Source organism: Pseudomonas parafulva NBRC 16636 = DSM 17004 (assembly GCF_000730645.1).
Classification (GTDB): Bacteria; Pseudomonadota; Gammaproteobacteria; order Pseudomonadales; family Pseudomonadaceae; genus Aquipseudomonas; species Aquipseudomonas parafulva.
In genome coordinates, this window is the sequence record NZ_BBIU01000037.1 from 1 (window position 1) to 57,671 (window position 57,671).

50 protein-coding genes, 1 tRNA gene and 1 pseudogene (1 of these 52 running past the window's edge) are annotated in these 57,671 nt (G+C 61.6%); 19 read left to right on the plus strand and 33 right to left on the minus strand.

What is annotated here, in order from left to right:
* A pseudogene (locus PPA02S_RS19525) lies at positions 1-180 on the plus strand (cation transporter); the annotation flags it as partial.
* Positions 181-188: 8 nt separating this feature from the next.
* Here PPA02S_RS19525 and PPA02S_RS19530 read toward each other — a convergent pair.
* The 4 genes from PPA02S_RS19530 to pobA all read right to left on the minus strand — a co-directional run bounded on the left by PPA02S_RS19530 (position 189) and on the right by pobA (position 4,672).
* Positions 189-974, minus strand: coding sequence for an EAL domain-containing protein (locus tag PPA02S_RS19530; protein WP_028634630.1), 786 nt, complete (start codon positions 972-974; stop codon positions 189-191).
* 181 nt (positions 975-1,155) lie between these two features.
* Complete coding sequence (locus tag PPA02S_RS19535; protein ID WP_028634629.1) at positions 1,156-1,929, minus strand: coniferyl-alcohol dehydrogenase; 774 nt, start codon at positions 1,927-1,929, stop codon at positions 1,156-1,158.
* Between the two features lie 18 nt (positions 1,930-1,947).
* Positions 1,948-3,423 (minus strand): aldehyde dehydrogenase family protein, encoded by a 1,476-nt coding sequence (locus PPA02S_RS19540; RefSeq protein WP_028634628.1) that lies wholly within the window; start codon positions 3,421-3,423, stop codon positions 1,948-1,950.
* 64 nt (positions 3,424-3,487) lie between these two features.
* A complete protein-coding gene (pobA, locus tag PPA02S_RS19545) occupies positions 3,488-4,672 on the minus strand; it encodes a 4-hydroxybenzoate 3-monooxygenase (RefSeq protein WP_028634627.1) in 1,185 nt (394 codons plus the stop codon).
* Between the two features lie 133 nt (positions 4,673-4,805).
* On the opposite strand from pobA, the gene PPA02S_RS19550 reads away from it, so the two are divergent.
* Positions 4,806-5,675 carry a helix-turn-helix domain-containing protein gene (locus PPA02S_RS19550; RefSeq protein WP_033728130.1) on the plus strand — a complete coding sequence of 290 codons (870 nt, stop codon included), beginning with the start codon at positions 4,806-4,808 and terminating at the stop codon, positions 5,673-5,675.
* On the opposite strand, the gene PPA02S_RS19555 is transcribed toward PPA02S_RS19550, so the two are convergent.
* The 3 genes from PPA02S_RS19555 to mdlC all read right to left on the minus strand — a co-directional run bounded on the left by PPA02S_RS19555 (position 5,672) and on the right by mdlC (position 9,654).
* Complete coding sequence (locus PPA02S_RS19555) at positions 5,672-6,580, minus strand: ketopantoate reductase family protein (RefSeq protein WP_028634625.1); 909 nt, start codon at positions 6,578-6,580, stop codon at positions 5,672-5,674. The two genes, PPA02S_RS19550 and PPA02S_RS19555, sit on opposite strands and share 4 nt — an antisense overlap.
* A gap of 87 nt (positions 6,581-6,667) precedes the next feature.
* Positions 6,668-8,002: an MFS transporter gene (locus tag PPA02S_RS19560; RefSeq protein WP_028634624.1), complete on the minus strand. Its 1,335-nt coding sequence runs from the start codon at positions 8,000-8,002 to the stop codon at positions 6,668-6,670.
* A 62-nt stretch (positions 8,003-8,064) separates the two neighbouring features.
* Positions 8,065-9,654, minus strand: coding sequence for a benzoylformate decarboxylase (gene mdlC, locus PPA02S_RS19565; RefSeq protein ID WP_028634623.1), 1,590 nt, complete (start codon positions 9,652-9,654; stop codon positions 8,065-8,067).
* 165 nt (positions 9,655-9,819) lie between these two features.
* Here mdlC and PPA02S_RS19570 point away from each other — a divergent pair, with 165 nt between their 5' ends.
* From PPA02S_RS19570 to PPA02S_RS19580, 3 genes are all read left to right on the plus strand, one after another.
* Entirely contained in the window at positions 9,820-10,764 is a 945-nt protein-coding gene (locus PPA02S_RS19570) for a LysR family transcriptional regulator (RefSeq protein WP_042141847.1), read from the plus strand.
* 184 nt (positions 10,765-10,948) lie between these two features.
* Entirely contained in the window at positions 10,949-11,644 is a 696-nt protein-coding gene (locus PPA02S_RS19575; RefSeq protein WP_028634622.1) for a 3-oxoacid CoA-transferase subunit A, read from the plus strand.
* 8 nt (positions 11,645-11,652) lie between these two features.
* Positions 11,653-12,294, plus strand: a complete 642-nt coding sequence (locus tag PPA02S_RS19580) for a 3-oxoacid CoA-transferase subunit B (protein WP_028634621.1) — start codon at positions 11,653-11,655, stop codon at positions 12,292-12,294.
* Positions 12,295-12,430: 136 nt separating this feature from the next.
* Here PPA02S_RS19580 and PPA02S_RS22860 read toward each other — a convergent pair whose 3' ends face one another.
* From PPA02S_RS22860 to PPA02S_RS19600, 5 genes are read right to left on the minus strand one after another with little or no spacing between them, the layout of a single operon-like run.
* Positions 12,431-12,577 (minus strand): DUF2474 domain-containing protein, encoded by a 147-nt coding sequence (locus PPA02S_RS22860; RefSeq protein ID WP_080667881.1) that lies wholly within the window; start codon positions 12,575-12,577, stop codon positions 12,431-12,433.
* A complete protein-coding gene (cydB, locus tag PPA02S_RS19585) occupies positions 12,577-13,584 on the minus strand; it encodes a cytochrome d ubiquinol oxidase subunit II (RefSeq protein ID WP_028634620.1) in 1,008 nt (335 codons plus the stop codon). The genes PPA02S_RS22860 and cydB overlap by 1 nt, the downstream gene beginning before the upstream one ends.
* An 18-nt stretch (positions 13,585-13,602) precedes the next feature.
* Positions 13,603-15,021 carry a cytochrome ubiquinol oxidase subunit I gene (locus tag PPA02S_RS19590; protein WP_028634619.1) on the minus strand — a complete coding sequence of 473 codons (1,419 nt, stop codon included), beginning with the start codon at positions 15,019-15,021 and terminating at the stop codon, positions 13,603-13,605.
* 3 nt (positions 15,022-15,024) lie between these two features.
* Positions 15,025-15,501, minus strand: coding sequence for a DUF934 domain-containing protein (locus PPA02S_RS19595; RefSeq protein WP_028634618.1), 477 nt, complete (start codon positions 15,499-15,501; stop codon positions 15,025-15,027).
* The gene (locus PPA02S_RS19600; RefSeq protein ID WP_028634617.1) at positions 15,491-17,503 is read right to left on the minus strand and encodes a DUF2849 domain-containing protein; all 2,013 of its coding nucleotides are present in this window, start codon (positions 17,501-17,503) and stop codon (positions 15,491-15,493) included. The genes PPA02S_RS19595 and PPA02S_RS19600 overlap by 11 nt, the downstream gene beginning before the upstream one ends.
* A 165-nt stretch (positions 17,504-17,668) precedes the next feature.
* On the opposite strand from PPA02S_RS19600, the gene PPA02S_RS19605 reads away from it, so the two are divergent.
* Positions 17,669-19,075: an aminotransferase-like domain-containing protein gene (locus PPA02S_RS19605; RefSeq protein ID WP_042141848.1), complete on the plus strand. Its 1,407-nt coding sequence runs from the start codon at positions 17,669-17,671 to the stop codon at positions 19,073-19,075.
* Positions 19,076-19,319: 244 nt separating this feature from the next.
* On the opposite strand, the gene PPA02S_RS19610 is transcribed toward PPA02S_RS19605, so the two are convergent.
* Complete coding sequence (locus PPA02S_RS19610; RefSeq protein WP_245614749.1) at positions 19,320-20,021, minus strand: TetR family transcriptional regulator; 702 nt, start codon at positions 20,019-20,021, stop codon at positions 19,320-19,322.
* Positions 20,022-20,232: 211 nt separating this feature from the next.
* Between PPA02S_RS19610 and PPA02S_RS19615 the strand changes: the two genes are divergently transcribed.
* The 9 genes from PPA02S_RS19615 to PPA02S_RS19655 all read left to right on the plus strand — a co-directional run bounded on the left by PPA02S_RS19615 (position 20,233) and on the right by PPA02S_RS19655 (position 37,649).
* Complete coding sequence (locus PPA02S_RS19615) at positions 20,233-27,399, plus strand: non-ribosomal peptide synthetase (protein WP_033728127.1); 7,167 nt, start codon at positions 20,233-20,235, stop codon at positions 27,397-27,399.
* Positions 27,396-28,571 (plus strand): FAD-dependent monooxygenase, encoded by a 1,176-nt coding sequence (locus tag PPA02S_RS19620; RefSeq protein ID WP_028634615.1) that lies wholly within the window; start codon positions 27,396-27,398, stop codon positions 28,569-28,571. Before PPA02S_RS19615 ends, PPA02S_RS19620 begins: the two co-directional genes overlap by 4 nt.
* A 28-nt stretch (positions 28,572-28,599) precedes the next feature.
* The gene (locus PPA02S_RS19625; RefSeq protein ID WP_028634614.1) at positions 28,600-29,481 is read left to right on the plus strand and encodes an SDR family oxidoreductase; all 882 of its coding nucleotides are present in this window, start codon (positions 28,600-28,602) and stop codon (positions 29,479-29,481) included.
* On the plus strand, positions 29,478-31,172 hold the full coding sequence (locus PPA02S_RS19630) for an aldehyde dehydrogenase family protein (protein WP_028634613.1): 1,695 nt from the start codon (positions 29,478-29,480) through the stop codon (positions 31,170-31,172). The genes PPA02S_RS19625 and PPA02S_RS19630 overlap by 4 nt, the downstream gene beginning before the upstream one ends.
* A 29-nt stretch (positions 31,173-31,201) precedes the next feature.
* Entirely contained in the window at positions 31,202-31,924 is a 723-nt protein-coding gene (locus PPA02S_RS19635) for a 4'-phosphopantetheinyl transferase family protein (RefSeq protein WP_169338821.1), read from the plus strand.
* 166 nt (positions 31,925-32,090) lie between these two features.
* Positions 32,091-33,311 (plus strand): MFS transporter, encoded by a 1,221-nt coding sequence (locus PPA02S_RS19640; RefSeq protein WP_028634612.1) that lies wholly within the window; start codon positions 32,091-32,093, stop codon positions 33,309-33,311.
* 195 nt (positions 33,312-33,506) lie between these two features.
* A complete protein-coding gene (locus tag PPA02S_RS19645; protein WP_033728143.1) occupies positions 33,507-35,861 on the plus strand; it encodes a membrane-bound PQQ-dependent dehydrogenase, glucose/quinate/shikimate family in 2,355 nt (784 codons plus the stop codon).
* A 69-nt stretch (positions 35,862-35,930) separates the two neighbouring features.
* Complete coding sequence (locus tag PPA02S_RS19650; RefSeq protein ID WP_028634610.1) at positions 35,931-36,941, plus strand: alpha/beta fold hydrolase; 1,011 nt, start codon at positions 35,931-35,933, stop codon at positions 36,939-36,941.
* 114 nt (positions 36,942-37,055) lie between these two features.
* Positions 37,056-37,649 carry a TetR/AcrR family transcriptional regulator gene (locus tag PPA02S_RS19655; RefSeq protein WP_028634609.1) on the plus strand — a complete coding sequence of 198 codons (594 nt, stop codon included), beginning with the start codon at positions 37,056-37,058 and terminating at the stop codon, positions 37,647-37,649.
* A 230-nt stretch (positions 37,650-37,879) separates the two neighbouring features.
* On the opposite strand, the gene PPA02S_RS19660 is transcribed toward PPA02S_RS19655, so the two are convergent.
* The 18 genes from PPA02S_RS19660 to PPA02S_RS19745 all read right to left on the minus strand — a co-directional run bounded on the left by PPA02S_RS19660 (position 37,880) and on the right by PPA02S_RS19745 (position 51,470).
* Positions 37,880-37,955, minus strand: a tRNA-Lys gene (locus PPA02S_RS19660).
* A 60-nt stretch (positions 37,956-38,015) separates the two neighbouring features.
* Entirely contained in the window at positions 38,016-38,690 is a 675-nt protein-coding gene (queC, locus tag PPA02S_RS19665) for a 7-cyano-7-deazaguanine synthase QueC (protein WP_028634608.1), read from the minus strand.
* A gap of 17 nt (positions 38,691-38,707) precedes the next feature.
* Positions 38,708-39,355 (minus strand): 7-carboxy-7-deazaguanine synthase QueE, encoded by a 648-nt coding sequence (gene queE / locus PPA02S_RS19670; RefSeq protein WP_028634607.1) that lies wholly within the window; start codon positions 39,353-39,355, stop codon positions 38,708-38,710.
* Between the two features lie 174 nt (positions 39,356-39,529).
* Positions 39,530-40,336: a tol-pal system protein YbgF gene (gene ybgF, locus PPA02S_RS19675; RefSeq protein ID WP_028634606.1), complete on the minus strand. Its 807-nt coding sequence runs from the start codon at positions 40,334-40,336 to the stop codon at positions 39,530-39,532.
* Between the two features lie 6 nt (positions 40,337-40,342).
* Positions 40,343-40,846, minus strand: coding sequence for a peptidoglycan-associated lipoprotein Pal (pal, locus tag PPA02S_RS19680; RefSeq protein WP_023536326.1), 504 nt, complete (start codon positions 40,844-40,846; stop codon positions 40,343-40,345).
* A gap of 54 nt (positions 40,847-40,900) precedes the next feature.
* Entirely contained in the window at positions 40,901-42,172 is a 1,272-nt protein-coding gene (tolB, locus tag PPA02S_RS19685; RefSeq protein ID WP_033728126.1) for a Tol-Pal system beta propeller repeat protein TolB, read from the minus strand.
* A 26-nt stretch (positions 42,173-42,198) separates the two neighbouring features.
* A complete protein-coding gene (tolA, locus tag PPA02S_RS19690) occupies positions 42,199-43,299 on the minus strand; it encodes a cell envelope integrity protein TolA (protein ID WP_033728125.1) in 1,101 nt (366 codons plus the stop codon).
* Positions 43,299-43,751, minus strand: a complete 453-nt coding sequence (gene tolR / locus PPA02S_RS19695; protein WP_003254760.1) for a protein TolR — start codon at positions 43,749-43,751, stop codon at positions 43,299-43,301. Before tolR ends, tolA begins: the two co-directional genes overlap by 1 nt.
* 14 nt (positions 43,752-43,765) lie before the next feature.
* Complete coding sequence (gene tolQ / locus PPA02S_RS19700; protein ID WP_023536305.1) at positions 43,766-44,461, minus strand: protein TolQ; 696 nt, start codon at positions 44,459-44,461, stop codon at positions 43,766-43,768.
* A gap of 2 nt (positions 44,462-44,463) precedes the next feature.
* Complete coding sequence (ybgC, locus tag PPA02S_RS19705) at positions 44,464-44,916, minus strand: tol-pal system-associated acyl-CoA thioesterase (RefSeq protein WP_028634603.1); 453 nt, start codon at positions 44,914-44,916, stop codon at positions 44,464-44,466.
* Positions 44,917-45,041: 125 nt separating this feature from the next.
* Entirely contained in the window at positions 45,042-46,088 is a 1,047-nt protein-coding gene (gene ruvB / locus PPA02S_RS19710) for a Holliday junction branch migration DNA helicase RuvB (protein WP_028634602.1), read from the minus strand.
* Positions 46,085-46,702, minus strand: coding sequence for a Holliday junction branch migration protein RuvA (ruvA, locus tag PPA02S_RS19715; protein ID WP_028634601.1), 618 nt, complete (start codon positions 46,700-46,702; stop codon positions 46,085-46,087). Before ruvA ends, ruvB begins: the two co-directional genes overlap by 4 nt.
* Positions 46,703-46,811: 109 nt before the next feature.
* On the minus strand, positions 46,812-47,336 hold the full coding sequence (gene ruvC, locus PPA02S_RS19720; RefSeq protein ID WP_028634600.1) for a crossover junction endodeoxyribonuclease RuvC: 525 nt from the start codon (positions 47,334-47,336) through the stop codon (positions 46,812-46,814).
* 153 nt (positions 47,337-47,489) lie between these two features.
* The gene (locus PPA02S_RS19725; protein ID WP_028634599.1) at positions 47,490-48,236 is read right to left on the minus strand and encodes a YebC/PmpR family DNA-binding transcriptional regulator; all 747 of its coding nucleotides are present in this window, start codon (positions 48,234-48,236) and stop codon (positions 47,490-47,492) included.
* Between the two features lie 108 nt (positions 48,237-48,344).
* Positions 48,345-50,120 carry an aspartate--tRNA ligase gene (gene aspS, locus PPA02S_RS19730; protein ID WP_028634598.1) on the minus strand — a complete coding sequence of 592 codons (1,776 nt, stop codon included), beginning with the start codon at positions 50,118-50,120 and terminating at the stop codon, positions 48,345-48,347.
* Positions 50,121-50,213: 93 nt separating this feature from the next.
* The gene (locus tag PPA02S_RS19735; RefSeq protein WP_003254776.1) at positions 50,214-50,435 is read right to left on the minus strand and encodes an FmdB family zinc ribbon protein; all 222 of its coding nucleotides are present in this window, start codon (positions 50,433-50,435) and stop codon (positions 50,214-50,216) included.
* 92 nt (positions 50,436-50,527) lie between these two features.
* On the minus strand, positions 50,528-50,857 hold the full coding sequence (locus PPA02S_RS19740) for a ribbon-helix-helix domain-containing protein (RefSeq protein ID WP_028634597.1): 330 nt from the start codon (positions 50,855-50,857) through the stop codon (positions 50,528-50,530).
* A gap of 139 nt (positions 50,858-50,996) precedes the next feature.
* Complete coding sequence (locus PPA02S_RS19745) at positions 50,997-51,470, minus strand: Dps family protein (protein WP_028634596.1); 474 nt, start codon at positions 51,468-51,470, stop codon at positions 50,997-50,999.
* 277 nt (positions 51,471-51,747) lie between these two features.
* Between PPA02S_RS19745 and PPA02S_RS23465 the strand changes: the two genes are divergently transcribed.
* Complete coding sequence (locus tag PPA02S_RS23465; protein ID WP_028634595.1) at positions 51,748-52,341, plus strand: cold-shock protein; 594 nt, start codon at positions 51,748-51,750, stop codon at positions 52,339-52,341.
* A 52-nt stretch (positions 52,342-52,393) separates the two neighbouring features.
* Here PPA02S_RS23465 and PPA02S_RS19755 read toward each other — a convergent pair whose 3' ends face one another.
* Together PPA02S_RS19755 and PPA02S_RS19760 are read right to left on the minus strand one after the other, a co-directional pair.
* Positions 52,394-52,600 carry a SlyX family protein gene (locus PPA02S_RS19755; RefSeq protein ID WP_028634594.1) on the minus strand — a complete coding sequence of 69 codons (207 nt, stop codon included), beginning with the start codon at positions 52,598-52,600 and terminating at the stop codon, positions 52,394-52,396.
* Positions 52,590-53,021 (minus strand): HIT domain-containing protein, encoded by a 432-nt coding sequence (locus tag PPA02S_RS19760; RefSeq protein WP_028634593.1) that lies wholly within the window; start codon positions 53,019-53,021, stop codon positions 52,590-52,592. The genes PPA02S_RS19755 and PPA02S_RS19760 overlap by 11 nt, the downstream gene beginning before the upstream one ends.
* A 595-nt stretch (positions 53,022-53,616) precedes the next feature.
* Between PPA02S_RS19760 and PPA02S_RS19765 the strand changes: the two genes are divergently transcribed.
* The 3 genes from PPA02S_RS19765 to PPA02S_RS19775 form a co-directional block, all read left to right on the plus strand.
* Positions 53,617-54,888, plus strand: coding sequence for an OprD family porin (locus PPA02S_RS19765; protein WP_028634592.1), 1,272 nt, complete (start codon positions 53,617-53,619; stop codon positions 54,886-54,888).
* 153 nt (positions 54,889-55,041) lie between these two features.
* Positions 55,042-56,757 carry a proline--tRNA ligase gene (locus tag PPA02S_RS19770; RefSeq protein WP_028634591.1) on the plus strand — a complete coding sequence of 572 codons (1,716 nt, stop codon included), beginning with the start codon at positions 55,042-55,044 and terminating at the stop codon, positions 56,755-56,757.
* 20 nt (positions 56,758-56,777) lie between these two features.
* Positions 56,778-57,671, plus strand: the 5' portion of a protein-coding gene (locus tag PPA02S_RS19775; RefSeq protein ID WP_028634590.1) for a hypothetical protein. 60 nt of this gene lie beyond the right edge of the window; only the first 894 of its 954 coding nucleotides appear in the window; the start codon lies at positions 56,778-56,780; its stop codon lies beyond the right edge, outside the window.

A 57,671-nucleotide genomic window follows, 5' to 3' on the forward strand; every position in this document is an offset into this window, starting at 1 on the left:
GCCAAGGTGGGCCGCTCGCGGGAAATCGAGCTGTACTTCATCGTGCCCGCTGGCATGGCGGCGAAAACCATCGAGGAATGGGACGCCTGGCGCAACGAAGTGGGCGAGGCGCTCGGCGGTGAAGGCCCGAACCGCTGGCTGACGGTGGTGTTTACCGGCGACCCGGAGTGGGCTGAGTAAGCCGTTAGTCAGCCGCGCAGGCGTTCGATCAGCGGCAGGCTGTTGATGGCAGGCCGGGCAAAGTAGTAACCCTGCATAAGCTCAATCCCCAATGCCGCCAGTGCATCACATTCAGCTTCAGTCTCCACGCCCTCCGCCACCAGGAGGATACCCAGCCGCTGAGCGACCAACACGATCCCCGCAACGATGGCTTGGCGAACAGGGTCGCGGCACAGGTTGCGGGTGAGGGCCATGTCCAGTTTCAACAGGTCGGGCTGGAACTCTGCCAGCAGGTTCAGCCCCGAGTAGCCAGAGCCAAAATCGTCGATGGCGGTGGTGAAGCCTTGCCGGCCGTATTCGCGAAAAATCGACTTCAGATGCTCGGGATCTTCCACCCGCTCACCCTCGGTCACCTCGAAGATCAGCCGGTCGGCCGGGAAGTCGAACTGCCGTGAGGCCTCCAGCGTTGCCCTGATACAGGTACTGGGGCGGTAAACCGCATTGGGCAAAAAGTTGATGCTGAGCTTGCACGCCTCCACACGGTTGAGCCCCAGCTCGGCGGCCTTCTCGATGGCTTTGACACGGCAGGCCTGGTCGAAACGGTAGAGGTTGTCAGGTGTGACCTTGGCCAGGATTTCTGCCGCGCCCTCCCCTGCCAACCCCCTTACCAGTGCCTCGTAGGCGTAAGGCTTGCCAGTGGGCTGGTGGACGATGGGCTGGAACGCCATGGTGATGCCAAAACCCAGGTCGGCCAGTTCTCGGCATTGTTTGCAACCGATCGCTTCGAAGGGCTGGGGGAATATGAGCGCGGGCATGTGGCCTCCTACAGCGTCTTGAGCGGTACGTGTGCAGATATGAGTCTGGTATGCGTTTGGACCGCGGCAATTGCCAGACGTGCAGGGGTGGGGGCAGAAAGTAGCAAATTGCCATATCTGGAAGTTGACAGTGGGCTGCATAGCAGCCCCTGTCAAGTTGGAGAGACGCCGATCACTGAACTCAGAGGCCGTTGCTGCTGGCCAGAATATGCGAATGCATCCCCCCGTCTACCGCCACATTGGTGCCGCGCATCCAGCGCGAACCGTCGCTTAGCAGAAAGGCCACCACCGGGGCAATGTCGCTGGCACGGCCAGGCCGGTCCATGGTTTTCATGTCTTCTTCGGCGCGGGCGCCCAGGGTTTCGATGAAGTCCTTGAGAATCGGCGTGTCCACCGGGCCAGGGCTTACCGCATTCATGCGAATACCCCGTTCGCGCCAGGTCCAGCGGTGCTGCAGGGTCCAGGCGATCAGTGCCTCCTTGGAGAAGAAGTAGCTACGCGCCCCCACGATCTCATGGCGGGTGCAGAAGGCCGCGGTACCGGAAAAGCTCAGGTGTTCGCTGTCGTGGATGGCCGTGACCGACTGTGGCCAGCCAACACCGGCCAGCGATGCCAGGTTGACGATGGCGGCATTGTCGGCCAGTTGCGGTACCAGGCCGAGGGTCAGGTACTTCAGGCCCACCAGGTTGACCTTGAGCACCAACTCGGCATTGAGCGTGGGTGGCAACCCCGCGATGTTGGCCAGGCCATCGATGCCGTCCGGCAGTTGGCCGAGCAGGCTGTCGATGGAGGCCTGTGACGACAGGTCGGCCTGGATGAACTGGTCGACCTCGACCTTGGGTCGGTTGATGTCCACGCCAATGACGTAGGCGCCCTGGGCGCGTGCCAGTTGCGCAGTTTGTTCGCCGATGCCGGAGGCGACACCGGTAATGACCAGCTTTTTACCGTTGAGCATGAGCATTCTCCGTCAGCATCAGAAGGGGTAGCGGCGCGGGCTGCCTTGCACGCTGACCCAGTGATCGGTGGTGAATTCCTCGATGGCCCAGTCGCCGTTGAAGCGCCCGAGGCCTGAGTTTTTTTCACCGCCGAACGGCGCATGAGCCTCGTCATTGACCGGGATGTCGTTGACGTGGGTCATGCCTGCCTTGACCTGGCGGGCGAAACGCACGGCACGCTCAAGGTTACCGCTGAACACAGCACTGGACAGGCCGAACTCGCTGTCGTTGGCCAACGCCAGGGCGTGAGCTTCGTCACGTGCACGCTGAATGCCCACCAGCGGGCCAAAGATCTCTTCGCGGGCGATTTCCATGTCCTTGGTAACGTCGGCAAATACGTGGGGCGGCAGTAACTGGCCCTGTACGTCGCCTTCCACCACCACGCGGGCACCCTCCTCCTTGGCACGCGCCACCTTCTCCAGCAGGCCTTGCAACTGCTTGGCATTGATGATGGGCCCGACCACCGTATCGGCGTCATGCGGGTTGCCCACTTTCAGCGCCTTGACGCGCTCGGCATAACGCTCGACGAAGGCATCGTGCAGGGCGTCTTCGACGATGATGCGGTTGATCGCCATGCAAATCTGCCCCTGGTGCAGAAACTTGCCCATCACTGCCGCATTCACCGCCTGCTCCAGGTCGGCATCGGCCAGCACCACGAACGGGCTGTTGCCACCCAGCTCAAGGGCCACGTGCTTGAGGTGCTGGCCACCGGAGGCCAGGCGGCCGATGTTCAGGCCCACCGGGGTGGAGCCCGTGAACGAGATGAACTTGGGCACCTCATGTTCGACGAAGGCGTTACCGATCTTGGACCCGGCCCCTACCACCACACTGAGCAGCCCGGCGGGCAGGCCGGCAGCCTCGTAGAGGCTGGCCAGCAGCAACCCACCGGTCACCGGCGTATCGCTGGCCGGCTTGATCACCACTGCGTTGCCCAGCGCCAGGGCGGGTGCCACGGAGCGTTGCGACAGGTGCAGCGGGAAGTTCCATGGGCTGATCACGCCTACCACGCCCAGCGCCTCGCGGTACACGCGGTTTTCCTTGCCCGGCACGTTGGACGGCAGCAGGCGGCCGTGCACGCGCGCCGGGAACGACGCCGACTCCAGGGTGATACCGCGGGCTGCGCCCCACTCGATCTGCGCCTTGATGCGGGTACTGCCAGACTCGCGGATGATCCAGTCGATGATCGCTTCGCGGTGCTCATCGAACAGTTGCACCGCTCGGTGCATCACGGCAGCACGTTCGGCCGGGCCGGTGGCGGCCCATTTCACCTGCGCTTCAGCGGCCTTGCGGTAGGCCTCGTCAAGATCATCGCGGTCCGCCTGGACGATCTGTGCCAGTTGGCTGCCATCGAACGGGTTGGTCACGTGCAGCACACTGCCATCGCGGCCGTCGCGCCATTGGCCGGCAATGAACTGCTGGGAGAAGACAGGGAATTGCGTGGCAAGGTGAGTCATGAGTTACCTCTTATAAGAATTGCGCTCATCGTCTGATAAGTCGTCGATCGCACCGCCAGGGGTGTCACTCCACCGGCTCGTAAGGCAAGCCAACGTAGTTCTCGGCGATGGACTTGCGCCCAGCCTCAGAGCCTACGTAGTAGTCCAGTTCAGTTTGCTGCATGCGCTGGCTGAAGGCGTCGGTGCCGGGGAACTGGTGCAGCATCGAGGTCATCCACCAGGAGAAACGCTCAGCCTTCCAGACCCGGCGCAGGCAGATCTGCGAGTAGCGTTCAAGCAGGTCCTGGCGCCCTTCGCGGTAGTACTTGAGCAAGATGTGGTACAGCGTGCTGACGTCGCTGGCAGCCAGGTTCAGCCCTTTGGCACCGGTGGGCGGCACGATGTGCGCGGCGTCGCCCACCAGGAAGAGGTGCCCGTACTGCATGGGTTCGACCACGAAGCTGCGCAGCGGCGCGATGCTCTTTTCGATGGACGGGCCCGTGATCAGCTTGTCGGCGACCGGCTTGGGCAAGCGGCTTTTCAGCTCGTCCCAGAAGCGCTGGTCGGACCAGTCCTCGACTTTTTCTTCGCTGGCGACCTGCACGTAGTAGCGGGTGCGGGTTGGCGAACGCATGCTGCACAAGGCAAAGCCGCGCTCGTGGCTGGCGTAGATCAGTTCGTCATTCACCGGAGGCGTATCGGCCAGTACGCCCAGCCAGCCGAACGGGTACACCCGCTCAAACTCCTTGAGCACACCGTCAGGGATCGATTTGCGCGAAACGCCGTGGTAACCGTCACAGCCAGCGATCAGGTCACACTCGATGCGGACCGGCTGGCCATCCTGAACAAAGGTGACGTAGGGTTTCTGACCTTTGAGTTCGTGCAACTGCACGTCGGCCGCATCGTAGTAGGTGGGAGCACCGCTGGCACTGCGCGCTTCCATCAGGTCGCGGGTGACCTCGGTCTGGCCGTAGATCATGACGGTCTTGCCGCCCGTCAGTTCGCGCAGGTTGATGTGTTCGACGCGGTTGTCGAACGCCAGTTCGAAGCCGTCGTGCACCAGCCCTTCGCGGTCCATGCGTTCGCCGACACCGGCTTCACGCAGCAGGTCGACCATACCCTGCTCCAGCACGCCGGCACGGATGCGGCCAAGCACGTAGTCGGGGCTTTGGCGCTCGATGATGATGTTGTCGATACCCGCCTTGTGCAGCAGCTGGCCCAGCAGCAGCCCGGACGGACCGGCACCAATAATGGCAATTTGAGTCTTCATTGTTTTTATCCTCATGAGCCGACAGGCTCTGGGTTACGATTTGTCGTTCTGTATTTTTCGCAGATAAAGCTCCCAGAAGAAGGCAATTTCTGCTTTATTTGTTGGACTTTTCGAGGATTACCGAGGATTGCGTATGTTGGCTGCCAAGGGTGTTCCAGTCTTCAAGCTGTATGGCGAGACGTCCTGGCCAACCCCGGACCTGATCCACTGCGAGTCCATCCCCGAGCGCAGCCGCCTGCACGACTGGGAAATCAAGACCCACCGCCATGGCGACCTTGCCCAGTTGCTGTATGTACAGGCCGGGCAGGCACACGTGCTGGTCGAAGGCGTTGAGCAGCAGATCAGCGGCGGCGCCTTGCAGGTGGTACCGGTGATGAGCATTCATGGTTTTCGCTTTTCCGAAGATATACAGGGCTATGTGATCAGCCTGGCCAAACCGGTGCTGGAGCGCTTCACGCCGTTGCTCGAAGGCAAACCCATGGCCCAGGCCGAGTGCTACTGGGCAGGTGACGACCGCCGCTACCTCGATGACCTGTTTGGCCAACTGACCGAGGAATACCTCCAGCAGCGCCCGGAGCGCGACCTGATGCTGCAGTCCGTGATCTGCGCGCTGCTGGTGTGGCTGTCGCGCCGCTCACGCGAACGCGTGCAGCACATCGCCAAACCCAGGGAGCGCGGCCAGCAGCACCTGGACCACCTGACGCAGTTGATCGAGCGGCACTTTCGCGAGCACCAGCAGATCGAGCACTACGCCCGGCAGATCGGCGTCAGCGTCGCTCACCTCAACGCCCTGTGCCGGCAACTGACCGGGCAATCGGCGTTACAGCAGGTGAACCAGCGGGTGGTACTGGAGGCCAAGCGCAACCTGGTGTACACCTCCATGACCATCGGCCAGGTCGCCGACAGCCTGGGCTTTGCCGAGCAGGCGTACTTCTCGCGCTTCTTCAAGCGGGCCACCGGGCTGACGCCCAAGGCGTTCCGCCTGCAACGGCGCGAGGCCTAGCCTTCGCTGGCTTTGACCAGGTTGTACAGCGCCTGCAGTACCGGCGTGGCTACGCTCACCCGCTTGCCGTGAGCTACCACGGCGCCATTGATGAAATCGATCTCGGTTTTGCGCCCGGCTTCCAGGTCTTGCAGCATCGACGGCTTGTGCTGTTGGTGATTGCGCACCGCGTAGTCCACCGACGCGCGCACCCTCTGGCCATCGACAGCGATACCGGCAGCCTTGGCGACCGCCACCGTTTCATCAAGGATATCGCCAAGCACCTGTCGGCCCTGATCGGTGCTGCCCACCGCGCCGACAGTCTGGCGAGTGACGGCGCACACCGAGTTGAGCGCCGCGTTGAACGCCACCTTTTCCCATATGGCCACCTGCACTTGCGGGTCGGCTTCACAGGGCAACCCGGCCTGGCTGAACACGGCCGCCACCTCATGCACGCGCTGCGCGTCCTTGCCACTGCCAGCCCAGAGGTTGATGTGCCCTTCCCCATGACTGTGCACCACACCTGGCGCCACCAGGTCTGCCGGCAAATTGGTCATGCCCACGATCACGCGTTCGGCAGGTACCACGCCGGCAATGATCTCGGCATTGCCTAGCCCGTTCTGCACCGACAAGGCCCAGGTGTCGGGGCATACCAGGTGGCGCACCGAGTCGATGGCTGCGGCGGTGTGAAAGCCTTTGGTGAAGATCACCAGCAAGTCGAAGTGCCCTGACAATTGCGCAGCGCGGCTGATCGGGATGTGCACGGTGGTTTGCACATCCGGCGTTTCCAGCCGCAACCCCTGGCGGGTAATGACCTCGATGGCGTGGTCGGAGGCTTCGACGAGTGACACAGCCTGCCCTGCCAACGCCAGGCGCGCACCGAATAACCCGCCCATTGCCCCTGCACCCACAATCGCAATTTTCATCGCTGCTCCTTCGGATAGATGAATCGACACAGGAAAAAACCCAAGGGGAACTCACGTTGTTGAAACGGCACAATCTACCGGGTCAGGTCAGGAACGCGCCTGCAGCGCCCGGCCCGGTGCAGCCGGCACGGCAGCGCGGCGCTTGCGAATCATCGCAACGGCGAAGATCGCCACCGCACCAGGCACGGCGCACAGGATGAAATTGAGCTGCAATGGCAGGTTCATGCTCATCATCACCCCGCCCAGGGTCGGCCCGGCAACGCCGCCGAAGCGGCCGATTGCCGAGCACCAGCTGACCCCGGTGGCGCGAATCTCGCTGGGATACTGCTGGGCGGCGAAGGCGTGCATGACCGCCAGGGTGCCGATGGTGGTAGCGCCGGCAATCAGCAACATGATGTTCAGCAGCACCGGGCCGGGCTTGACCCCCAGGCTGCACAGCGACACCACGGCAAGCAGGAAGAACAGCATCAATGTTGGCTTGCAGCCCCAGCGGTCGGCCAACCAGCCACCGCCCAGCGCACCGATGGTGGCGCCGATGTTGAGGGTGACCAGGAACATCAGGCTCGAGCCCAGCTCGAAGCCACCGGCGACCATGATTTTCGGCAGCCAGGTGTTGAGGCCGTAAACCATCAGCATGCACATGCCAAAGCCCAGCCACAGGAACACGGTGCCAACACCCCGGCCTTCGGCGAACAAGCGCGAGAGCGGCGCGGCAGACGATGTTCTGACCGGCGCTTCGAAACTGACCTGGCTGCTGTTCACCTGTGGGTGAATGCGGGTGAGCAAACGGCTTGCGCCAGCCAGGTCCTTCTCCAGCAGGTAGTGCAGCGACTCGGGCAATTGCCGCGCCAGCCAAGGCAGGCACAGCAGTGGCAGCCCACCGATGATGAAGGTTGCTTCCCAGCCGTAGCGCGGGATGATCAGCATGGCCACCAGCGCAGAGATCATCGCGCCGATCGAGTAGAAGCTGAGCATGATGGTGGTGAGCGAACTGCGCCGGGCGGTGGGCGCCAGGTCGTTCATCAGGGCAACGATGTTGGGAATCGCGCCGCCCAGGCCTACGCCGGTGACGAAGCGGGCCAGGGCAAAACTCGGCGCGTCCCAGGTGAACGCCGTCATCAGCGCGCACAGGCTGGCAAGGCCCATGGAGCAGATGATCACCTTGCGCCGGCCAAGCCGGTCCGCCAGCGGGCCGACCACCACAGCACCGAACATCATGCCGAACAGCGCCGCGCTGCCCATCCAGCCGGCGATGACGGGCCTTAGCGCCCACGCCTCCATCAGCCGTGGTACCACCGAGCCGTAGATGACCAGGTCGTAGCCGTCGAACAGCATGATGAAAGAGCACCAGAACAGCAGTGTGTAATGAAGTTTGCCGAGGGGCGCGGCCCCTGCGACGTCCAGCGCACGTTTTTGGGTCATGGCGATGTCTTCTTGTTGTTATGTAAGTGGGTGCGGGGAGCTTCGATGGCCCCCGCTGCCGATCAATGAGGTTCGATGGTGACAGTCGGTACCTCGATGACGGTCGGTTCGTTGGCATCCAGCGCTGCGCGCAAAGCGGCTTCGAAACTGGCGCGGGTGTCGGTGTGCACCGCCTTCACGCCATAGCCCTTGGCGATGGCGCAGAAATCCAGGCCAGGCACGTCCAGGCCAGGCGCGTCTTCGGCCTTGAGCACCCCGGCGAACCAGCGCAAGGCACCGTAGGTGCCGTTCTTGAGGATGATGAACACCACCGGCACGCGGTACTGGGCAGCGGTCCACAGGGCAGTGATGCCGTAGTTGGCAGAGCCATCACCGATCAGTGCGACTACCCGGCGCTGCGGTTGCGCCAACTGCACGCCCACCGCCGCAGGCAGGCCAAAGCCCAGGCCGCCGGCGGCAGGGAAGTAATAACTGCCTGGGTGCCGCAGGTTCATGCGCTGCCAGAAGGCGCTGGTGGTCGAGGTGGATTCCTTGACGTAGATGGCGTCGTGCGGGGCTACGGCATCCAGCACATCGAAGAGGGTTTCCGGACGCAGGTGGCGAGGCTCGTCAGCCACCGGGGGCGGCACGGGCAGTGCCTCAGGGTAGCTGCGCGACTGCTGCGCCACGCCGCCCGCCAGCGCCTGCAGGGTGACGGCAATGTCACCAATCAATGCATCACCCATCGGCGCACGGGCGGCTTCCTGCGGGTCGGAAGTGATGTGCAGCAGCCGAGCACCGGCAGGCAGATAGTCACCCGGGGCAAATTGGTGATAGCGGAACACCGGGGCGCCAACCACCACGATCAGGTCGTGGCCGTCGAGGGTCTTGCTGATGCCGGCGATGGCCGCCGGCAGCACGCCCCGAAAACTGGGGTGGCGGGTGGGGAACGGGCAGCGCGAGGCCGACGGCGCTATCCACACCGGCAGGTGCAGCTTGTCGGCCAGGGCAACTGCCGCCGCGTTGCTCTGCGTGGCGTCGACCTCCGGCCCCAGCACCAGCACCGGGTTACGGGCCTGGTTCAGCTGCCCGATCAACGCTTGCAACTGCGCAGCATCGGGCGTGCCGGCAACCTGCACCTGGCGCTCGAACAGGTGCTCCACACCCGGTGCGCAAGGTGCATCCCAATCGTCGTACGGGATGGACAGGTACACCGGCGCTTTCGGCGTGGTGTTGGCGTAGTGGATGGCCTGGCTTAGCGCGCGGGGTACGTCCTGGGCGTTGGCGGGCTCGTAGCTCCACTTGACCAGCGGCTTGGGCAATTGCACCGCATCGACGTTGGCCAGCATGGCTTCCACCCCGATCATCGGCCGCACTTGCTGGCCAGCGGTGATCACCAGCGGGCTGTGCGAATACCAGGAGTTGGTCAGCGCGCCCATGCCATTGCCGGTACCCGCGGCAGCATGCAGGTTGACGAAGGCCGGCTTGCCGCTGGCCAGTGCATAGCCGTCGGCCATGCCCACCACCGCGCCTTCGTGCAGGCCCAGCACATACTGGAAGTCCTCGGGGAACGACTTGAGGAATGGCAGTTCGTTCGAGCCTGGGTTGCCGAAGAGGGTAGTCATGCCATGGCGCCGAAGCAGCGTGTAGGCGGCGGAGTGAATGGTTTGCATGAGGCTAGGGTCCGCGTATGTCTTGAAGCTTCCACTCTATGAACGGCATATAGATCGATCAAATAAATGTTTTAGTGATGCTGTATAAATACTGCCTATGTTAGTGAGTGTGCCAGCTACGCGCTCGCCCCCTCATCCGCCACCCGTGCACGGACAACCACGACCATGGCCAGCTTCGACCTCAACCTCATCACCACTTTCATCACCCTGTACGAAACCCGCAGCGTAACCACCACGGCGCAGCGGCTGTTCGTTACCCAGCCGTCGGTGAGCTACGCCTTGGCCAAGCTCAGGGAGCAGTTCGATGACGCTTTGTTCGTGCGCAACCGTCAGGGCATGCAACCCACCCGGCTGGCCACCCAGCTCTACGGCAGCTTCAAGGAAGCTTCCCGGGCAATCGACTCGGCGGTGGGCGAGGCACGCAAGTTCGACCCCAGCCACTCACAGCGACAATTCCGCCTGGCCCTATCGGACCTAGGCGAGATGGCACTGTTACCTCGGCTGATGGATTGCCTTGGCCGAGCAGCGCCGAACATCGAGCTGGAAGTCGTGCCCCTGGAAATTGACAAGGTTGGCACCTGGCTCAACGACGGTCATATCGATGCCGCTATCTGCAGCCAGAAGCTCAGTGACAACGGCGTGGTTTCCCGCGTGCTGATGAAGGAGCGCTATGTCTGCCTGCTCGACGCCGCTCACCCCCGCATCGGGGATGCCATCAACATGCAACAGTTCCTCGCCGAACCCCACGTGCTGGTTACCCGCACCTCTGGCCATGGTATGGCCGAAGATGCACTGAAACGGCTGGGCGTGGAGCGCCGGATAAAACTGCGGCTGCCCCATTTTTCAGTGCTTCCTCGGTTGATTCCCGGCAGCGACCTGCTGGGCATTCTGCCCAGCCAGATTGCCGAAAGCTTCTGCGAAATGCCGTTACCCAGAAAGCTCAAGACCCTCGAACTGCCATTCGACGTACCGAGTTTCGAAGTGTCCTTGCACTGGCACTCGCGTAGCGCCCAATCCACAGCCCTGACCTGGTTCCTGCGGCAGTTACAAACCAGCCTTGGCAGCCTGGATGCCCAGAAACTCACCGAGGCCAGTGGCACGGGTACATGACCGCCAAGCTACAGTGGGCTGTTGAACAACGGTTCGTTAATCGCCCACAAGTAGCCCACGCCTCTCGGCGGCGTTTCCGGGTTAAGTCAAACTGTCCGGAAATTGCAATCCGTTTCAGGCGCTATTCGGATTATTACCATCCCTCGTGCCGAAACTTTCATCTGAACTCACGGGGAGTCCCGCTTTGATCGACAAAACGCATTCGTCCATCGCCAGCGCCTTGGCAGGCATCACCGACGGATCAACCCTCCTGATCGGTGGTTTCGGCAACGCAGGTATGCCCTCTGCCCTCATCGACGGGCTGATCGCCCTGCGCCCTCGTGAGCTGACCATCATCAGCAACAACGCGGGTAACGGTGACACCGGCCTGGCCGCCTTGCTCAAGGCCGGCTGCGTGCGCAAGATCATCTGCTCGTTCCCGCGCCAGTCAGATTCCTACGTGTTCGACGCCCTGTACCGCGCCGGCGAAATCGAACTGGAAGTGGTGCCCCAAGGTAACCTGGCTGAACGCATTCGCGCCGCGGGGTCAGGCATTGGTGCCTTCTTTTCACCGACGGGCTACGGCACCCTGCTTGCCGAGGGCAAGGAAACCCGTGAAATCGATGGCCGCCAGTATGTTCTGGAGATGCCGCTGCATGCTGACTTCGCCTTGATCAAGGCGCACAGAGGGGACCGCTGGGGCAACCTGACCTACCGCAAGGCCGCTCGCAACTTCGGACCCATCATGGCCATGGCCGCCAAGACCGCGATCGTTCAGGTTGACCAGATCGTCGAGCTGGGCGAGCTGGACCCGGAACATATCATCACCCCGGGTATTTTCGTCCAGCGCGTGGTTGCCGTCCCTGACGCCACCACCGCTCCAATCGCTCACGCATCCTGAGGCCTGCCATGACCATCAACAAAAAGCTCTCCCGTGCCGAAATGGCCCAACGCGTGGCCGCGGATATCCAGGAAGGCGCCTATGTGAACCTGGGCATCGGCGCGCCCACCCTCGTAGCAAACTACCTCGGCGACAAAGAAGTGTTTCTGCACAGCGAAAATGGCCTGCTGGGGATGGGACCAAGCCCGGCACCTGGCGAGGAAGATGACGACCTGATAAACGCCGGCAAACAGCACGTGACGCTGCTTACCGGTGGCGCCTACTTCCACCATGCCGACTCGTTCTCGATGATGCGTGGCGGCCACCTGGACATCGCCGTGCTGGGGGCGTTTCAGGTCTCGGTCAAGGGCGACCTGGCCAACTGGCACACCGGCGCCGAAGGCTCGATCCCGGCCGTGGGCGGCGCGATGGACCTGGCCACCGGCGCCCGCCAGGTGTTCGTGATGATGGACCACCTGACCAAGACTGGCGAAAGCAAGCTGGTGCCCGCGTGCACTTACCCGCTGACGGGTATTGGCTGCGTGAGCCGCATCTACACGGACCTGGCTGTACTGGACGTAACGCCTGATGGGCTGAAAGTCGTAGAAATCTGCGCAGACCTCTCGTTCGAGGCACTACAGGCGCTCAGTGGCGTGCCACTGATCGAATGAGTTTTATTGCCTGCCTTGCCTGCAGAGCCGTTAACCATTGACCCCGGCATTGCTCTTGGGCTGGCAGGGCCTGTAAAGAGAAGCTGGCCACTGCCGGTGGCCAGCTTTTACCAGAACGCCTAATGAGGCGTGGCCATCAAGGCTTCATGCCGGCAAGCGACATGGCCAGGCGTACAGCCATGGCCAGGACGCCAAGCGCGGCAACGCTGACGCCCCAGATGCCCACCATCCACAGAAGCCTGTTGAACGTACCTGGCGAGGATTGGGGGTTGGGCTTTCTCATCAGTGATAGCCCTCGCCCACCTTGACCTTGCCGCGAAATACGTAATACGACCACGCCGAGTAACCGAGGATGAACGGGATGATAAACAGCGCCCCCACCAGCGCAAAGCCCAGGCTCTCTGGAGGGCCTGCAGCATCCCAGAGGGTCAGGCTGGGCGGTAGCACGTAAGGCCAGATGCTGATGACCAGCCCGGTGTAACCCAGGAACACCAGCACCAGCGACCATACGAACGGCCCGGCGTGCGGCTCGCCGCGCAGCGAGCGCAAAATCGCCCAGGTGGCCAATAGCACCAGCAGGGGTACTGGCAGGAAGAACCAGAAGTTCGGCAGGCTGAACCAGCGCTCGAAGATGGCCGGGTGCGTCATCGGCGTCCAGATGCTGACCACCAGCATGGTCACCACCGTGGCCAGGGTGATCGGCGTGGCGGCGCGAATGATACTGGCCTGCAGGGGCCCTTCCGTCTTGTACACCAGCCAGGTGGCCCCCAGCAGCGCGTAGGCCACGACCACACCTAACCCGCAGAACACATTGAACAACGTCAGCCAGCCCATGACGCCATTGGTAGCGGCGCCATCGACGATCTGATGGCCTTCGATGAACGCCCCCAGAATCACGCCCTGGAAGAACGCTGCGGCGAACGAGCCGGACATGAATGCGCGGTCCCAGAATGGCTTGTGCGCCTCGTCGGCCTTGAAGCGGAACTCGAACGACACGCCCCGCCAGATAAGCCCGGCCAGCAGGCCCAGCGCCGGCAGGTACAGCGCGCTCAGCAGGATCGCGTAGACCTTCGGAAAGGCCGCCATCAAGCCGGCCCCGCCCAGCACCAGCCAGGTCTCGTTGCCGTCCCACACCGGCGCCACGGTGTTGACCATGGTGTCGCGGTGTTCACGGTCACGGATGAAGGGAAAAAGAATGCCAATCCCCAGGTCGAAGCCGTCGGTGATGACGTACATCATCACCCCAAAGCCGATGATCAGAAACCAGATCAGCGGAAGATCAATACCCATGACAACGTCTCCCGTCAGTCAATGTGTGGTGTTGGGGGCGCAATAGAGCGACTCGTCCACTGCCGACAGCGGGCGGGCCGGGCGCTGGTTGTCAGCGATGTCCACCGGGTGCGGCTCATGTGGCTGTGGCCCTTTGCGCACCAGGCGCAGCATGTAGCCGATGCCCGTGCCGAAGATGCCCAGGTACATCACCACCAGCACCACCAGGCCGATGCTGAGGGTCATTGCCGAATGCTCGGAAACCGCGTCCTTGGTGCGCATCAGCCCATACACCACCCAAGGCTGGCGGCCGATTTCGGTCACATACCAACCCGCCAGCAAGGCGATCAGGCCTGACGGCCCCATCCACAGGGCGAAGCGTGCCAGCATCGGCGACTGGTACAAGCGGCCGCGCCAGCGCACCCAGGCGCCCCAGCCGCCAAGCAGCACCATCAGCAGGCCAAGCCCGACCATCACCCGGAAGCTCCAGAACAGCACGGTGGCGTTGGGCCGGTCTTCACGCGGGAAGTCTTTCAGGCCGGCTATCTGCCCATCCAGCGAGTGGGTCAAGATCAGGCTCGCCAACCGCGGGATCTCGACCTTGAAGCGGGTGGTTTCCGCGTCCATGTCCGGCAGCCCGAAGAGAATCAGCGGTACCCCTTCACCCGGTACGTTGGCCCAGTGGCCCTCGACAGCAGCGATCTTTGCCGGCTGGTGCTTGAGCGTATTCAGGCCATGCACGTCACCGATCAGCACCTGCAACGGCGCAGTGAACAGCAGCATCCACAACGCCATCGAGAACATGCGTTTCACCGCCGGGGTCTTGTTGCCCTTGAGCAGGTGCCATGCACCCGAAGCGCCGACGAACAGTGCTGTCGACAGCATGGCGGCGGTGACCATGTGCGCCAGGCGATAGGGGAAGGACGGGTTGAAGATGATCGCGAGCCAGTCCACCGGGATCACTACACCGTTGACCACCTCGTGCCCCTGGGGCGTCTGCATCCAGCTATTGGAGGCGAGAATCCAGGTGGCTGAAATCATCGTGCCGACCGCGACCATCACCGTGGCGAAAAAATGCAGCCCGCGCCCGACCTTGTGCCAGCCGAACAGCATCACACCGAGGAAGCCGGCCTCCAGGAAGAAGGCGGTGAGCACCTCGTAGGTGAGCAACGGGCCGGTGATGCTGCCCGCGAACTGCGAATAGAAACTCCAGTTGGTACCAAACTGATAGGCCATCACCAGCCCGGACACCACGCCCATGGCGAAGTTGACGGCGAAGATTTTCGACCAGAAGTGGTAGAGGTCGAGGTAGGCGTCGTCTTTTTTCCACAACCACAACCCTTCCAGCATGGCCAGAAATGCCGCCAGGCCGATGGTGATTGCTGGGAAGACGATATGAAACGTCACGGTGAAACCGAACTGTATGCGGGCCAGTTCAAGCGCTGTCAGGCCAGACACGGCTTATACCTCATTACGTTGGGAAAGGCGCTCGAGCAGGGTCCTCGGTCGGGCGTGTTGAATGGCGACTGCGGCTTCCTGCCAACGCACCAGAGGAATGGCAGGCGACACCAGCACACTGCTGAAACCGCACTGCATGAGCATCGCGAACTGGTCGGGCAACAACGGCCCGGCCGCTCGCAGGTCGCCGGTGAAACCGTGGCGTTCGCGCAACAGGCGCGCCAAGGTGAACCCACGGCCATCACGGGATTTTGCAAACTCCACCACGATCAGGGTCAATTGCCCGAGCACCGCCTGCACCTCTTCAAGCGCCTGGTCGCCGGCCAGCCACAGGCCCTGGGCCGGCAGGCCGAAGCGCATGTGGTAGTCGTTCCATTGCGGCGGGTGCACCACGGTGCTGGGGGAGAAGGAAGGCGTCTCGTCGCAGGCCAGGTAATGCCACGGGTCGTGCTGCGGCAGGCCGTGTCGATCAATGAGCATCACGCAGCACCTCCTTGAACGGCGCAATACCCACCCGCCGATAGGTGTCGAGGAAGCGCTCATCCGCCTGGCGCAGTGCCAGGTAGATATCAATGAGTGCTTCGATCACCTCGGGCACTTGCTCATAAGGCACGGAGCGCCCGAGGATGGTGCCCACCGCTGCGTCTTCCTCAGCGCTGCCGCCCAAGGTGATCTGGTAATTTTCATGGCCTGCCTTGTCCAGGCCGAGGATGCCGATATGCGCTACATGGTGGTGAGCGCAGGCGTTGATGCAACCGGAGACGTTGAGCTTCAACTCACCGATTTCACGTTGGCGTGGGCCATCGAAGCGCTGGGCGATGCGCTGCGCAACCGGCACCGAGCGGGCGGTGGCAAGGCTGCAGTAATCCATGCCCGGGCAGGCGATGGAATCAGACAACAAGCCCACGTTGGCCGTTGCCAGGCCCGCCGCGCGCAGTGCTTGCCACACCGTGTACAGGTCGCGCTGACGGATGTGCGGCAGCACTAGGTTCTGCTCGTGGGACACGCGAATCTCGTTCAGCGAGTAAGCTTCGGCGAGGTCAGCCACCTGCAGCATTTCTTCGGCGCTGACGTCGCCCGGAATGCCCCCTGGCGGTTTCAGGGAAACCACCGCGCTGATATAGCCAGGCTGCTTGTGCGGGTGGGTGTTGGTGCGCACCCAGGCAGCGAATGCCGGGTCTTCGGCGCGTGCAGCCAAATACTCATCGCACAGCCCGGGCAGCGACTCGAAGGCCGGTTGCACGAAACGCGCATGGATGGCCTGGACGATCTCGGGTTCCAGGTACTGGCGGTCACTCGGCAGGCTGCAGAACTCATGCTCGATCATCTCGATGAAACGGCCGGGCTTGAGTTCACGTACCAGTATCTTGATACGGGCTTTGTACAGGTTGTCGCGCCGCCCCAGGGCGTTGTACACCCGCAGGATCGCTTCTACGTAACGCAACAGGTCGCGCTCGGGCAACCATTGGCGTACTCGCGTGCCGACGATTGGCGTACGCCCCAGGCCACCCCCGGCATACACCTCGAAACCCACCTCGCCCACGGCATTGCGCTGCGCAAGGATGCCGATGTCATGAAAGCGCACTGCAGCGCGGTCTTTAGGGCTGCCGGTCATGGCGATCTTGAACTTGCGCGGCAGGTAGGTGAATTCCGGGTGGTCGGTGGACCACTGGCGCAGAATCTCGGCGTGCACCCGCGGGTCGACCACCTCGTCGGCGGCAGCGCCGGCAAAGTGGTCGGTGGTCACGTTCCGAATGCAGTTGCCGCTGGTCTGGATACAGTGCAGATCGGCGTCGGCCAGCACCGACAGTATTTCCGGTGTGTCGGCCAGGTGCGACCAGTTGAACTGAATGTTCTGGCGCGTGGTGAGGTGACCGTAGCCTTTGTCGTAGGTGCGCGCCACGTAGGCCAGCTGGCGCAGTTGCACCGCGCTCAGGGTGCCGTACGGGATCGCTACCCGCAGCATGTACCCGTGCAATTGCAGGTACAGGCCGTTCATCAGCCGATAGACTTTGAACGCCTCTTCGTCCAGCTCGCCACTGAGGCGCCTGGCCACCTGCTGACCAAACTGCTGCGCGCGCGCCTTGAGGAAGTCGCGCTCGAACGGGTCGTACTGGTAGACCCCGGCCTTGCCGGCCGCCATCGGCACGAGCGGCCGTTCACTCGAGGCGCCCCCGCTTGGGCGTGCTGCCTGCGCCTGTTTACCCAGGTCGGTGCGGATAGAGGGCCCCTGTGCCCGCAGCCGCTCGCGCAGGCTATGGGGTACGGGCACGCCGTCTACCAGCGATGCCGCACAAGGCAGCGGGCCAACCACATGGTTGTCGCGTACCCAGGCCTGTGCAGCATCATTGGCGGCAGGCAGCGCATCAGGGCTGAAAGCAGCAGCCAGGCACACGCTTTCGACCCATTCATACTGTGCATCCAGCCACACCACAGCACCGTCATCCAGACGGTTGGCACAGATCAGATGGCAGTCGCTCATCAAACATCTCCATGACTGGCAACCCGGAAGCGCTTATGGTTGCAACCTGCAGCGCCCTACCGGTGCCTACGCATAAATCCATACTCTATTTTATTGTATGGAATATTTAGAAAACGTATGCCATGATATTCCTGAGCGTATGGATTTACAACTGTAGGAAGTGCTATGAGCCCTCGTGATGAATCGCCTTTGACTACTGAAATTGCCTGGACAAGGCCATTCACCGCAGGATCCGGAGCAAAATACATACAGATAATAGATATGCTGGAAAAATCCATACAATCTGGGTTTCTTCAGCACGGGGATGCCCTGCCCCCGCAACGCACGCTTGCGGCGCACCTGGGTGTCGACCTCACCACCATTACCCGCGCCTACAACGAAGCGCGTAACCGTGGCCTGATCGCGTCGTATACCGGGCGTGGGTCGTTCGTCATGGGGGGCGGTAACCCTGACCTGCCCCTGAACGTCGACCTGGCCATGAACATCCCGCCACAACCGGCCAATGGCTCGATGACCCAGCAAGCAGGCAGTGCAATGGCTGAGCTGTTTGCCCGCCATAGCATCGAGGCGCTTTCGATCTACCAGCATGAGTTGCCGCCGCGCTCACTGCTGCACGCTGCCCAAAGCTGGCTGCGCCCTGCCATCGGCGAGCTGAGCGGCGAAGGCCTGGTGGTGTGTTCGGGTTCGCAGGCGGCGATCTTCGCGATACTCAGCGCAAGGACATGCCCGGGGGATGCCGTGCTGTGCGACGCAGTCACCTACCCAGGCTTGTTGCTGGCAGCCGAGCAGCTTGGCGTGCGGCTCTGGCCAGTGGCGAGCTGCGCGGACGGCATGCAACCCGACGCCCTGGAACAAGCCTGCCAGGAAAGCGGCGCACGGCTGCTGTACCTCAACCCGACGTTCCACAACCCAACGGCGCACACCATGCCATTGGGCAGGCGCCAGGAGATTGCCGACGTGATACTGCGACGCGGCATCACCTTGATCGAGGACGACCCTTACCGCTATCTGCTCGACGATGCCCCGCCACCGATCGCCACGCTCACTGGACGGCGCAACACCTATTACCTGGCCTCCTTGTCCAAATGCCTGTGGCCAAGTTTGCGCACGTCGTTCGTGTTACCCCCGCACGGGGACGATGGCCAGCAATTGCAGCTCAGCCTGCGCGCCTCGAGCATGGGCTGCTCCGCCCTGCTGTTGGCGCTGGTTGAGCAATGGATCAACAGTGGGAGCGCAACGCAGCTGGTGCAGGAAATCCAGCGCGAAACCCGCGCGCGACAGCGGCTGGCGCGCACGCTGCTGTCGCACCCGTACCAGACGCACCCGACCGGGCTGCACGTGTGGCTTGAACTGCCGACGCAGTGGAACCAGGAGCTGTTCACCCATGCGCTGCGCGAGCAGGGGGTCAGCGTGGCCGGCGGGCAGTCGTTTGCAGCGGCTGGACCTGCGCCCAATTGCTTGCGTATATCCCTGGGTGGCGCCAAGGACCAGGCTGAGCTGGGGCGTGCGCTGCAGAAGATCGAGGCGTTGCTTAACCAGGATCGTCGGCGTGAGTCGCGCACGTTTGTATAGGGGGGTTGCAGTGCACAAGACCCGCCTCGGCGGGCTTGTACAGAAAACCGTTCCTCGAGCGTTTGATGCACGCGCGCCCACTTCACGGAAAGAGAAGCTGCATTGCGCATCAATTCAGATTCATCAACGTTGCAGCAAAACATCTGCGATCGGGTCAGTCGCCGAGATGGCGAGAGCTGGATCGACGAACGTGCTCACCCGCTGGATAGTCTTTTCGGGCTAGCTCTACCAGCCCTCTACCCCACTAAGACGGCTGCTGTAGCAGCACTGTATCCAGGCCCTCATCACACGTCGGAAAATTCAAACCTTGTTCGATGATTCGAAAAATCTCATCGAGCAAATCTGAATAAAGCGTCGAACCGTTCCGCTTCCACAGGTCATGAGCCGCGATGTGTGCATAGTCCAAGGCCCAGACAAGCACATTCGGGCGCATGTCGTGAGCCGGATTCACGCCCATTCGCCCGGCAATCAGCGCAACAATCGAGTCGCGCTTGCTGACGCAATTCTGGAGATTCTTAGCCCTGACCAGGGGGTGACTGCGCAGCAGTTCCTGCAGCGTCATAAAGCGATCGGCGTTAAAACCGTATGAGCCATTCTCGCAGCCGCGGACCACCTCGACGGCCGCACGGTGCAGGGCAGTGAGCGCAGGCTCGTCAGGTGGCCTATTCGACAAGGCGGTCATGAAGTCCTGATGCTCGGCTTCTTGATAGTCGAGTACGACGTCCTCCTTGGAAGCGAAGTAACGGAAGAAGGTGCGCGTGGATACATCGACCTTCTCCGTGATGTCTTCGACGCGGGTTTCATCGAAACCTTTGATGGCAAACAGCTCATAAGCCGCCGTTATGAGCGCTTCACGCAGCTGCAGCTTCTTCCGTTCACGACGACCCACTTCCTCTTTTGCTGGCACACCTACTACCCCCGCATTCGGTCTATGACCGTTGAACAATCAAATAGTATTTCCTCATTATGAAATTTGCGCAATTTTATTAAATTTCACAACGAATAATATGTCTCTTGACACAAACTGTCAGTGAACGCCATTATTTTCGCGTTTTCAGGAAGCCCCCCGTTTTTTTACCGGCGGACTTCCTAAGCGAGGAGCTACGCGGTGCATTCCTGTGCAGGAATTGGCCATCTATAGGGAGATAGGTTTAGTCATGAACGTCGCGATCAATGCCGGCAAGCCGGCCCCCCAGCAATCGGTGTCATTGAGCCCCTTCGCCTTGGATATCTGGGTGGAAGCGCAACGTGGGCTGCCAAACCATCAATTTACCGTGGCACTGAGCCTCCGGCTGCCGCGAACGGTGAACATGGAAACGCTGTGCCACTCGGCCAGCATTGTGGTGCGGGACACACCTGTATGCACCCGCCGGCATATTGAGCGCGACGGGCTCGCTCAGGCGTTGCTTGAAGCAGAGCCGTGCGTGGTTGAGCAGTTCGAGTTTATCGACCAAGCCGGTGCGCACGCTTTCTTCGACGAGTGGGCGCGCAAGACCTGGGACCTGTTCGGCGAACCGCTGGTAAACGTTGCTGTAGGCCAGTCGGCGGATCACACCTGGCTCATGCTGCGTGCCCACCACATGGTGGCTGACAGCTGGGCGCTGGACGTACTGGCCCGCAAGATTCTGGATGCGTGCGATGGCGGTCATCAGCGGCAGCATCAGGCCGCAAAGCATGCCAGTAGCACCTCATCGCTCGCGCCCGCCGAGTATGACCGGGCCATCGAACATCTGGCTGGCCGCCACGAGAATACGGCGCCGATGCTGTTCGCCAAGACCGGCCCCAAATGCTCCATTGCACCAGCCTATCGCCGTGCATTCCGCCTGGCCGCAGCTGATGTTCAACAGGCGCTGGAAGGCGGCATTACACCCTTCATGAGCGTGTCGGCGGCACTGGCCGTGCTTCTGTCGTGCCAGTACGGCAGCGAGCGCTTCTTCATTGGCGTGCCGTTTCTCAACCGCGACAGCGACAGCATCACTGACATCGACCAGCGTGCCAACACCCTGGCGCTCGCGGTAGAAGTCACCGAACAGAAAACCTTCCGCGAAATCGCCAACGCGATCAAGCACGAGGCGGCTTGCTTGCAAAGCCGCCAGTCGCTGCCCTATGGCCGGCTGGTGTCGGCGATGGCTCGCGTGGGCCAGCCACGGCAATTGTTTGACGCCACGATTTCTTACCTGCGCTACCCAGGTTACAGCATCGACGGACTGGAGGCGGATGACCTGCGCGGTGTCGCCCATGTGCACGAGCAGGATGCCGTGGCAATCCACCTCCACACCTATGGCGATTACGCCGAGGTTCGCGGCGAGATATGCCTGAACAGCAGTGCATTCGCCAATGAACGTTGTGCCACCGAATTTCTCGATACGTTCATGCAACTGGTCGAATGCTTCCAGGACCATCTCGACCAGCCTGTGTCGGCCATGAACTTGTTGACGCACGATCAGGCCGAGACCCTGGCGCGCTTCGAGGAGGGGCCACGCGTTGCGTACCAGGAGCATGCGACCTTGATGTCATTGTTCGAGGCCACCGCTGCTCGTGTTCCCGAGCAGAAGGCCGTGGTTTCGCATGATGGCCAGATACTTACCTATGGCCAGCTGGATACCTGGGCCTCGGCGGTGGCCGTAGCACTGGAAAACAGCGGTGTGGGCCGTGGAGACATCGTTGCAGTGTCGCTGACGCGCTCGCCGCGCATGCTCGCGGCAATCTTCGGCGTACTCAAAACCGGCGCTGCCTACCTGCCCATCGACAGCGAATACCCGTTGGATCGTATTCAATACATGCTTGATGACAGCCAGGCGAAGCGGGTTATTGCCGATCTGCCGCAAGTGATCAGCCATGAAGACCCGCGATGGTTCGACATCGATTCGGTGCCTGCTGAGCGCCCATGCTCCGGTTCCGGCGCCAGCAAGGCACGGCCTCGTGATCCGGCTTACGTCATCTATACGTCGGGCTCAACGGGCCGCCCCAAAGGCGTAGTGATCGAGCATCACAGCGTGGTCAATCGCCTCGAATGGATGCAGCAAGTCCACCCTTTGGACAGCAGCGACGTGATCCTGCAGAAGACGCCGGTTTCGTTCGATGTTTCGGTCTGGGAACTGTTTTGGTGGAGCATGATTGGCGCCAGCGTGGCACTGCTGGCGCCCGGCGCACAGCGGGACCCCAGGGCTCTGATCCAGGCCATTCGCAAGCAGGACGTGACCATAGCCCACTTCGTCCCATCGATGCTCGAACCGTATATTCAGGTATTGCTGGACGACCGCCGCCTCGCGGATTCGGTTGGCAGCCTGCGCTGCCTTTTCACCAGCGGCGAGTCGCTCAGCCCCGCAGTGGTCAATCGCTTCCGCTCGCTGTTGAGCAAGGACACCCCGGCGCCGCGGCTGATCAACCTGTACGGGCCCACAGAAGCTACGGTCGATGTTACCTATTACGAGCTCGACCTGCGTGCCGCGAATGATATCGACACGGTGCCCATCGGCTACCCCATCAACAACACCTCGATCCGTATCGTCTCGCAGCACGGCGTGCGCCAGCCAATCGGTATTCCAGGCGAGTTGCAGATCGGCGGCGTGCAACTGGCGCGCGGCTATCTCAACCGCGCGGAGCTGACTGCCGACCGCTTCATCACCGATACGCATGACAACCGCCGCTGGTACCGTTCCGGAGACCTGGCCTGCTGGGCCGAGGACGGCTCGATACTGTATCTGGGACGCATGGACGGGCAGGTGAAGATTCGTGGCAACCGAATCGAACTGGGCGAAATCAAGAACGCAATGCTGGCCCAGCCGCAGATGCTCAATGCCGAAGTGCTGGTGGAGGACGATGCGGTGCGTGGCAAGCACCTCGTCGCCGTCTACGTGAGCCGTCAGCCCCTGGCCGAACGCACCCTACGCAGGCAATTGGCCGCCACGCTCCCCGCCTTCATGGTCCCGGCACGCTTCGTTGCCTTGGAACAGATGCCACTTACGCCTAACGGCAAATTCGACCGTGCTCGGGCCCTACAGGTAGCCGTTGGCGAGAAAGATACCGTGCCGACACCATTGCACGGTGAGCACCAGGCACTGGTTGCCGATATCTGGCGCAGGATTCTCGGCCAGCAGGACATCGCGTGCGATGACGATTTCTACTCACTTGGCGGTGACTCAATCCTCATGCTCAAGGTGCGTTCTGAATTAGAACGCCGTGGCTACGAGATCGACCTATCCACGCTGGCTGAACACACCATGCTCGAGGCCCTTGCACGGTTGCTGGAGGAGCATGGCCATGATGCCTTGCATGCGCGCCAGGCGCTGGCGCCGTTCGCCTTGGTAAACGAGGTGGAACGCAAGCGCTTGGGCGAAAGCTGCGTTGATGCCTACCCGATTTCACAATTGCAACTGGGGCTGTTGTTCCACAGCCGCGAGACGCATAAGGCCAGGACCTACAAGGACGTGTTCCGCTACAGTCTCGACTGTGTTTGGGATGAAGCCGCCATGCGTCTGTCTTTGGCGGGTGTGATTGAACGTCACCCTGCATTACGCACGCGCTTCAACCTCAACGATCTTGGCCGCCCGTTGCAACTGATCAGCAAGTCGCTTCCCGTGGATGAGGTGATGGCAGTGACCCGCTGTGGGCCAGGCCGGCATGAACTCGAAGTGGCACGGCACATGCAGGCATGGGCCTGTCACGATTATCGATTTGCTGAAGGGCCACTGTTCAACATCACGGTATTCACGGATGCGCCGGCAGGCGGTATCGACCTGGTGTTGAGCTTTCACCACGCTATCCTTGATGGTGGCAGCGTGGCCAACCTGATGCGCGAGCTGCTGCTGGGCTATGGCAAGGGGGGGCAACCTGACTTGCAATACCCGCCGCAAGCGTTACCCAACCCGTCGCTGTTCGTCGAGGACGAGCGCACTGCCATGAGCGACGATGAGCACCGACGGTACTGGCGCGATTACCTCGACGGCGCCAACAATACCTTGCCGGTTGGCCTCGCCGGCCACCTCGAAGCCCCGGCACCTGGTGTGTTCTCCTATCGTTTCGAGATCGACGGGCAGCTGGATGCCGCCCTGACACGGGCGGCACGCACGGCGCATTTGCCGATCAAGCTGTACTACCTGGCCGCCCACTGTGTTGCGATCGGCGCCATGAGCGGCCAGCGTGAGGTGACCACCGGCGTGGTGACACATGCCCGGCCGGAAATCGAGCATTCGGAACACATGCTGGGCCTGTTCCTCAACACCCTGCCCCTGCGTGCCGAACTCAAAGGGAGCTGGCAGACGTTTGTGGAGCACGTGCACCTGCTCGAAAAGCGCAGCCATAAACATCGTCGCCTGCCCCTAAGCGTCATTCAGGACGACAACCCTTCGGTGGCGCTTGGGACCGCCTTCAACTATATCCACTTCCATGTCCTGCACGACGTACTGGACAAGGCGGGTATCCGTATCAGCGAGTTCGACCCGCTGGAAGAAACCAGCTTCGCCATCCTGGTCAACGTAATGCGGGACTATTCCGGCGAGGAGGTAAGCGTACGCATCGACATGGACGCCTCCCGCTATGCCCGCGAACAAGCGCAAGTGTATGGGGCTTTGTTCAACCAGGCGCTGATGGGCCTGGCCTATACTCCGCAGGCCCCCGTGGGTGTGGGGCGAACGATTTCCCAGGCCGGCCACTGCCTCGCCGCAAGCCACGAAGAGCCATTCGTGGCAGTGCCGCAACGCATCGCGGTGGCGGCACTGCAGACACCGCAAGCCATTGCATTGGCGAGCGCCGGGGAACAGTGGGACTACGCCACGCTATGGCGCTCGGTGGAGAAGCTTGCCGCACGGCTGATTCATCAAGGCGTGGCCCAGCGGGATGTGATCGGCGTTGCCTTGCCCCGATCGTTTGAGCAGATCGCCACAGTCGTCGCGATCAGCGCCGTGGGTGCGGTGTGCCTGCCTATCGACCTGGCTTATCCCGCTCACCGTATCGAGCTGATCCTGCGCACGGCCGCCCCCAAACTGCTGGTGAGCCTGGTCGACATCACCGGGCTGCCCGACTTGGTGCCCCGCCTGGAGCTTGAAGCAGCCGTTACTACTGAGCCGGCGCCCTGGACTCAGGCCTCATCGATAGAGGCCCTGGATCCGGCCTACATCCTGTTCACCTCCGGCTCCACGGGCAACCCCAAGGGGGTAACCATGCTCCATCGCGGGCTGGGTAATCTGGTGGACTGGCAGAACCGGGCAGGTAGCGGCGCTGTGGCCTCGACGCTGCAGTATGCGCCGCTTAGCTTCGATGTGTCGTTTCAGGAGATCTTCGCGACGCTCAGCGCTGGCGCCACGTTGCACGTGATCGGCGAGGCCGAGCGCCGGGACCCGACGGCCCTGCTGCGCTACCTTGACGAACAGGCCGTGGAGCGGGTCTTCCTGCCCTACGTGGCGCTACAACAACTGGCCGAGACTGCGGCCGCCCTCGACCTGTACCCGAGTCACTTGAGGGTGGTCGGGTCATCCGGTGAGCAGCTGCGCGTCACCCCGGAGATTCGCGCGCTGATGAAGCAGCTGCCTGCTGGCGTGCTGGAGAACCAGTACGGCCCGACCGAAACCCACGTGGTCACTCACTACCCCATGAGCGGCGACCCTGAGCACTTCCCTGCGCTGCCACCGATCGGGCGGCCGATCGACGGTGCTGGCCTGCTGATCCTAGATGCCGCGGGTGATGTGCAGCCCGATGGCGTACCAGGGGAAATCTGCGTTTACGGCCAGGCACTGGCTGCAGGCTACTATCGCGCGCCGGAAATGAGCGCCGAGAAGTTTGTCGCGCACCCCCACGTCCCGGGCCGTATTTATTACCGTACCGGCGACATAGGTATCCGCTCGTTGAGGGGTGATGTCATAAGCCTGGGCCGCACTGACAGCCAGGTGAAAGTGCGTGGCTATCGGGTGGAGCCCTCGGAGATCGAGCTGAAGATTCTGGGGTTCTTCCAAGCCCTCGGAGAGCCCGTTGAGGTGGCGGTGATTGCCCGTCCACGCGACCAACTCGACGCCTACCTGGTCGCCTACCTGGTGGGCCAGGCGGCGCAATGCCCCGATCACCTGGACGCACTGCGCGGCGAACTCGCCGAACAATTGCCCGCGTATATGGTGCCGACCCATATCGTGGCGATCGAGCGCATGCCTACCACCCCTAGCGGCAAACGAGACGACGCCGCCCTTCGCGCTCTGCAATTGCAGGTGGGCACTGGCCAGCACTACCGTGACGCGCAGGGGGAGTACGAAACCCGGCTGTGTCAGCTGGCGGCCGAGCTGCTAAAGATCCCGCGCATCGCACCAGAGCAGAGCATATTCGACTGCGGAGCCACCTCACTGACGGCCATGCGCCTAGTGGTGCTGGTGGAGAAGCTGTACGGCATAAACGTGCCGCTGTCAGCATTCGTCAGCGCCCCGACCCTGGAGAAACTGGCACTGCTGATCCAGCGACAGGGCGGCGAATTCAAGTTTGACCCTCTTGTGCCCCTGCGCCGCACCGGCAATCGCAGACCATTGTTCCTGGTGCACCCCATGGGGGGCAATATTCTGTCCTATTTGCGGATGCTGCCTCACTTGCCAGAGGACCAACCGCTGTACGCCCTGCAGGCATCCGGAGTGGACCTGGGGTCGCAGCCGATCGCCAGCGTCGAGGCGCAGGCAGCCTTCTACATCGCATCAATGCGCAGCGTCCAGCCACAGGGGCCATACCTGATAGGGGGCTGGTCATATGGCGGGTTCGTCGCGTTCGAGATTGCCAGGCAACTGATCGCTGCTGGTGAGCAGGTAGATAAAGTGCTGGTGCTCGACACCATGGCACTGAGCGACCAAGCCAAAGGCAAAGCCAGTGACGACGGCCTGCTCAGTTGGTTCTTCTGGGAGCTGCTGTGGACCTCGCGCGGCTCGGATCTGCCCGTGCAACTGGTGCCAGCTCATATCGAAAGCCTGCAGGAGCGCTTCGAGTTCATCACTGACCACGCGATCTCGATCGGCGCAATTCCCGAGGGCAGCACCAAGGCGGTGATGCAGCGCTTGTTCGAGGTCTATCGCACTAACTGGGATGCGGCGACAGAGTACAACTACCAGTCCAAGCGCCCGGCTCTGGACATTACCCTCGTGCGTGCACGTGAGCCACTGCCAAGAATTTTGAGGGAGATGCACGACACCATTCGCAGCGAGTACAACGACCCGCTCAACGGCTGGCCCGGCAAAACCTCGGGCAAGGTGCGCCTGATCGAGGTTGAGGGGGACCACCTGACCATTATGGAGGAGCCCTATGTCGGACCTCTGGTCGGGGCAATCATGGATGAAATTCAACGAGGGAACGAGCAATGAGCGGTAAACCTGTCGCACTGATCATCGGCACAGGTATCGGCGGGCTGTCTGCCGGTATCGCCCTGAAGAAGGCGGGCTGGGCAGTCAGGCTGTTCGAAAAATCGCAAACGCTGCGTGCAGCGGGGTCGGGCCTGTCGGTGATGTCAAACGCCAGCGCGGCCATGAAGAAGTTGCTGGATATCGACCTGCGCCTGGAGTGTTACGGCGCACCGATCCTGGACTTCGAGATTCGACACAGCTCCGGACTGCTGCTCAAGCGCCTGCCATTCCAGGAGATTGCCGAAGCGCAGGGTGCGCCGAGCGTATGTATCTCACGCCAGCGATTACAACAGGCATTGCTGGACAAGCTGGGCGAAACGCCGATCCATCTGGGCAAGCGTTTCGTAGACTTCACTCAGCAACATGATGAGGTACAGGTGCGCTTCGAAGACGGCAGTATCGAGCGCGGCGATATCCTGGTGGGCGCCGATGGTTACCACTCCCCTGTGCGCCAGGCAATGGGGGTGCATAGCGTGGTTCAAGAGGCTGGATATATCTGCTGGCTGGCGCTGGTGAAGTACAGCCATCCACAGATTACTCCCGGCTATGTCGTGCATTACTGGGGCAAGGGCAAGCGAGTAGGCATCATCGACATCGGGGGCGGTTGGGTCTACTGGTGGGGGACGGCCAATATGCCCAACCATCAGGCGCAGTGCTGGCAGGGATCGAGTGCGGATGTTGCCAAGGTCTACCGGGGCTGGCCGCCGATCGTTGCAGACATCATGCACAGCACACCGAGTGAATCAATCATCACCGTCGATGCTAAAGACCGCTCGTTTCCGAACACTTGGTCGCAAGGGCGCGCAACGCTGATTGGCGACGCCGCCCATCCCATGCTGACCAGCCTGGGCCAGGGCGCCGGTCTGTCGATCGAGGATGCTGCGGTGCTGGGGCATGTGCTGAGCGGGGGGGCCGACCCCGTGTCCGCCCTTGCGCGCTACCAGGAACTCCGCCAGCCCCGGGCTCGGGCCATTGTTGAAGCCTCGCGTGCGTTGAGCGAAGTGGAGCAATACGACCGCTTCGTCCCACGCCTGAAACGCGACATAGGGATGCTGCTGGCACCGGCCAAGAGCATGCGCGAACGCCTACAAACCTCGCTGCTATTCGACGACCGCGCCGTAATGGGCCACTAATCCTGCCATCACCAGACAAGGAACTGTCATGAGCAAGAAAACCGTACTCGTTACAGGCGCCTCCAGCGGCCTGGGTCGTGCCGCAGCCGTGATGTTGGCGGACAACGGCTTTCATGTATTCGCAGCAGCACGCAACATAGCGGGCGTATTCGTCAACGTCGAGGGTATCGAGCCAATCAGCCTAGATGTCAGCTGCAGTGCTTCGGTCGCTGCTGCGTTCGAGCGTATCCGCCAGGCCTGCGCCGAACAGCCATTGTGGGGTTTGGTGAACAACGCCGGCATCTGCGTGCCTAGTCCCCTGGAATTACTGAGCGCCGATGAACTGCGCCGTCAGCTGGACACCAACGTGATAGGCCAGTTGCTGGTCACCCAGGCAGCCTTGCCGTACTTGCGCCGAAGTGGCGGCCGAATCGTCAATGTAACTTCCGGCCTGGGCAGTATCGCGGTGCCTTATCTGGGCGCCTACTCCATTGCCCAGTTCGCCAAGATGGCCTTCAGCGATGCTCTGCGTCGTGAGCTGGCACACTCCGGGGTCAGTGTCAGCGTCGTCCAGCCGGGTGCTATCAATACGCCGATCTGGGGTAAGTTCAGCAGTACGGGGCAGCAGGTGCTGGCCCAAGCCAACGGTGAGCCTCGGCAGATCTATGAACCCTCGTTCAGCGCTTTCCTCAAGCAAAGCGAAGCGTTGGCGAGCCAGGCCGGTACCAGCGAAACGGACTTCGCCCGTACCATTCTCGGCGTGCTCGACAGCCCCAGCCCACAATCACACTACTGTGTCGGCGCTGATGCCGCCGAGTTCGTCAAGATGGCGCGAACCTTGGGCACTGACGACCTGGACGCGCTGTTTATGGCCCAGATGCCGACAGCGCAAGCCTTCGCTGAGGTCGCACAAACGAGTGACGCGTCATGAATTCGCGCAAGCTCAAGGCATGGCAGGCGCAGCATGCTGCGATGCTACATCAGGCCTTGGAAGCAACGCGCACACGCAAGCCTTATCAGCCCTATTCCGATGAGATGGTCGATTACGACAATGCACAGGTTGAACAAGGTGCCTATCGTTTCAAGCGTCTGCTGGGCGCACCATTGCACATCGAACCCCAGCCTCAGTGCCGGAGCCAGGAGCACTGGGCTGGCAGCGAGCGCTCGCCCTATGGCTTCGACCTGGGCATTAGCTACCGGGTTGAAGACTTTCAGGTGCTCGCGTGCAAGGCGGACAAGGCTATACGCAAGTGGCGTCAGCTGGAGGTCGAACAGCGCAGCGCCCTGCTTTGCGAGGTGGTGAACAGGCTGCATGCCGACACTTTTCTGTTCGCTCATGTCGGCATGCATACCAGTGGGCATGGCCTGTTCATGGGTTTCCACGCCAATGCCGTACATGCCCAGGCTCGGGCACTGGAGTCAGTTGCCGGTGTGCTGGCAGTGTCTCGCGAGCTGACCTGTCAGTTCGAGGCGCCAATGGCGGTGGGGCAAGGGCAGCAACAAGCGCTATCACGCGAATTCGCGACGATGCCTACAGGTCTGTCGCTGATCTTTGCGGGTCAGGTGGTACCTACGTGGGGCGCCTATCCCGGGTTGTTCGCGTCCCTCGCGGCAGGCTGCGCGGCAATTGTCGTGCCCCATGGCAATGCCGTCCTGCCAATCGCCCTGACCATCAAAACGATCAAGGCCGTCTGCGCGCAGGTGGGCGTTCCACAGGATATCGTCAACCTGTTCTACAGCGATGAGCTAAGCGCCTATCGCCAGGCAGCGCTGCACCCCGACGTGCGCCTGATCGACTATATGGGCGGCACTGAGTTCGGCTGTTGGTTACGACAGCATGCGTGGCAGGCGAGGGTCATGACACAACAGAGCGCACAAACGGCTGTGTTCCTCCACTCGACGGGCGACTACGACGGTATGCTCGAAAACCTGGCCTTTGGCCTGTGCTCTTATTCAGCACAGTTGTGCACGTCACCGCAGACCTTATATGTGCTGCCCGAGGGCATCCTCCTGGAAGACGGTGTGGTAACGGTCGAACAGTTCGAGCGTGATCTGGTCGCACGGATCGAGCAGGTGCTCGGGCGCTACTCCAGCCTTCGCGACCTGTTGGGGGCCATGCTGGTACCAACAAGCCTAAGCGAAATCCGAGCCTGTGAAGCGGCGCGCTTCGCCAGGGTTTTGCGGCATGCCGAGGAGGTGCGCGACCCGGACTATCCCCAGGCCCGCATCGTCACCCCCTCGTTGATCGCTGTTCGGCAGGGATTTGCCAGTAGCGTCAAGCACTACGCTCAGGAAATACGCGGGCCAGTGTCGTTCGTAATCCAGAAGCCCGACCTGCGCTGCTTGCTCGCCGAATTGCGCGAAGTTGGCCAACACCACGGCACGCTCGGCCTGGGCCTCTATACCCTCGACTCTCGAGTAGAACATGCACTGCGCAATATATCGCAGGAGATGGGCGCACTCCTGTCGATCAACTTCAGCAAGAACTTCTACATCAGCCAATGCGCAGTGTTTTCCGACATCCACGGAGGCAGTACAGGAGCGGCAGCGAACATCACCTATGGTTCGCCTGCGTTCTACCATGCCCGCTTGCGTGTCACCGAGCAGAGGAAGCTACTTTGAGCGGCGGAGCTGTGCCCAAACCGAGACCCATGTGGCCATTCCAGCAGGAAGCGCCCCAAGGCCTGACGATGTTCGCCTTGCCACTCGACGGCTATGAGCCGCCGTGTGACGAGGAGCTGATGGGCACTCGCTGGCTGGGCCGGGCACTGCCGCTCCGACGCCGCGAATTTGCCGGCGGCCGGGTGTGCGCTGCGGCCGCACTCACAGCGCTTGGCCTCCTCGATGACTGGCTGCCGATCGCGCGGCCGTACCGTTATGCCCTGTTTCCACCGGGTGCAGTGGGGTCCATCGCGCATAATCGGCGCCTGGCGCTGGCGTGCGCGGCCGATGCAGGCTGTTTCATGGGCGTGGGCGTCGACATTGAGGAGGCCGTCTGGCACCTCGAATTACTGGCAATGGCCGCGCACGTGATGCGTCCCGACGAACATCAACGTTTCAAAAACATGAAAGGCTTCGAAGCGCTGCAGTTTTTCTACCTCTGTTTCAGTGCCAAGGAGTCTCTGTACAAGGCGTTGTTTCCACTGTGCCATGTAGAGCTGGAAATGAGTGAGGCTGAGGTGGTGAGCTACGACGCCAATGGCCGTTTCGTATTGGCCCTGCGCTCAGAGCGGTTGGCCGGCTACTTTAGCAATGGCCACCACTTCCACGGTTTTTGGGCAATGCAGGCAGGCAGCTTGTTTACCCTGATCCCGCTCGAACATAGGACCTCGACCTCCTCAACTAATCTATCGCCAGTCGCTGAAGGCACATAACGGTTGTCGGTGCAGGTGGCAGATGATAGGTTCTTTATTCATACATACTGAATGTATGATAATTATATCCGGCCATGAAGGGCTGCAGGGAAGTTTCAACCATCTATGGCGCCACGTGCACCTCGCGGTACTGGGCGTCTGATTTTCATTCAAGGGATTTGCAACCATGAGCTCATCTGCAAACGCTGCCAATGCTACAACCGTGCGCCACCCTTGGCTGGCGGTGATAGCCGCAGGGCTTGCCACATTCTCCGTGGTGACGACCGAGATGCTGCCAGTAGGCCTGCTCACGACTATCGCCGAAGCGCTGAGCACCTCTACCGGTAACGCAGGCCTAATGATCACCTTGCCAGCACTGCTGGCAGCCTTCTTCGCGCCTCTGGTAGTGATTGGCGCGGGCAATCTGGACCGGCGTTGGATTCTGTGTGGGCTATTGGGCCTTCTGGTACTCGCTAACCTTGCCTGTGCGATGGCCACGAGCATGGCCTGGATGCTGGCCGCACGGGTATTGGTTGGTTTCTGCATGGGTGGGATCTGGGCCATAGCGGGTGGACTGGCTGCGCGACTTGTCCCAGGGAACTCGATCGGCCTGGCCACCTCGATTATCTTCGGGGGCGTGGCTGCAGCCTCCGTGCTCGGGGTACCGCTGGGGGCGCTGATCGGGGAGTTTGCCGGCTGGCGCTGGGCGTTTGGCGCCATGGCCATACTCAGTGGTGTGGTTCTACTGATTCATCTGGCAGTGATTCCATCCCTGCCCGTACACAGTTCGGTTACTGCTCGCCAGTTCACCACACAGTTCGCCAACCGGGGCGTACAAGCCGGGTTGCTGTTGACGTTGTTGCTGGTGGCCGGACACTTCATGGCATTCACCTTCGTTCGCCCGCTGTTGCTGTCTGTGTCAGGTTTCGATCCGCAATGGATCGGTGCGCTGCTGTTCGCCTACGGGATCGCCGGCATCATTGGTAACTTCCTGGCCGGGATAATTGCCGCGCGCCGTACCACCCTGACCTTGACCAGTATCGCCATTGGGCTGTTGCTTACACCGGTACTGTTCCTGACCATCGGAGATACCCAAACTGGCGGTGCCGTGGTTTTGATTGCCTGGGGGCTGGCCTATGGCGGTGTATCCGTTGGGCTGATGACCTGGATGATGAAAGCGGCTCCCACTGCGGTGGAAGTAGCCACCGCACTTTATGTAGGTGTGTTCAATGTCGGTATCTCGCTGGGCTCCTGGGCCGGAGGACAGGCTGTGGATGTTCTCGGCTTGGCTACCACCCTGTGGCTGGCCGCCGGCCTTGCCGCGCTAGGGCTGCTGCTGGCGTTGAGCATGGGTGTATCCAGCCACAAGCAGCATAGCCAGCCCGCGCAGGCCGACGCCGCGAAATGAAAACCAGGCCCGGGTGGCCTCATACCCGGGCGCTCGCTCCCCCAACGTTCCAGGCCGTGTGTCTAAGGCGCAGGCCTGGTTGCACCTGCTTGTAAACAGAGGTTTGAGCGTCACGCATGCGCGCTGCCATGGCGGGCCGTAGGGCGACCGCAGTGCAACCTTGTCGATTTCTGAAAGCCTAGGGAGATGGCCGTAATGAGTGGTACACGGATATTGGCGCGCGTGGCCGGGGCTTGCTTGGCCTTGATCGGCCTAGTGATGCTGGCTGGCGGAACCTGGCTGGTACTGCTCGATGGTAGCGGCTTCTACCTTGTTGCGGGGCTGTTGCTTACGGCAGTTGCCACTGGCCTTTGGCGCCAACGCAGCTACGCGTTCGGCATTGCCGTGGGGCTACTGGTCCTGAGCATGGCGTGGGCATGGGGTGAAGTTGGGCTGGATTATTGGCAATGGGTACCGCGCGTATCCCTGTTTCTGGTCGTGACGTGCATAGCTGCCACCCTTTATCCGGGGCTGAAGAACGGCAAGGGTATCTACGGTTCGCGCGGTGTACGCAGGCTGGCGCTGCCGGCACTGCTGACTGCAATCGTGGGCGGCACGCTCGCTAGCTTTTATCCTCACTCTGGCGCCGCGCCGCTTCCCCGCCTGCAGGGCGCATTCGCGCTGGCGCACAGTGATACCGGTGAGCGCGGCACTCCCGACTGGCCACAGTATGGCCAGGATGTGCGTGGCAGCCGCTATTCCGCCTTGAGCGAGATCGACACTTCAAATGTTGCCGACCTGGAAGTCGCCTGGCAGTACCGCACGGGTGATGTCCCTAGTGGCGAGGCTGCGTTTCAGGGAACGCCAATCAAGCTGGGGGACATGCTGTACGTCTGCACCCCGTATAGCAAAGTGATAGCGATCGATGCCGAAACGGGCGACCATAAGTGGGCATTTGACCCGAAGGTGAAGTCCAAAGAGTGGCAACGGTGCCGCGGCCTTGCATCCTGGAGCGAACCTGATGGCTCGGGGGGGCAGGCCCCCGGGCTTTGCCACACACGTATTGTACTCACCACCCTTGATGCCCGGCTGATCACTCTAGATGCGCACAGTGGTGCCGTGTGCCCCGGTTTCGGCCAGAAGGGTGAAGTAAATCTGCTCCACGGCTTGAGCGATCGGGCCAAGGATTCCTACTACCCGACCTCGGCGCCGTTAGTGGCCGGGGATGTGATCGTCACCGGCGCACGCATGCAGGACTGGGCGGCGAGTGGCGAACCCTCGGGCGTGGTGCGTGGCTGGGACGTTCGCACTGGCGAACTGGTCTGGGCCTGGGACCCCGCCACACCGAAACGTGGGCAGCCACTGCCGCCAGGTGAGATCTACCCGGACCAGACACCGAACTTCTGGGGAACTGCCTCCTACGACCCAGAACTTGGGCTGGTCTATGTCCCCACCGGCAACCAGACACCGGACTTCTGGGGGGCCAATCGCCTGCCGGCTTCTGAAACGTACAACGCTTCGGTTGTGGCCATCGACGTGAGGACCGGTATCGACCGCTGGCACTTCAGGACCGTTAATCATGACCTGCATGACTACGACGTCGCCGCGCAGCCCATCCTCCACGATCTTCCTACGGGCAATGGCGACACGACACCCGTCGTGATCGTACTGACCAAGACTGGTCAAGTGTTTGTCCTCGACCGACGGGACGGCCGTCCCGTCTTCCCGATCGAGACACGCAGTGTCAGCACCGAAGGCGCTCCCCTGGGCCAGCACCCCGCACCTGCGCAGCCATACTCCAGCGTGTCGCTCGGTTATGCGCCTTTGAGCGAAAAAAGCATGTGGGGCATGACGGCTCTCGACCAGCTGTATTGCCGCATCCAGTTCAAGCGCATGCACTACGTCGGCGATTTTACGCCGCTCAGCACCCGCCCGACCCTCATGTACCCCGGCTACTACGGCGGAATCAACTGGGGCGGCGGCGCGATCGACAGAGCTTCAGGCCTGCTTGTGGTCAATGACATCCGCATCGCTCACTGGGCGCAGTTCATCAAGCACGAACAAGCAGTCGCTGCCGGCTACAACCCAACAGGCGCTTCGGGCAACTATGCCGAGCAACGTGGCGCGCCGTTCGGCGTGATCCACGGCATGTTCACCTCACCACTCGGCGTCCCGTGCATCGCCCCCCCCTACGGCACCCTCACTGCCATTGATCTCGAGTCGGGGCAGATAGCCTGGCAAATCCCTATGGGAAGCACCCAGGATACCCTGCTACCCGGCGGCGTCCCCGGCCTGCCAATGCCGATTGGCATGCCGACAATGGGCGGGCCACTGGTGACCAAAGGTGGGCTGGTTTTCTTTTCGGGCTCTATGGACTACTACCTGCGGGCGCTGGACAGCCACACCGGCCAATTGCTGTGGAAGAGCCGCTTGCCAGTGGGGAGCCAGGCTACCCCCATTAGCTACCAGGGAAGCAAAACCGGGCGTCAGTACGTTGTTGTCACCGCAGGCGGCGCGCAAGGGCCTGGAAAAGCCCGTGGAGACTATGTAATCGCCTACCGACTGCCTTGATCGACTTCTGGGGCCGGTTATCAGCCCCTGTTCACCAACAGCCATTGGCTCCCACCGAGAAAACTTCCCATGCCTCATGAAATCTTCGAACTTGGTGACATCCAGTTGCAGTCCGGGCGTTGCCTACGTCAGGCCAGGCTAGCTTATCAGACCTACGGCAAACTCAACGCCGCGAAGGACAACGTCATCATCTACCCAACTTCGTTCGCCGCCACTCACGACGATACCGCCTGGCTGATTGGCGAGGGTCGGGCGCTCGACCCCACCAAGTACTTCATCATTGTGCCCGATGCGTTTGGCAATGGGCTGTCGAGCTCACCCAGCAACACGCCGGCGCCGCAGAATGGCAACCGATTCCCGCGCATTACCGTGCATGACAACGTGAACCAGCAATATCGCCTGCTGACCGAGAAGCTCGGCATCAGCCAGGTCCGGCTGGCTATCGGCTGGTCGTTGGGTGGCTCTCAGGCGTTCGAATGGGCGGCGGCCTACCCAGAGCAGGTCGAACGGTTGTTCACCTTTCAAAGCGCGGCGCGGACTTCACGGCATTTCCATGTATTTTTCGACAGCGTGCGCGCGGCGATCGAGCTCGACCCTGAATTCAAAGAAGGGTTCTACGCGCAGCCCCCGCACCGGGGGCTACGTGTGGCAGCACGTATCTACGCAGGCTGGGGCTTCTCCCAGGCGTTTTACCGCGAACGTCTGGACCAGCGGGTGCTGGGATATGCGTCGATCGAAGACTTCCTGATCGACTTCTGGGAGGGCTGGTTCCTCAAGCGCGATGCCAATAACCTGCTCGCCCAGCTATGGACCGGCCAGCACGCCGACATCAGCGCCAATGCCCGTTACCAAGGCGACATGGGCAAAGCGCTAGCATCGATCAAGGCCCAGACCATCATCATGCCCTCGTCCAGCGACCTGTATTTCCCGGTGCAAGACGCCGAACTGGAAGCCGCCAGCATCCCCGGGGCCGAAATGCACGTGCTTGAGTCCGATTGGGGACACGTGGCCGGTGAAGGCTTGAACGAGAAAGATACCCAGGCCATCGAATGGGCTATCGGCGAGCTACTTGGGCGCTGATGCGCCTATTCACAGCCTGGGCTTGTCTGCGCAAGCCAGTCACCTGAAAATGCACGGATCGCAGCGGTGGCGCCAACTGGTCACCGTCATCGCCTCTGAACAAGGAAATACCTGATGGCCCGCCGTACCCGCGCCGAAATGGAAGAAACCCGCGCCACGCTCCTGGCGGTAGCGCGCAAGATATTCAGTGAGCGCGGATACGCACAGACATCCATGGACGACCTGACTGCCCAAGTGGAACTCTCGCGGGGTGCGTTGTACCACCATTTTGGCAACAAACAAGGGCTGTTGGCGGCGGTGGTCGAACAGTTGGATGCTGAAATGGATGCGCGCCTGCGGGCGATCACCGATACCGCAGACGATGCCTGGGAGGGATTCTGCAAGCGCTGCCGCGCCTACCTCGAGATGGCGACAGAAGCCCCTATCCAGCGAATTGTCCTGCGTGACGCTCGCGCGGTCTTTGGAGGAGCGTCACCGGATGCGCAACGCTATTGCGTGGACTCAATGCAGCTGCTGATCGCCAACTTGATTCGCCTAAAGATCGTCGCGCCCGTTAATCCACAGGCACTGGCCTCGCTGATCTATGGCAGCCTCGCCGAGGCCGCCTTCTGGATCGCAGAGGCCGACGACGGTAAGGCGCGGCTCAGGGAAAGCGTGGCAGCGTTGAACCTGCTGCTCGCCGGGGTGCTGTTGAAGCCAGGTGACTGACCCTCAGCCTCTGCTGCCCGTTACCGACCAGCGCAGTGATTGCCCATGCCGATTGGCAGCGCTAAGGTACGCGCTAACTATTGAGTTATTTAAACGAAAAAGCCCGCCATAAGAGGCGGGCAATTCATTAAACACATCAGACTGAAGCGAACCTTCGCTTCATCCGGCGGCAGGACAAGAATAGCTCAACAAAGCCACGCTTTTCTACTCATCACCAGCCGGTTCGAATATGGTGGGTCGTGTAGGATTCGAACCTACGACCAATTGGTTAAAAGCCAACTGCTCTACCAACTGAGCTAACGACCCGTTGGATGGCGCGTATAATACTGATTTCTAACGGGAAATCAACACTTCAGCGCAATTTTTTCAAAAATACCGGGTGGGGTCGGCCTGCCCTGCAGCCCTGAAGCCTTCGGCACGCAGGCGGCAGCTGTCGCACTTGCCGCATGCGCGGCCATCATCGTCTGCCTGGTAGCAGGAAACCGTCAGGCTGTAGTCCACACCGCGGGCCATACCCGCCTGCACGATCTGCGCCTTGCTCATGTTCTGCAACGGCGCCTGAATGCGGAAACCCTGCCCTTCTACACCGGCTTTGGTGGCCAGGTTGGCCATACGCTCGAAAGCTTCGACGAACTCGGGGCGGCAGTCGGGGTAGCCGGAGTAGTCCACCGCGTTGACGCCAATGAAGATGTCGCGGGCCTGCAGTACTTCAGCCCAGCCCAACGCCAGCGACAGGAACACGGTGTTGCGCGCCGGCACGTAGGTGACCGGGATGCCTTCACCCGGGGCTTCTGGCACATCGATGCTGGTGTCGGTCAAGGCGGAACCGCCGATGCCGTCCAGGTTCAGGCCAATCACCTTGTGCTCCACCACACCCAGGTCACGTGCCACACGGGCTGCAGCATTCAGCTCAGCGCGGTGGCGCTGGCCGTAATCGAAGCTCATGGTGTAGCAGCTGTAGCCTTCGGCTTTGGCCATGGCTACGACCGTGGCCGAGTCGAGGCCACCGGACAACAGGATTACTGCGCGTTTGTCTGTCATGTCTGTCACTCTTTCAATCAACGTCCGGGCTCGTCGTTCCACAGCAGCTTGTGCAGCTGCAACTGGAAGCGTACGGGCAGGTTATCGGCGACGATCCAGTCCGCCAGGTCGCTGGCACTGACCTGGTGGTGGCTGGGCGAAAACAGCACTTCGCCCGCGCGCTCGGCCAGGTTGTACTGGATCAGTTTGGACACCGCCCAGTCGTAGTCCTCACGGGAACAGATGACGAACTTGACCTGGTCGTTTCGGGTCAGTTGCTCGATGTTCTCGTAGCGGTTGCGGTGCGACTCCTCCGAACCCGGGGTCTTGAGGTCGACCACGCGGCTGACGCGCAGGTCGGTGCCGGCGATATCGAGGGCGCCGCTGGTTTCCAGCGATACCTCGTACCCGGCATCGCACAAACGCTGCAACAACGGCAAGGCATTGGGCTGAGCCAGCGGCTCGCCGCCGGTAACGCACACATAGCGCGGTTTGAAGCCCGCTACCTGCTCAAGGATCGAATCGAGGCTGCGCACGGTGCCGCCACTGAAGGCATAGGCACTGTCGCAGTATTGACAGCGCAGGGGGCAACCGGTGAGCCGCACGAATACCGTGGGTAGCCCAGCCGTTCGCGTTTCACCCTGCAACGAGTAAAAGACTTCGGTGATGCGTAATGTGTCTTGCATGATCGCCACGGGCGTGACAGCTAAACAGGCTGCCCGCCTCCGTCAGGCACTGTCGCGGACTCGACATGGCGTTATCCGCAGCAGCGTATTTACGAAAAAAGGGCGCTGATTCTAACGAAAAAACCCGCGACAGGCGCGGGTTTCTTTCGAACGGTTACCACCAGGCAACTCAGCCTAAAGCTTTTGCAGATCTCGCTGAGCCAGTTGAGCGGCGGAGGTGCCGGGGTACTGGGTAACGACCTGCTGCAAAATACCTTTGACCTTGTCGGTGTGCCCCAGGCGACGCTCAACATCAGCAAGCTTATAGAGCGAGTCAGGCACCTTGCTGTGCTTGGGGTACTTCTGGCTGACCTGGGCGAAGGCCTGGCTGGCACCTTGCAGGTCACCTTTGGCCAGGTTCACTTCGCCCAGCCAATACTGGGCATTGCCCGCATACTGGCTGTTGGGGTATTTGCGCAGGAAGGCGTTGAACGCCTGGCTGGCCTTGTCGAAGTCTTTCTGTTTAATCAGGTCGAAGGCGGCATCGTAGTAGAGCTTTTCCTTCGCCGGGTCACCGGGCTCGCTGTTGGCGGCCGGTTGTTGGGCTGCAGCACCTGCTGCTGCCCCGGTGGCGGCGCCAGAGGCACCACTACCAGCAGAATTGTCAGGGGTCGCGGCAGGCGCGGCGCCACTGTTGATGCGACGGTCCAGGTCCTGGTAACGCTCCAGGTTTTCCTGCTTCATGCGCGACACATCGTTTTGCAGCTCTTCGATGATGCCTTGCTGGCGGGAAAGCTGATCCTGCATCTGTTGCAGCTGCATGAACAGCTGGCCCTGTGCAGAGGCAGGGGCCGAAGCCCCTGACCCGGCATAGGCGCCGCTCGTGCCATAACCCGCAGGCGGATAGCTGCCTGAGTTGTCATCTACTACAGGGACTGCAGCCCACGCCGAAAGGGGCAGGCTGAGTGCGAGGACGGTTACTGCACGGCGGCACATACGCATAAGAACTTACTTACGCAGTTCTACGCGACGGTTTTGAGCCCAGGACTGCTCGTCGTTGCCAGTGGCAACTGGACGCTCTTCACCGTAGGAAACCACTTCCAGCTGAGCAGGGGAAACGCCCTGCAGAACCAGGTAGCGCTGAACGGCCTTGGCACGACGCTCGCCCAGAGCCATGTTGTACTCACGGGTACCGCGCTCGTCGGTGTTACCTTCCAGAACGACACGGTTGCCGTTGGCTTTCAGGTCCTTGGCGTGAACATCCAGAGCGCGCATGGCTTCTGGCTTCAGGTCCGAGCTGTCGTATTCGAAGTAGAAGGTGGTGATTGCGCGCAGAGCGGCTTCTTCGCTCAGGGAACCGTCTACTGCGCCGGTGTTTGCACCGTAGCCAGCGTTCGGGTCAACGGCGCCAGCGCCTTCACCAGCATTGTCACCGCCCTTCGAGGAGCAACCTACAGCCACGGCCATGGCCAGAGCCAGCGCAGCGAATTTACCAAACTTCAGCATTTCCATCGTGAAACTCCTAATGAAACCCCAGTGTGTTAAGCAAAACGTATTACGCCGCAATCAGTTCAGGTAAGGGGACCAGGACGGTTCTCTGACTTCGCCTTGAGCGGTAGGAAGTGGGAGCCTCACGCGGCCATTAAGCGACACGAGCATCAAGACTCCCCGGCCCTGCTGGCGGGTGGCGTAGATTAGCATGGTGCCGTTGGGCGCAACAGTGGGAGACTCATCAAGACTGGTCTCCGAGAGAATCTTTACACTTCCGCGTTGCAAGTCCTGGGCCGCAACTTTGAAGTTGGTGAAGCCCTGCTGACGGTGAATCATGACCAAGGTCTTTTCGTCAGCCGACAGTTTCGGGTTGGCATTGTAGTTACCCACGAAGGTAACGCGTTCTGCACTGCCACCACTGACCGACTGTTTGTAGATCTGTGGCTTGCCGCCGCGGTCCGAGGTGAAGTACAGGGTGTTGCCATCCTTGCCCCAGAACGGTTCGGTATTGATGCCCGGGCCGGCGGTTACGCGGCTGATCTGACGCGACGCCACGTTCATCACATAGATGTCCGGGTTACCGTCCTTGGACAGCACGAATGCCAGGCGCGAGCCGTCAGGCGACCAGGCAGGTGCGCCGTTGAGGCCTTCGAAGTTGGTGATCTGCTCGCGACGGCCCGTGTCGATGTGCTGGATGAAGATGCGCGGGCGACGCTGCTCGAACGACACGTAGGCGATGCGCTTGCCATCCGGCGCGAAGCGCGGCGACAGGATCGGCTCACGCGACTGCAGCAGGGTGACCGCACGTGCACCATCGTAGTCCGAACGCTGCAAGGTGTAGCGGGTGTTGTTGGTGGAGAAGCGCTCGGCAGTGACGTACAGCATGCGGGTAGAGAAAGCACCCTTGATGCCGGTGAGCTTCTCGAACGACTGGTCGGCAATGTAGTGCGACATGTCGCGCAACTGGTCGGCCGTGCCGGCCACGCTGCCGGTCAGGACCTGCTGCTCGGTAGCCACGTTGAACAGGGCGTACTGCACCTGCAGGCGGCCACCGGACGGCACGATGCTGCCGACCATCACGTACTGGGCACCCAGCGCTTTCCAGTCACGGAAGATGACTTCGCTGGCCTGGGACGGCTGGCTGATCATGTTCTGACGCGGAATGGGCGAGTAGTAGCCCGAGTTGCGCAGGTCGTTACCGATGATGTCTGCCATGTCTTCAGGCAGCACGCTCCCGCCCTGGACGGCAAAGGGTACCACCGCGATGGGTGTGGCCCGGTCGCTACCACTGGTGACCAGGATGTTCTTTTCCTCTGCTACGGCCATGCCTGCCACGCAGCACAGCATGACCAGCAGTCCTCTCAGACGTTTAATCACAACGCTAGATCCTCAGGTGTAAATGTCATCTTGAACGAGCGATACCGGTTGAAATCGCTCGGCTTCATACCCTGCATTTCAGTCAGACGACCGATGTTCTTCATGGCGGCCACTGCCGAACTGTCAAACGGGCCGTCGCCACTGGAGCGCAGCACGCTCACATTGGTGATGGTGCCATCCGGCAGCATGCTGACCTGCAGGACTACCGTCATGCCTTTGCGTGCCGAAGGGGGCCGCGCCCAACCTTCTGCTGCACGCATGCGGATCAGGTCGTCGAAATCGCCGGCCACCTGGTCACCCTGCTCGTCCGCCAATGCCTGCTGACGCTCAGTGGTGTCGGACAACAGCTCGGCCAGTGCCTGCGCCTTCTTGTCCTCAGCCGCCTTGCGCGCTGCTTCCTGGGCCTTTTTCTTCTGGGCATCTGCCGCGGCCTTTTTCTTGGCCTCTTCAGCTGCCTTTTTCTTCGCGTCCTCGGCTGCCGCCTTTTTCTTGGCGTCCTCGGCCGCTTTTTTCTTCGCCTCTTCGGCTGCCTTTTTCTTGGCATCCTCTGCGGCTTGTTTCTTCGCCTCTTCAGCCGCCTGCTTCTTGGCCTCGTCCTCGGCTTTTTTCTTCGCTTCGTCTTCGGCTTTTTTCTTGGCAATGTCGGCTTGCTGTTTTTCCGCCGCTTTTTTGGCCTCTTCGGCCTTCTTCGCTTCGGCCGCTTTCTTGGCTTCGGCCGTTTTTGCAGCTTCCTCGGCTTTTTTGGCCTCGGCCGCCTCGCGGGCTTCCTCGGCCTTTTGAGCAGCGTCGGCTTTCTTTTGTTCCGCCGCTTTCACAGCTTCCTGCTCGACTTTCTTCTGCTCCAGCTGCTCGACCTCGGTCTGGCGCGAAGCGGTTTTCTTCGCTTCCCCGGCAATCTTCTGGTTGGTCTGGGTGGTCGCCTGGCTCTTGGACTTGAGCTGATACAGCGTAGCCTGAACGATCGGCTTGGACGGCGGCAGCTCTGGGGTCATGGCGAAGCTGACGAACAGCAAGGCAAACACCAGCACATGCAGGCCGATGGCCCAGACACTGGGCCAGAAGTAGCTTTCCGAGGCGGATGGCTCTCGCTGTTGCATCAGGGCGCCTCGGTAATCAGGCCAACGTTACCGACACCGGCTTTCTGCAGCCCGCCCATGGCACCCATGACCGCGCCATAGTCCACGGCCTTGTCGCCGCGGATGAAGACCTGGGTCTGTTTGCCCTGGTCGCGGCCGGCGGCAATGATCTTGGTCACAGCGTCGGTCATGGCCGGCAAGGTCATGGCCTTGTCCATCTGCTTGTCGGTGTCGACTTCACTGCCGAGGTTCCAGTAGTAGGTCTTGTCGGCCTTGATGGAAATGGTAAGGATCTGGACGTTGTTGTCCTGCGGCAAGGCTTCGCTGGAAACCTTGGGCAGGTCTACCTTGACGCCCTGGTTGAGCATGGGCGCCGTCACCATGAAGATGACCAGCAGTACCAGCATCACGTCGATGTAGGGCACCACGTTCATCTCGGCGACGGGCTTGCGTTTGTGGCGAACTCGGGCCATGGGCTTCTACCTGATTACTCTTCGCTGGTGTGCACTTTACGGTGCAGGATCGCCTGGAACTCGTCGGCGAAGGTGTAGTAGCGGCCGATCAGCGTTTCACTGCGCGCCGCGAAGCGGTTGTAGGCAATGACCGCCGGGATTGCCGCGAACAGGCCGATGGCTGTAGCGATCAGGGCCTCGGCGATACCGGGGGCAACAGTGGCCAGGGTGGCCTGTTGGGCGCTGGCCAGGCCGCGGAAGGAGTTCATGATCCCCCATACGGTACCGAACAGGCCGATGTACGGGCTGGTGGAACCCACGGTCGCCAGGAACGGCAGGCTTTGCTCGAGCTTTTCTTCCTCGCGGGAAATGGCAACGCGCATGGCACGGCCTACGCCTTCCATGACCGCGTCCGGGTCAACCCCCGGTTGCTGGCGCAGGCGCGAGAATTCCTTGAAACCGGCACGGAAGACCTGCTCCACACCCGAATCCGGGTCTGGGTTGCTACCGGCCTGGCGGTACAGCTTGGACAGGTCGATACCCGACCAGAAGCGCTCTTCGAAGGCATCCAGCGCACGACGACCGGCGCGCAGCATGGTGCTGCGCTGAAAAATCATGATCCACGAGGTGACCGAGGCGGCCACCAGGGTCAGCATCACCAACTGCACCACTACGCTGGCATTGCTGACCAGACTCCACATGGAGGTATGGTCGACGACGTTAGCTTCCACGCTTATTCTCCTGCATTCGATTGATTACCCGAGCAGTCGGCCACAAAGGCGTCGCGCAGCTCCGGGGGGATGGCTCGGGGTTTGAAAGTGTCGGCGCGCACAGCGGCCACCAGGAACTGCCCTTCGCAGAGCAGCGTTTCATCCTTTTCCCGCCAGACCTGCTGCACGAAGCGCAGGCTGGCGCGATTGAGTTCAAGTACTTGCGCGGTAACCCGCAGTTCGTCGTCCAGCCGCGCCGGCGCGTGGTAACGCGCTTCGCTGGAGTGGACCACAAACAGCAGGTTGCCCTGCGCCAGCTGCGACTGGGAAAAACCCAGGTGCCGCAAGCGTTCGGTGCGCGCGCGCTCCATGAATTTCAGGTAATTGACGTAATACACCACGCCGCCAGCATCGGTATCTTCGTAATAGACGCGACAACGGTGTGCAAAGGGTTCCAGGCCATTTAGCGCGCGCATACTCTAGTGCTTACTCCTCGCCTTGCCAATCCGCTGTGGCAACTGTTTTTTCATCGTTCATGTCGTATTGCCAGCGCCCATGCAGCCTGCCAGCGGTAGGACCACGAAAAGCCGTTTTCGATCTGTCATTCATCGCCCGTTTGGGAAAAAACGGCGCCCTCCCCCAGCTGCCCCGGCACGTCGAGGCCGAAATGCAGGTAGGCATGACGGGTGACCACACGCCCGCGCGGTGTGCGCATGATGTAGCCCTGCTGGATCAGGTAGGGTTCGAGCACGTCCTCGATGGTGTGGCGCTCTTCGCTGATGGCGGCCGCCAGGTTGTCGACCCCCACCGGGCCCCCGTCGAACTTCTCGATCATGGTCAACAACAGGCGACGGTCGGAATGATCGAAGCCGCGCTCGTCCACATCCAGCAGGTTCAGCGCCATGTCGGCTACCGCCTTGGTGATCTGGCCTTTGCCCCGCACTTCGGCATAGTCGCGCACCCGGCGCAGCAGGCGGTTGGCAATGCGCGGGGTGCCGCGCGCGCGGCGGGCGATTTCATAGGCGCCGAGGTCTTCGATGACCAGACCCAGAATGCTTGCCGAGCGGCTGACGATGGTCGCCAGGTCCTTGTCGCTGTAGAACTCCAGGCGCTGGACGATGCCGAAGCGGTCGCGCAACGGGTTGGTGAGCATGCCCGCACGGGTCGTGGCGCCGACCAGGGTGAACGGTGGCAGGTCGAGCTTGATGGACCGGGCGGCAGGCCCCTCTCCGATCATGATATCGAGCTGAAAGTCTTCCATGGCCGGGTACAGCACTTCTTCGACGACGGGTGACAGCCGGTGGATTTCGTCGATGAACAGAACGTCGTGGGGCTCCAGGTTGGTCAGCATCGCGGCCAGGTCCCCAGGCCGCTCGAGGATAGGCCCCGAAGTGCTCTTGACCGAGACACCCATCTCATGGGCGATGATGTTGGCCAAGGTAGTTTTGCCCAAACCCGGGGGGCCGAAGATCAGCGTGTGGTCAAGCGATTCGCTGCGCCCCCGTGCGGCTTGGATGAACAGTGCCATCTGCTCGCGCACTACCGGCTGGCCGATGTACTCGTCCAGGCGTAATGGCCGGATCGCGCGGTCTTGCACGTCTTCGCGGTCGCGGCCACTGGCGGCGATCAGGCGGTCGGCTTCGATCACTTGGTAATCATCCCCTTGAGGCTGCGACGGATCAGCTCTTCACTGCTCAGGCTGGCCTTGTCCTTGATGGCCCCGATGGCCTTGCTCGCTTCTTGCGGCTTGTAGCCCAGCGAAACGAGGGCGCTGACGGCGTCGGCTTCGGCGGTTGATTCACTGGCCACCGGCAACGGCCCGTCCGATACCAGGGTGAACATGGCCGGGGACGTTTCCCAGGCCTTGAAGCGGTCCTTGAGCTCGACCAGCAGGCGCTCGGCGGTTTTCTTGCCAACGCCCGGCACACGCACCAGTGCCGAGGTGTCCTGAGCCTGTACGCAGCGCACCAGCTCGTCGACTTCCAGGCCCGACATCAGCGCCAGCGCCAGCTTGGGCCCTACGCCATTGAGGCGGATCAGTTCACGAAACAACTCGCGCTCGCGCTTTTCGGCAAACCCGTACAGCAGGTGGGCGTCCTCGCGCACCACCAGGTGGGTGTGCACGGTCACTGGCTCGCCAACCTTGGGCAGGCGATACAGGGTGGTCATGGGCACTTCGAGCTCGTAGCCCACGCCATTGACGTCGATAATCAGGTGCGGGGGCTGCTTTTCCGCCAGAGTGCCGCGCAATCTTCCAATCACGTTCCGATCCTTATTCTCGGGGAGCCGGTCGCAGACCGCTCAACCCTATCAGCAAATGCGGCGGGTGAACGCGCCACCCGCACATAATGTGTATCAGCGCATGAAGCGCCTACAGACGCAAGCGCCCGCCGCGCCGGCGCGCCGTGGCCAGGCCGTGGGGCACCAGGCTGGAACGGGTGTGGGCGTGGCACAAGGCGATGGCCAGGGCATCGGAGGCGTCGATCTGCGGTTTTTGCGTGAGCTTGAGCAGGTGCATGACCATCATCATCACCTGCTCTTTGTTGGCGCCGCCGGTGCCGGCCACCGCCTGCTTGACCTGGGTGGCGCTGTACTCGGCGATCTCAAGGCCCGCCTCGGCGGCCGCCACGATCGCAGCCCCCCGGGCCTGGCCCAGCTTGAGCGCCGAATCGGCATTGCGGGCCATGAACACCCGCTCGATGCCCATGGTCACCGGGCCGTGCTGGGCGATGACTTCACTGACCCCGCGAAACACGATCTGCAACCGCTCATGCAGCTCGCCGCTGCCGGTGCGGATGCAGCCTGACGCCACATACTCGCAGCCGCGGGCGGTCTGGCGCACCACGCCGTAACCGGTGATGCGCGAGCCGGGGTCGATACCTAGAATCAGAGTCATAGCGCCTGTCGAAAAAAATGATGCATGCTGCAAACGGTACGGCCCTTTCGCGGCGGTACGGCGCTGCGAGTCTATCGGAGCGCCGTACCGCCGCGAAAGGGCCGGTGCAAGCAAAGAAAAGCCTGAATGCCTGGTTGGAGCTACCAGAACACCCTAGCCGAGGTTTTCCATGATCTCGTCGGAGATCTGCGCATTGGAATAGACGTTCTGCACGTCGTCCAGGTCTTCGAGCATGTCGATCAGCTTGAGTACCTTTTCAGCGCCATCCTGGTCCAACTCGGCGCTGGTGGTCGGCTGCATGACGATCTCCGCATCCGCCGCCTTGAAACCCGCCTCTTCCAGCGCATTGCGCACGGCATAGAAGCTGTTGAACGACGTAAACACCTCGAACGAGCCATCATCGTTGGCTACCACGTCGTCGGCATCGGCCTCCATCGCAGCTTCCATCAGGGCGTCTTCGTCTACCCCCGGGGCGAAACTGATCTGGCCCTTGCGCTCGAACAGATACGCCACCGAACCGTCGGTGCCCAGGTTGCCCCCGCATTTGGTGAAGGCATGGCGCACAGCCGCAGCCGTGCGGTTGCGGTTGTCGGTCATGGCTTCGACCATGATCGCCACGCCGCCTGGGCCGTAACCTTCGTAGCTGAGCTCTTCGACGTTGTCGCTTTCGTTGGTACCGGCACCACGTGCCACGGCCCGATCAATAATGTCGCGGCTCATGTTGGCACCCAGGGCCTTATCCAGCGCCAGGCGCAGGCGCGGGTTGGAGGCCGCGTCCGGGCCGCCCTGCTTGGCAGCGACGGTCAGCTCACGGATCCACTTGGTGAAGACCTTGCCTCTCTTGGCATCCTGGCGCTCTTTGCGGTGCTTGATGTTCGCCCACTTGGAATGGCCTGCCATAACGACTCCCGATCCTTGAAACAGAAACAGGTTCCGCCCCGAAGGGCGGAACGTGGAAAGACTGCGCCGAAGCGCATGGGCGCATCCGCCGGATACGCCCGGGGCCGATTACTCGACCTTGGTCTGCTCGCGCAGACGGATGTGCAGCTCGCGCAGGGCCTTGGCATCGACCAGGCCTGGGGCCTGGGTCATGACGCACGCGGCACTCTGGGTTTTCGGGAAGGCGATCACTTCACGAATCGACTGGGCGCCAGTCATCAGCATGACCAGGCGGTCCAGACCGAAGGCCAGGCCGCCGTGGGGCGGTGCACCGAACTTCAGGGCATCGAGCAGGAAGCCGAACTTCTCTTCCTGTTCCGCCGCTTCGATACCCAGCAGGCGGAACACGGCCTGCTGCATTTCCTTGCGGTGGATACGGATGGAACCGCCACCCAGCTCAGTGCCGTTGAGCACCATGTCGTAGGCGCGGGACAGGGCCGTGGCAGGGTTGGCCTCAAGCTCCTGCGGGGTGCACTTCGGCGCGGTGAACGGGTGGTGCAACGCCGTGAAGCTGCCGTCTTCGTTCTCTTCGAACATCGGGAAGTCGACGACCCACATCGGTGCCCACTCGCAGGTGAACAGCTCGAAGTCGTGACCCAGGCGGATACGCAGCGCGCCCAGGGCCTCGCTGACGATCTTGAACTTGTCTGCACCGAAGAACACGATGTCGCCGTCTACAGCGCCTACGCGGTCGAGGATGGTGTTGAGGTTGGCCTCGGGGATGTTCTTGACGATCGGCGACTGCAGGCCTTCGACCCCTTTGGCGCGCTCGTTGACCTTGATGTATGCAAGGCCGCGGGCACCATAGATGCCGACGAACTTGGTGTACTCGTCGATCTTGCTGCGCGGCATGCTGGCGCCGCCTGGCAGGCGCAGGGCGGTGACGCGGCATTTCGGATCGTTGGCCGGGCCGGCGAACACCTTGAAATCGACGTCCTTGAGCTGGTCGGCAACATCGACCAGTTCCAGCGGGATACGCAGGTCTGGCTTGTCGGAGCCGTAGCGGCGCATGGCTTCTTCGAAGGTCATGTGCGGGAAATCGCCGAACTCCAGGTCCAGCACTTCCTTGAACAGCTTGCGGATCATGCTCTCGGTCAGGCCCATGATCTCGGACTCGTCCAGGAAGCTGGTCTCGATGTCGATCTGGGTGAATTCCGGCTGGCGATCTGCGCGCAGGTCTTCGTCACGGAAGCACTTGGCGATCTGGTAGTAGCGGTCGAAGCCGGCCACCATCAGCAGTTGCTTGAACAGCTGCGGCGACTGTGGCAAGGCAAAGAAGCTGCCGGCGTGGGTACGGCTTGGCACAAGGTAGTCACGCGCGCCTTCTGGGGTGGCACGGGTGAGGATCGGGGTTTCCACATCCAGGAAGCCGTTTTCGTCGAGGAAGCGGCGGATGCTGCTGGTGATGCGCGAACGCAGGCGCAGCTTGTCGGCCATTTCCGGGCGACGCAGGTCGATGAAGCGATAGCGCAGGCGGGTTTCTTCGCCCACGTCGGAGTATTCGTTCAACGGGAACGGCGGGGTTTCGGCTTCGTTCAGCACATTGAGCTGATAACCAAGGATTTCGATGGCGCCGGACGCCATGTTGGCATTGACCGCACCGTCAGGGCGCTTGCGCACCTTGCCGGTGACCTGCACGACGTACTCGCTGCGCACGCGGTCAGCAGCGGCGAAGGTGTCGGCGCGGTCCGGGTCGAACACGACCTGGGCCATGCCCTCGCGGTCACGGATGTCGAGGAAGATCACCCCGCCGTGGTCCCGGCGACGATGGACCCAGCCGCAAAGGGTGACTTCCTGGCCGTCCAGGCTCTCGTTCAGTTGGCCGCAATAATGGCTGCGCATCATGATGGTGGTTTCGCTTCTCGTGATTCGTGTATTCGGTGGAGGCCTTGGCCGCCCGGAGGGCTAATACTGCAAGACCCGGTCACAGCATTCAACTCAGTCGGCCTTGTCGCCGCCTGCCAGGTTCTTCTTGGCGCCAGTCTTGAAGTCGGTTTCGTACCAGCCGTTACCGCTGAGGCGGAAACCGGGTACCGACAGCAACTTCTTCAGCGCCGGGGCCTGACAGGCCGGGCAGTCGGTAAGCGGCGCGGCGCTGATTTTCTGCAGCACCTCCATGCGGTGCTCGCAGGACGCACATTGATAGTCATAAAGGGGCATGGGTGTCTCTCGTGAACCACAACGCTGGCTGCCGGGGCAGCAAAAAGCGGGATTATATATGGTTAACCGACACTGCGCAGCCTGCCGGGCGATCAGTGCGCAGCTGGCGGGTCCTGCAGCCATGCCACACAGATCACACGGATGAGGCCACTGAAGTTGCGCACCCCACCCTGGCGCAGGTGTATTTCGCGGTCCACGTAGGACAGTACCGCGCTGACCGAGCAGTGGTTCACCGCAGCGATGCGCTCCAGGATGCTCCAGTACACCGCCTCCAGGCGCAGGCAGGTTGAAAACCCGTTGAGCCGTACCGAGCGCGACACGGGCTGTGTCTGCAGCATGTCGAAGTCGGCCTTGAAGGGGTCGATGCACTGCTTGCCAGGCCAACGCCCCTGGCCTGTCGTACGTTTGCTCGCGCGGATCATCTGCCACACCTCCTCGTATCAGGTACCAGGGGGTGTATGAAGCGCCGATCGGTCGGCACTGAGCAGCGGCAAAGCCTTCCCGCACAAATCACAAAGGCCCGGTCGGTTACCCGGGCCGGGCCCTCGCGTACAGTGCCTGCTACTTGCCGTCGAGCAGCACTCGCAACATCCAGGCGGTTTTTTCGTGAACCTGCATGCGCTGGGTCAGCAGGTCGGCAGTAGGCTCGTCACTGACCTTGTCCACCACCGGGAAGATGCTGCGCGCCGTGCGCACCACGGTTTCCTGCCCCTGTACCAACTGGCGGATCATTTCATCGGCATGGGGCACCCCTTCCTCCTCCTCGATCGAGGAGTGGCGGGCATAAAATGCATACGAACCGGGTGCCGGAAAGCCCAGTGCACGGATACGCTCGGCGATGGCGTCGACTGCCAGCGCCAGCTCGTTGTATTGCTCTTCGAACATCAGGTGCAAGGTACGGAATGATGGCCCGGTGACGTTCCAGTGAAAATTATGGGTTTTCAGATACAGCACGTACGTGTCCGACAGCAGGCGGGACAGCCCATCGACGATGGACTTGCGATCTGCTTCATTGATGCCGATATCGATTGCCATGACGTTCCCCTTCTGAAAGCTTGAGACCCAAACGGGTGCCGACCACTGTAGCAATACCTGGGGCGTTGCGCCTGTGACAAGGCGTTGCAGGCCACCCGCGAACGCCCTGCGGTTTGAGTACCCTGCGGCTTTACTGTTAAATAGGCAGCGTGCCACCCGTGCGGACTGCAATTGCCGGGTGCATAGGCTGTGGGTCATGTGTTCGCGCTCTACATCTCATGCGCACCGTGCCGCCAGCTCTCCCCGTGATCAGCTTTATCAACTGTGAGCCAATCCCATGTTCAAGATCGTCCATCTGGTGACGGGCGTGGCAGCGCTGCTGCTATCGTTCATGCCCAGCCTGAAAACCGAAGCCATACCCTTCCTGCAACAACCCGACGCGGTGTACCTGGCCCTGCTCGGCCTGCTCAACCTGATACTGGCACCGGTGGTACCGCTGTACTACCGCGGCGCCAGGCAACAATTGCAATACCTGGCCTGCGCCCTGCTGGTGGTAGCGGTGGTGCTGCAAACCCTGACCCTGCTGGCGCGCCCGGAAATGGGCAACCTGGCGGCACTGGTCTGTGCATCGCTGGCTGTGCTGCTGCACCTGGTGGCGGGTTTCGCCCAAAGCCCGCGCAAGGCCCGTGCAACCCAGCACAGCACACCTGATGCCAGCAACCGGGATACCGGCACCGTGAAGTGGTTCAACACCTCCAAAGGCTTCGGCTTTATCTCCCGGGATTCCGGCGACGATATTTTCGTGCACTTTCGCGCCATTCGCGGTGAGGGCCACCGCATTCTGGTCGAGGGCCAGCGCGTCGAGTTTTCCGTGATGCACCGCGACAAAGGCCTGCAGGCCGAGGACGTGGTGGCGGTGAACCGCCGCTGAAACCCACCCCTCCAGCGGGCCGGCCACCGGCCCGACAGGTAAGCCGCCGTGTTCAGTAATGAGGCGGCGGCGCCTCCTCACCCTCACTGCCGTACTGCCCTAACATTTCCTCGTAACGCTTGAGCAACTCGGCCATCTGCAACTGCAGCCGCTCGATCACCCGCCCCTGCTCCACCACCACGTCATTGAGCGCCTGGATGGTGTCATCCTGAAACGCCTGACGGGTTTCCAGCTCGACCATGCGCTGCTCAAGCGACATCGGCGGCCTCCTTGAAGCCTTCCAGCTGCAAAGCCCGCACGCGCTGGCGAACCACTTGCACCTGCTCGTCGCTGTAGCTCACCGCCGGGCACTTGCCCCAAACCGGTGCCGGCCATGCCGCGTCGCCTTGCATACGCACGATCACGTGCATGTGCAACTGGCTGACCACGTTACCCAGGGTGGCGACATTCATCTTGTCGGCGCCATAGCTGGCTTTGAGCGCGACGGCCAACTGGGTGGTTTCCTGCCACAGCTGGTGTTGCTCGGCGGCGTCCAGGTCGAAAAGCTCACTGACGCCCGGGCGTTTTGGCACCAGGATGAACCACGGATAGTTGGCATCCTTGCTCAGCAGCAGCTGGCACAGCTCGAAATCACCCAGTACCACCGTATCGAGTTGCAAACGCGAATCAAGAACAAACAAAGTGAATCTCCTCCAAGCGGATACAGCGGTTACAACGTAAAAAAGCCGTCATCAGAATACGCTGCACGATTCCGGTAACACAGCGCTACTTTTCGCACCAAAATGACGCCTCCTGCACACGGCCTGACACAAAGGAAGGCCACAATTGACTCTGGATTAACAAATCGCGGTAACACATTGACTTTGATAGCAAGCTAGCGGGTTTGCCACGTGGGTTTACACAGGCACACCATCAGACAGCCCACACCCCGTGTTTTCAGGACTTGGTGGGGTTCGCCCGCGGCAAATGTGAAAATTTCATCAACCAGGAGCAAATATGAGCACGCTTGTTGCATTGCTCTGACGCCAAGTCGGCATGACTACTGCAATACCCGGGTTACCAAGGCTCTGTGTGAAAAGCTGCGGATTACGACCTGAAAATGCCCGACAGCGACGTGGAAAAAAAGTTCCGTAAAGAGTGCTTATTGCCATATCGCCAACGTCAGTCAGCGTGCTATATCTTTTCGCCGACATAACAAGAAAGAGCTGCACCCAATAACTAGAACACCTGGATGCAGCGGTACTCTTCCTAAAAAAACCAAAGGAGCAAATCACGATGCGCGTGATGAAGTGGAGCATGATCGCCCTGGCCGTTTCGGCGGGGTCCTCGCAGATGGCACTGGCCTCTTCGCAGGATGAGTCCAAAGGTTTTGTTGAAGACAGCAAGCTGAGCGTCAAAACTCGCATGCTGTATTTCAGCCGTGATTTCCGCAACAACCAGGGCGGCCAAAGCCGCCGCGAAGAAACTGGCCTCGGTTTCGTCGGCACCTACGAGTCGGGCTTCACCCAGGGCACCGTAGGTGTAGGCCTGGACGCCATCGGCATGCTGGGCCTGAAACTGGACAGCGGCAAAGGCCGCGCCGGCACCGGCCTGTTCCCGACGGGCTCCGACGGCCGCTCGCAGGATGACTACTCCAAAGGCGGCGGCGCGGTGAAATTCCGCATTTCCGACACCGTACTGAAAGTCGGCGACCAGTTCACTGCGCTGCCCGTCTTCGCAACCGATGACAGCCGCCTGCTGCCTGAAATCGCCCAAGGTGCATTGCTCACCAGCAACGACATCAAAGGCCTGACCCTGCACGCCGGCCGCTTCACCAGCCTGACCGGCCAGGAGCAGACCAACCGTGACAGCCTGCGCCTGAAGGAAGCCGATGTATTCGGTGGTACCTACGCCTTCACCGACAGCCTGTCCACCAGCCTGTACTACTCCAAGGTCGAAGACTACTGGCGCAAATACTACGCCAACGTCAACTGGGCGCTACCGCTGTCCGACAAGCAAGGCCTGGTGTTCGACTTCAACTTCTACGACACCAAGAGCGACGGCCAAGGCCTGCAGCGCGCCGAAAAAGACGGCGTGACCAAGCTCGACAACCGTGCCTTCAGCCTGTCCGGCGCGTACAACATCGGCGCGCACACCTTCACCCTGGCCTACCAGAAAGTGACCGGTGATGGCGACTATGGCTACGGCGTAGACGGCGGTGGCACCGTGTTCCTGGCCAACTCCGTGGCGCGTTCCGACTTCAACGCCGAAGGCGAGAAGTCCTGGCAGGCCCGCTACGACCTGAACTTTGCCGAGTACGGCATCCCAGGCCTGAGCTTCATGACTCGCTACGTGCGCGGTACCGGTGCAGACACCGGCACCACCAGCAATGGCAAGGAATGGGAACGCGACATCGACATCAAGTACGTGCTGCAGGAAGGCCCGGCCAAGGACCTCAGCTTCCGCGTACGTCAGGCCACCTACCGCTCTTCCGATGGCGTCTACTACGGCTCCCCATCGCTGGACGAACTGCGCCTGATCGTGGAGTACCCGCTGAGCATCCTGTAAGCCTGGCTTGCAGTGCCCCGCACTTGAAAAGCCCGGCGATCACGCCGGGCTTTTTCTTTGGCTGACAACAGCGGCGCCCTGGGGCATCCTGTACGCCTTCGTTTCACCCCCGTACAATGCGGGGCTATTTCAACGTATTAGACACGGCTAACCATGCGCACCAGTCAATATTTGCTCGCCACCCAGAAAGAAACCCCTGCCGACGCAGTGGTCATCAGCCACCAGCTCATGCTGCGTGCCGGCATGATCCGCAAACTGGCCTCCGGCCTGTACACCTGGCTGCCGATGGGCCTGCGGGTCATGCGCAAGGTCGAGAACGTGGTGCGCGAGGAAATGAACGCAGCCGGCGCACTGGAAGTGCTGATGCCCAGCATCCAGCCCGCCGAACTGTGGCAGGAATCCGGCCGCTGGGAGCAGTACGGCCCCGAGCTGCTGCGGGTCAAGGACCGTCACCAGCGTGAGTTCTGCGTGGGCCCTACCCACGAAGAGGTCATCACCGACCTGGCCCGCAATGAGCTGTCCAGCTATAAACAGCTGCCGCTGAACATGTACCAGATCCAGACCAAGTTCCGTGACGAGATCCGCCCGCGCTTCGGCCTGATGCGCGGCCGCGAGTTCATCATGAAGGACGCCTACTCGTTCCATGCCGACCAGGCTTCCCTGCAGGAAACCTACGACCGCATGCACCAGGCGTACACCAATGTCTTCACCCGCCTGGGCCTGGATTTCCGCCCTGTGCAGGCCGACACCGGGTCCATCGGCGGCAGCTATTCGCACGAGTTCCACGTGCTGGCCGAGTCGGGTGAAGACGATGTGATCTTCAGCGACAGCTCCGACTACGCCGCCAACATCGAGAAGGCCGAGGCCATGCCGCGGGAAACCGTGCGCCCTGCCCCTACCGAAGAGCTGCGCCTGGTCGATACGCCCAATGCCAAGACCATTGCCCAGCTGGTTGAAAACTTCGGCCTGCCGATCGAGAAAACCGTCAAGACCTTGATCGTACGTGGCTCCGAAGAGGGCAAGCTGGTCGCCCTGGTCGTGCGTGGTGACCACGAGCTCAACGAAATCAAGGCCGCCAAGCTGGAGCAGGTGGCTGACCCGCTGGTCATGGCAACCGATGCCGACCTGCGTGACGCCATCGGCGCCGGCGCCGGCTCGCTCGGCCCGATGAACCTGCCGCTGGAGTGCGTGATCGACCGCTCGGTGGCCCTGATGAGCGACTTCGGCATCGGCGCCAACATCGACGACAAGCACTACTTCGGCGTGAACTGGGAACGCGACCTGCCCGTACCTCAGGTGGCCGACCTGCGTAACGTGGTCGAAGGCGACCCAAGCCCGGACGGCCAAGGCACGCTGGTGATCAAGCGCGGTATCGAAGTGGGCCATATCTTCCAGCTGGGCACCAAGTACAGCGAGGCGCTCAAGTGCCAGGTACTGGGTGAAAACGGCAAGCCAGTGGTGCTGTCCATGGGCTGCTACGGCATTGGTGTATCCCGTGTGGTGGCCGCTGCCATCGAGCAGAACCACGACGACAAGGGCATTATCTGGAACGATGCACTGGCGCCCTTCCAGATCGCCCTGGTACCACTGCGTTATGAGACCGAGGTTGTTCGCGAGGCGACCGACAAGCTGTATGCCGAGCTGACCGCTGCCGGTTACGAAGTGCTGCTGGACGACCGGGACAAGAAGACCAGCCCCGGCATCAAATTCGCCGACATGGAACTGATCGGTATTCCGCACCGCATCGTGGTCAGTGACCGTGGCCTGGCTGACGGCAACCTGGAATACAAGCACCGGACCGAGCAGGATGCCCAGGCGTTGCCGCTCAACGAGGTGCTGACCTTCCTGCAGACCCGCGTTCGCCGCTGATAACCAATGCCCGAGTGATCATGTCAAAGCGAAGTACCTTCAACCTGACGGGCGCCGCACTGTGCGGCGCCCTGCTCGTCAGCGGCTGCGCCAACCAGATGCCCCAGCGTAGCGACCATGAGGAGCGCGTGGAGCGCAAGCTGCTCGAGCACACCTTGCAAATCGATGTTGGCGAGCCAGAGGTCATGGAGCTGCCGCAGCGACGTGTGCGCGTGCACGAGCAGAAGCGTTTTGAAGTCACCGAATACGAAGTGACCCGTCACTACGACCGCTATACGCCCTACCAGCCATGGCGGGAAATCTACGAAATCCCGCTTGGCGCTGTTGCGGTGGTGGCAGGCGTTGGGGCAAATGTGGTCAACGTCTTCGCCTTGGGCAACCTGCCGCAAAGTGTCACCCATGACTGGCTGAGCTACGGCGTGGATGGCCTCAACCCGTTCATGAACGTGGCGTCCAATGGCCGCGCCCAGCAGAACCTTGCGGGTATCAGCGAAGTGCAGAAAGCCAAGCGCGAAGAGGCCACGAGCATGCCGTGGAGCGAGCGCCTGGTCGAGGTGAAAGCGGGCAAGGTGACCCACGAACTCACCACCGACCGCAATGGCATGTTGCGCTTGAACCTGCTGGACACTCCGTTCTCCGAACAGAACCTCAACCACGTTGGCACACTGCATCTACAGGTCGTGGATGAAGACAACGCGGTACGCGGTGATGCCAGCCTGTTGGTCAGCGCCACGCTGCGCAACAAGTTGCGCGAAGCCCACGAGCTGATTTTCGACGACCTCGAAGACGACGATGTCGGGCAATGGGTGCACCGGGTCAAACGCCTGTCAGAGCTGGGCCTGGAAGAGGAAGCCAGCGAAATGGAGCAAAGCCTGATCGAGCTGACGCGCAACGACCCGGAGCTGCAACAGGAG

Bases quoted from the DNA above. Each gene is read 5' to 3' on its own strand.
- cydB (WP_028634620.1), bottom strand. From the start codon at position 13,584: ATGGGTATTGATCTTCCGCTGATCTGGTTTCTGATCATCGGCTTTGGG.
- PPA02S_RS19620 (WP_028634615.1), top strand. From the start codon at position 27,396: ATGAGCGGTAAACCTGTCGCACTGATCATCGGCACAGGTATCGGCGGG.
- queC (WP_028634608.1), bottom strand. From the start codon at position 38,690: ATGACAGACAAACGCGCAGTAATCCTGTTGTCCGGTGGCCTCGACTCG.
- pobA (WP_028634627.1), bottom strand. From the start codon at position 4,672: ATGAAGACTCAAATTGCCATTATTGGTGCCGGTCCGTCCGGGCTGCTG.
- PPA02S_RS19535 (WP_028634629.1), bottom strand. From the start codon at position 1,929: ATGCTCAACGGTAAAAAGCTGGTCATTACCGGTGTCGCCTCCGGCATC.
- PPA02S_RS19725 (WP_028634599.1), bottom strand. From the start codon at position 48,236: ATGGCAGGCCATTCCAAGTGGGCGAACATCAAGCACCGCAAAGAGCGC.
- PPA02S_RS19560 (WP_028634624.1), bottom strand. From the start codon at position 8,002: ATGACCCAAAAACGTGCGCTGGACGTCGCAGGGGCCGCGCCCCTCGGC.
- PPA02S_RS19595 (WP_028634618.1), bottom strand. From the start codon at position 15,501: ATGCTCATTGATCGACACGGCCTGCCGCAGCACGACCCGTGGCATTAC.
- PPA02S_RS19625 (WP_028634614.1), top strand. From the start codon at position 28,600: ATGAGCAAGAAAACCGTACTCGTTACAGGCGCCTCCAGCGGCCTGGGT.
- PPA02S_RS19600 (WP_028634617.1), bottom strand. From the start codon at position 17,503: ATGAGCGACTGCCATCTGATCTGTGCCAACCGTCTGGATGACGGTGCT.
- tolA (WP_033728125.1), bottom strand. From the start codon at position 43,299: ATGCAACAGCGAGAGCCATCCGCCTCGGAAAGCTACTTCTGGCCCAGT.
- tolR (WP_003254760.1), bottom strand. From the start codon at position 43,751: ATGGCCCGAGTTCGCCACAAACGCAAGCCCGTCGCCGAGATGAACGTG.
- PPA02S_RS23465 (WP_028634595.1), top strand. From the start codon at position 51,748: ATGTTCAAGATCGTCCATCTGGTGACGGGCGTGGCAGCGCTGCTGCTA.
- PPA02S_RS19640 (WP_028634612.1), top strand. From the start codon at position 32,091: ATGAGCTCATCTGCAAACGCTGCCAATGCTACAACCGTGCGCCACCCT.
- ybgF (WP_028634606.1), bottom strand. From the start codon at position 40,336: ATGCGTATGTGCCGCCGTGCAGTAACCGTCCTCGCACTCAGCCTGCCC.
- ruvC (WP_028634600.1), bottom strand. From the start codon at position 47,336: ATGACTCTGATTCTAGGTATCGACCCCGGCTCGCGCATCACCGGTTAC.
- PPA02S_RS19755 (WP_028634594.1), bottom strand. From the start codon at position 52,600: ATGTCGCTTGAGCAGCGCATGGTCGAGCTGGAAACCCGTCAGGCGTTT.
- PPA02S_RS19645 (WP_033728143.1), top strand. From the start codon at position 33,507: ATGAGTGGTACACGGATATTGGCGCGCGTGGCCGGGGCTTGCTTGGCC.
- PPA02S_RS19630 (WP_028634613.1), top strand. From the start codon at position 29,478: ATGAATTCGCGCAAGCTCAAGGCATGGCAGGCGCAGCATGCTGCGATG.
- PPA02S_RS19540 (WP_028634628.1), bottom strand. From the start codon at position 3,423: ATGACTCACCTTGCCACGCAATTCCCTGTCTTCTCCCAGCAGTTCATT.
- PPA02S_RS19650 (WP_028634610.1), top strand. From the start codon at position 35,931: ATGCCTCATGAAATCTTCGAACTTGGTGACATCCAGTTGCAGTCCGGG.
- tolB (WP_033728126.1), bottom strand. From the start codon at position 42,172: ATGCTGTGCTGCGTGGCAGGCATGGCCGTAGCAGAGGAAAAGAACATC.
- PPA02S_RS19765 (WP_028634592.1), top strand. From the start codon at position 53,617: ATGCGCGTGATGAAGTGGAGCATGATCGCCCTGGCCGTTTCGGCGGGG.
- PPA02S_RS19615 (WP_033728127.1), top strand. From the start codon at position 20,233: ATGAACGTCGCGATCAATGCCGGCAAGCCGGCCCCCCAGCAATCGGTG.
- ybgC (WP_028634603.1), bottom strand. From the start codon at position 44,916: ATGCGCGCGCTAAATGGCCTGGAACCCTTTGCACACCGTTGTCGCGTC.
- pal (WP_023536326.1), bottom strand. From the start codon at position 40,846: ATGGAAATGCTGAAGTTTGGTAAATTCGCTGCGCTGGCTCTGGCCATG.
- PPA02S_RS19655 (WP_028634609.1), top strand. From the start codon at position 37,056: ATGGCCCGCCGTACCCGCGCCGAAATGGAAGAAACCCGCGCCACGCTC.
- PPA02S_RS22860 (WP_080667881.1), bottom strand. From the start codon at position 12,577: ATGAGAAAGCCCAACCCCCAATCCTCGCCAGGTACGTTCAACAGGCTT.
- PPA02S_RS19550 (WP_033728130.1), top strand. From the start codon at position 4,806: ATGTTGGCTGCCAAGGGTGTTCCAGTCTTCAAGCTGTATGGCGAGACG.
- PPA02S_RS19605 (WP_042141848.1), top strand. From the start codon at position 17,669: ATGAGCCCTCGTGATGAATCGCCTTTGACTACTGAAATTGCCTGGACA.
- PPA02S_RS19555 (WP_028634625.1), bottom strand. From the start codon at position 6,580: ATGAAAATTGCGATTGTGGGTGCAGGGGCAATGGGCGGGTTATTCGGT.
- PPA02S_RS19570 (WP_042141847.1), top strand. From the start codon at position 9,820: ATGGCCAGCTTCGACCTCAACCTCATCACCACTTTCATCACCCTGTAC.
- PPA02S_RS19580 (WP_028634621.1), top strand. From the start codon at position 11,653: ATGACCATCAACAAAAAGCTCTCCCGTGCCGAAATGGCCCAACGCGTG.
- PPA02S_RS19740 (WP_028634597.1), bottom strand. From the start codon at position 50,857: ATGATCCGCGCGAGCAAACGTACGACAGGCCAGGGGCGTTGGCCTGGC.
- PPA02S_RS19745 (WP_028634596.1), bottom strand. From the start codon at position 51,470: ATGGCAATCGATATCGGCATCAATGAAGCAGATCGCAAGTCCATCGTC.
- PPA02S_RS19735 (WP_003254776.1), bottom strand. From the start codon at position 50,435: ATGCCCCTTTATGACTATCAATGTGCGTCCTGCGAGCACCGCATGGAG.
- aspS (WP_028634598.1), bottom strand. From the start codon at position 50,120: ATGATGCGCAGCCATTATTGCGGCCAACTGAACGAGAGCCTGGACGGC.
- PPA02S_RS19635 (WP_169338821.1), top strand. From the start codon at position 31,202: ATGTGGCCATTCCAGCAGGAAGCGCCCCAAGGCCTGACGATGTTCGCC.
- mdlC (WP_028634623.1), bottom strand. From the start codon at position 9,654: ATGCAAACCATTCACTCCGCCGCCTACACGCTGCTTCGGCGCCATGGC.
- PPA02S_RS19530 (WP_028634630.1), bottom strand. From the start codon at position 974: ATGCCCGCGCTCATATTCCCCCAGCCCTTCGAAGCGATCGGTTGCAAA.
- queE (WP_028634607.1), bottom strand. From the start codon at position 39,355: ATGCAAGACACATTACGCATCACCGAAGTCTTTTACTCGTTGCAGGGT.
- PPA02S_RS19770 (WP_028634591.1), top strand. From the start codon at position 55,042: ATGCGCACCAGTCAATATTTGCTCGCCACCCAGAAAGAAACCCCTGCC.